50 protein-coding genes (1 of these 50 running past the window's edge) are annotated in these 56981 nt (G+C 71.8%); 25 read left to right on the top strand and 25 right to left on the bottom strand.

The genetic code is table 11. From position 1 onward, the window contains the following. From ACGFZN_RS13595 to ACGFZN_RS13580, 4 genes are all read left to right on the top strand, one after another. Positions 1–463: the 3' portion of a TetR/AcrR family transcriptional regulator gene (locus ACGFZN_RS13595; protein ID WP_393858626.1), read on the top strand. It extends 179 nt beyond the left edge of the window; 463 of the gene's 642 nt are visible here — the last part of the coding sequence; the start codon falls outside the window, past its left edge; the stop codon is at positions 461–463. A 232-nt stretch (positions 464–695) separates the two neighbouring features. Next, on the top strand, positions 696–1544 hold the full coding sequence (locus ACGFZN_RS13590) for a 3-hydroxyacyl-CoA dehydrogenase family protein (protein ID WP_393858625.1): 849 nt from the start codon (positions 696–698) through the stop codon (positions 1542–1544). Between the two features lie 151 nt (positions 1545–1695). Further along, on the top strand, positions 1696–2019 hold the full coding sequence (locus ACGFZN_RS13585; protein ID WP_330337777.1) for an STAS domain-containing protein: 324 nt from the start codon (positions 1696–1698) through the stop codon (positions 2017–2019). A 388-nt stretch (positions 2020–2407) separates the two neighbouring features. Further along, positions 2408–4843: an ATP-binding protein gene (locus ACGFZN_RS13580; RefSeq protein ID WP_393858624.1), complete on the top strand. Its 2436-nt coding sequence runs from the start codon at positions 2408–2410 to the stop codon at positions 4841–4843. A 51-nt stretch (positions 4844–4894) separates the two neighbouring features. Here ACGFZN_RS13580 and nucS read toward each other — a convergent pair whose 3' ends face one another. Next, positions 4895–5566 (bottom strand): endonuclease NucS, encoded by a 672-nt coding sequence (gene nucS, locus ACGFZN_RS13575; protein WP_393858623.1) that lies wholly within the window; start codon positions 5564–5566, stop codon positions 4895–4897. A gap of 276 nt (positions 5567–5842) precedes the next feature. Between nucS and ACGFZN_RS13570 the strand changes: the two genes are divergently transcribed. Continuing rightward, positions 5843–6235 carry an SCO5389 family protein gene (locus tag ACGFZN_RS13570; protein WP_030656147.1) on the top strand — a complete coding sequence of 131 codons (393 nt, stop codon included), beginning with the start codon at positions 5843–5845 and terminating at the stop codon, positions 6233–6235. 114 nt (positions 6236–6349) lie between these two features. Here ACGFZN_RS13570 and ACGFZN_RS13565 read toward each other — a convergent pair whose 3' ends face one another. After that, the gene (locus ACGFZN_RS13565) at positions 6350–7378 is read right to left on the bottom strand and encodes an LLM class flavin-dependent oxidoreductase (RefSeq protein WP_393858622.1); all 1029 of its coding nucleotides are present in this window, start codon (positions 7376–7378) and stop codon (positions 6350–6352) included. Between the two features lie 222 nt (positions 7379–7600). Between ACGFZN_RS13565 and ACGFZN_RS13560 the strand changes: the two genes are divergently transcribed. Beyond that, the gene (locus ACGFZN_RS13560) at positions 7601–7933 is read left to right on the top strand and encodes an ATP/GTP-binding protein (RefSeq protein ID WP_393858621.1); all 333 of its coding nucleotides are present in this window, start codon (positions 7601–7603) and stop codon (positions 7931–7933) included. A gap of 8 nt (positions 7934–7941) precedes the next feature. Here the strand turns inward: ACGFZN_RS13560 and ACGFZN_RS13555 are convergent, their stop codons facing one another. The 5 genes from ACGFZN_RS13555 to mce all read right to left on the bottom strand — a co-directional run bounded on the left by ACGFZN_RS13555 (position 7942) and on the right by mce (position 16097). Then, positions 7942–8832, bottom strand: a complete 891-nt coding sequence (locus tag ACGFZN_RS13555; RefSeq protein WP_393858620.1) for an ABC transporter permease — start codon at positions 8830–8832, stop codon at positions 7942–7944. After that, the gene (locus ACGFZN_RS13550; protein ID WP_393858619.1) at positions 8829–10115 is read right to left on the bottom strand and encodes an ABC transporter ATP-binding protein; all 1287 of its coding nucleotides are present in this window, start codon (positions 10113–10115) and stop codon (positions 8829–8831) included. The genes ACGFZN_RS13555 and ACGFZN_RS13550 overlap by 4 nt, the downstream gene beginning before the upstream one ends. 268 nt (positions 10116–10383) lie before the next feature. Further along, positions 10384–11319, bottom strand: a complete 936-nt coding sequence (locus ACGFZN_RS13545; RefSeq protein WP_393858618.1) for a cellulose-binding protein — start codon at positions 11317–11319, stop codon at positions 10384–10386. A gap of 183 nt (positions 11320–11502) precedes the next feature. Further along, on the bottom strand, positions 11503–15450 hold the full coding sequence (gene scy, locus ACGFZN_RS13540; protein WP_393858617.1) for a polarized growth protein Scy: 3948 nt from the start codon (positions 15448–15450) through the stop codon (positions 11503–11505). A 206-nt stretch (positions 15451–15656) separates the two neighbouring features. Further along, complete coding sequence (mce, locus tag ACGFZN_RS13535; protein WP_393858616.1) at positions 15657–16097, bottom strand: methylmalonyl-CoA epimerase; 441 nt, start codon at positions 16095–16097, stop codon at positions 15657–15659. A gap of 151 nt (positions 16098–16248) precedes the next feature. Between mce and ACGFZN_RS13530 the strand changes: the two genes are divergently transcribed. The 3 genes from ACGFZN_RS13530 to ACGFZN_RS13520 all read left to right on the top strand — a co-directional run bounded on the left by ACGFZN_RS13530 (position 16249) and on the right by ACGFZN_RS13520 (position 19813). Next, positions 16249–17448: an acetyl-CoA C-acetyltransferase gene (locus tag ACGFZN_RS13530; RefSeq protein WP_393858615.1), complete on the top strand. Its 1200-nt coding sequence runs from the start codon at positions 16249–16251 to the stop codon at positions 17446–17448. Positions 17449–17499: 51 nt separating this feature from the next. Beyond that, positions 17500–18456: a methylmalonyl Co-A mutase-associated GTPase MeaB gene (meaB, locus tag ACGFZN_RS13525; RefSeq protein WP_393858614.1), complete on the top strand. Its 957-nt coding sequence runs from the start codon at positions 17500–17502 to the stop codon at positions 18454–18456. 151 nt (positions 18457–18607) lie between these two features. Next, a complete protein-coding gene (locus ACGFZN_RS13520; RefSeq protein ID WP_393858613.1) occupies positions 18608–19813 on the top strand; it encodes an MFS transporter in 1206 nt (401 codons plus the stop codon). A gap of 108 nt (positions 19814–19921) precedes the next feature. On the opposite strand, the gene ACGFZN_RS13515 is transcribed toward ACGFZN_RS13520, so the two are convergent. The 4 genes from ACGFZN_RS13515 to ACGFZN_RS13500 form a co-directional block, all read right to left on the bottom strand. Further along, positions 19922–20398, bottom strand: a complete 477-nt coding sequence (locus tag ACGFZN_RS13515) for a MarR family transcriptional regulator (protein ID WP_360155177.1) — start codon at positions 20396–20398, stop codon at positions 19922–19924. 92 nt (positions 20399–20490) lie between these two features. Beyond that, a complete protein-coding gene (locus tag ACGFZN_RS13510; RefSeq protein WP_393858976.1) occupies positions 20491–21291 on the bottom strand; it encodes an AIM24 family protein in 801 nt (266 codons plus the stop codon). A gap of 14 nt (positions 21292–21305) precedes the next feature. Further along, positions 21306–21956 (bottom strand): AIM24 family protein, encoded by a 651-nt coding sequence (locus ACGFZN_RS13505; protein ID WP_393858612.1) that lies wholly within the window; start codon positions 21954–21956, stop codon positions 21306–21308. 2 nt (positions 21957–21958) lie between these two features. Then, positions 21959–22591, bottom strand: a complete 633-nt coding sequence (locus ACGFZN_RS13500; protein WP_360155183.1) for an AIM24 family protein — start codon at positions 22589–22591, stop codon at positions 21959–21961. Positions 22592–22783: 192 nt separating this feature from the next. Between ACGFZN_RS13500 and ACGFZN_RS13495 the strand changes: the two genes are divergently transcribed. The 6 genes from ACGFZN_RS13495 (at position 22784) to ACGFZN_RS13470 (ending at position 27059) form a co-directional block, all read left to right on the top strand. After that, positions 22784–23128: a DUF3817 domain-containing protein gene (locus ACGFZN_RS13495; RefSeq protein WP_393858611.1), complete on the top strand. Its 345-nt coding sequence runs from the start codon at positions 22784–22786 to the stop codon at positions 23126–23128. Beyond that, positions 23125–23418: an MTH1187 family thiamine-binding protein gene (locus tag ACGFZN_RS13490; RefSeq protein ID WP_030187368.1), complete on the top strand. Its 294-nt coding sequence runs from the start codon at positions 23125–23127 to the stop codon at positions 23416–23418. Before ACGFZN_RS13495 ends, ACGFZN_RS13490 begins: the two co-directional genes overlap by 4 nt. Positions 23419–23509: 91 nt before the next feature. Beyond that, positions 23510–24262, top strand: coding sequence for a hypothetical protein (locus ACGFZN_RS13485; RefSeq protein ID WP_393858610.1), 753 nt, complete (start codon positions 23510–23512; stop codon positions 24260–24262). A gap of 72 nt (positions 24263–24334) precedes the next feature. Continuing rightward, positions 24335–24844 carry a MarR family transcriptional regulator gene (locus ACGFZN_RS13480; RefSeq protein WP_360155195.1) on the top strand — a complete coding sequence of 170 codons (510 nt, stop codon included), beginning with the start codon at positions 24335–24337 and terminating at the stop codon, positions 24842–24844. 55 nt (positions 24845–24899) lie between these two features. After that, positions 24900–25238, top strand: coding sequence for a DUF3817 domain-containing protein (locus ACGFZN_RS13475; protein ID WP_351216123.1), 339 nt, complete (start codon positions 24900–24902; stop codon positions 25236–25238). A 120-nt stretch (positions 25239–25358) separates the two neighbouring features. Then, positions 25359–27059, top strand: a complete 1701-nt coding sequence (locus ACGFZN_RS13470) for a methylmalonyl-CoA mutase (RefSeq protein WP_393858609.1) — start codon at positions 25359–25361, stop codon at positions 27057–27059. Positions 27060–27216: 157 nt separating this feature from the next. Here the strand turns inward: ACGFZN_RS13470 and ACGFZN_RS13465 are convergent, their stop codons facing one another. Further along, positions 27217–27834: a TetR/AcrR family transcriptional regulator gene (locus tag ACGFZN_RS13465; RefSeq protein ID WP_393858608.1), complete on the bottom strand. Its 618-nt coding sequence runs from the start codon at positions 27832–27834 to the stop codon at positions 27217–27219. Between the two features lie 232 nt (positions 27835–28066). On the opposite strand from ACGFZN_RS13465, the gene ACGFZN_RS13460 reads away from it, so the two are divergent. From ACGFZN_RS13460 to ACGFZN_RS13445, 4 genes are all read left to right on the top strand, one after another. After that, on the top strand, positions 28067–29035 hold the full coding sequence (locus tag ACGFZN_RS13460; RefSeq protein WP_393858607.1) for a tetratricopeptide repeat protein: 969 nt from the start codon (positions 28067–28069) through the stop codon (positions 29033–29035). A gap of 625 nt (positions 29036–29660) precedes the next feature. Then, on the top strand, positions 29661–30299 hold the full coding sequence (locus ACGFZN_RS13455) for a DUF6230 family protein (RefSeq protein ID WP_393858606.1): 639 nt from the start codon (positions 29661–29663) through the stop codon (positions 30297–30299). Between the two features lie 116 nt (positions 30300–30415). Next, positions 30416–30955 carry a DUF6114 domain-containing protein gene (locus ACGFZN_RS13450; protein ID WP_393858605.1) on the top strand — a complete coding sequence of 180 codons (540 nt, stop codon included), beginning with the start codon at positions 30416–30418 and terminating at the stop codon, positions 30953–30955. Beyond that, positions 30945–32327, top strand: coding sequence for a hypothetical protein (locus ACGFZN_RS13445; protein WP_393858604.1), 1383 nt, complete (start codon positions 30945–30947; stop codon positions 32325–32327). Before ACGFZN_RS13450 ends, ACGFZN_RS13445 begins: the two co-directional genes overlap by 11 nt. 96 nt (positions 32328–32423) lie before the next feature. On the opposite strand, the gene pyk is transcribed toward ACGFZN_RS13445, so the two are convergent. The 3 genes from pyk to pta all read right to left on the bottom strand — a co-directional run bounded on the left by pyk (position 32424) and on the right by pta (position 37246). Further along, on the bottom strand, positions 32424–33851 hold the full coding sequence (gene pyk / locus ACGFZN_RS13440; RefSeq protein ID WP_393858603.1) for a pyruvate kinase: 1428 nt from the start codon (positions 33849–33851) through the stop codon (positions 32424–32426). Positions 33852–33938: 87 nt separating this feature from the next. Then, entirely contained in the window at positions 33939–35147 is a 1209-nt protein-coding gene (locus ACGFZN_RS13435) for an acetate kinase (protein WP_393858602.1), read from the bottom strand. A 23-nt stretch (positions 35148–35170) separates the two neighbouring features. Next, positions 35171–37246, bottom strand: coding sequence for a phosphate acetyltransferase (pta, locus tag ACGFZN_RS13430; RefSeq protein WP_393858601.1), 2076 nt, complete (start codon positions 37244–37246; stop codon positions 35171–35173). Between the two features lie 211 nt (positions 37247–37457). Between pta and ACGFZN_RS13425 the strand changes: the two genes are divergently transcribed. Beyond that, positions 37458–38483 (top strand): ATP-dependent 6-phosphofructokinase, encoded by a 1026-nt coding sequence (locus ACGFZN_RS13425; RefSeq protein ID WP_393858600.1) that lies wholly within the window; start codon positions 37458–37460, stop codon positions 38481–38483. On the opposite strand, the gene ACGFZN_RS13420 is transcribed toward ACGFZN_RS13425, so the two are convergent. The 6 genes from ACGFZN_RS13420 to ACGFZN_RS13395 form a co-directional block, all read right to left on the bottom strand. Continuing rightward, positions 38480–39178 (bottom strand): helix-turn-helix domain-containing protein, encoded by a 699-nt coding sequence (locus ACGFZN_RS13420; protein WP_393858599.1) that lies wholly within the window; start codon positions 39176–39178, stop codon positions 38480–38482. The two genes, ACGFZN_RS13425 and ACGFZN_RS13420, sit on opposite strands and share 4 nt — an antisense overlap. A gap of 166 nt (positions 39179–39344) precedes the next feature. Further along, a complete protein-coding gene (locus ACGFZN_RS13415) occupies positions 39345–40172 on the bottom strand; it encodes a carbohydrate ABC transporter permease (RefSeq protein WP_393858598.1) in 828 nt (275 codons plus the stop codon). Next, positions 40172–41035 carry a carbohydrate ABC transporter permease gene (locus tag ACGFZN_RS13410; RefSeq protein WP_393858597.1) on the bottom strand — a complete coding sequence of 288 codons (864 nt, stop codon included), beginning with the start codon at positions 41033–41035 and terminating at the stop codon, positions 40172–40174. Before ACGFZN_RS13410 ends, ACGFZN_RS13415 begins: the two co-directional genes overlap by 1 nt. Further along, positions 41032–42405: an extracellular solute-binding protein gene (locus ACGFZN_RS13405; RefSeq protein ID WP_393858596.1), complete on the bottom strand. Its 1374-nt coding sequence runs from the start codon at positions 42403–42405 to the stop codon at positions 41032–41034. Before ACGFZN_RS13405 ends, ACGFZN_RS13410 begins: the two co-directional genes overlap by 4 nt. A 215-nt stretch (positions 42406–42620) precedes the next feature. Beyond that, positions 42621–43313, bottom strand: a complete 693-nt coding sequence (locus tag ACGFZN_RS13400) for a response regulator (protein WP_393858595.1) — start codon at positions 43311–43313, stop codon at positions 42621–42623. Beyond that, entirely contained in the window at positions 43310–44938 is a 1629-nt protein-coding gene (locus tag ACGFZN_RS13395; RefSeq protein WP_393858594.1) for an ATP-binding protein, read from the bottom strand. Before ACGFZN_RS13395 ends, ACGFZN_RS13400 begins: the two co-directional genes overlap by 4 nt. Positions 44939–45093: 155 nt before the next feature. Here ACGFZN_RS13395 and ACGFZN_RS13390 point away from each other — a divergent pair, with 155 nt between their 5' ends. From ACGFZN_RS13390 to ACGFZN_RS13370, 5 genes are all read left to right on the top strand, one after another. Next, positions 45094–46473, top strand: coding sequence for a cation:dicarboxylate symporter family transporter (locus ACGFZN_RS13390; protein ID WP_393858593.1), 1380 nt, complete (start codon positions 45094–45096; stop codon positions 46471–46473). Positions 46474–46671: 198 nt separating this feature from the next. Beyond that, positions 46672–47439, top strand: coding sequence for a DUF2127 domain-containing protein (locus tag ACGFZN_RS13385; RefSeq protein ID WP_393858592.1), 768 nt, complete (start codon positions 46672–46674; stop codon positions 47437–47439). A 58-nt stretch (positions 47440–47497) separates the two neighbouring features. Further along, positions 47498–47926, top strand: coding sequence for a MerR family transcriptional regulator (locus ACGFZN_RS13380; protein WP_393858591.1), 429 nt, complete (start codon positions 47498–47500; stop codon positions 47924–47926). Next, the gene (gene trxA / locus ACGFZN_RS13375; protein WP_393858590.1) at positions 47923–48255 is read left to right on the top strand and encodes a thioredoxin; all 333 of its coding nucleotides are present in this window, start codon (positions 47923–47925) and stop codon (positions 48253–48255) included. The genes ACGFZN_RS13380 and trxA overlap by 4 nt, the downstream gene beginning before the upstream one ends. Positions 48256–48375: 120 nt before the next feature. Further along, on the top strand, positions 48376–50670 hold the full coding sequence (locus tag ACGFZN_RS13370; protein ID WP_393858975.1) for a HelD family protein: 2295 nt from the start codon (positions 48376–48378) through the stop codon (positions 50668–50670). Here the strand turns inward: ACGFZN_RS13370 and ACGFZN_RS13365 are convergent. From ACGFZN_RS13365 to treS, 4 genes are all read right to left on the bottom strand, one after another. Further along, the gene (locus ACGFZN_RS13365; RefSeq protein WP_393858589.1) at positions 50657–51520 is read right to left on the bottom strand and encodes a hypothetical protein; all 864 of its coding nucleotides are present in this window, start codon (positions 51518–51520) and stop codon (positions 50657–50659) included. The genes ACGFZN_RS13370 and ACGFZN_RS13365 overlap by 14 nt on opposite strands. Before the next feature lie 49 nt (positions 51521–51569). Beyond that, entirely contained in the window at positions 51570–53804 is a 2235-nt protein-coding gene (gene glgB, locus ACGFZN_RS13360; protein WP_393858974.1) for a 1,4-alpha-glucan branching enzyme, read from the bottom strand. Between the two features lie 190 nt (positions 53805–53994). Then, a complete protein-coding gene (locus tag ACGFZN_RS13355; protein WP_393858588.1) occupies positions 53995–55368 on the bottom strand; it encodes a maltokinase in 1374 nt (457 codons plus the stop codon). Between the two features lie 89 nt (positions 55369–55457). Continuing rightward, positions 55458–56981: maltose alpha-D-glucosyltransferase (gene treS, locus ACGFZN_RS13350; protein ID WP_393858587.1), on the bottom strand; the 1524-nt coding region annotated here is incomplete at its 5' end.

The raw sequence follows: 56981 nt of genomic DNA, 5'->3' as shown, positions 1-56981 counted from the left end.
CTTCGACCGCTCCGCCGGGGTGGTCGACCGGCTCGCCCGCTGGGTGCGCGGCCGGGACCCGGGGGAGTCCGCCGCCCGCGCCGTACTGCGCGAACTGCGCGAGGAGGTCGAGGCCGTCTCCCCACGGGTCGGTCTCATGGAGGGCTACGACCGCTTCATGCGGGTGATCCACGACGCCCCGCCGCTGCGCTCCCGGCTGTGGAGCCTCCAGCAGGAGATCCACGACGCCCTGGAGGCGGCCCTGCGCCAGGAGACCGGCGCCGCCGACACCGACCCGCTGCCCGGCCTGATCGCGGGTCAGATCTGCTGGATCCACCAGACCGTCTTCACCACCATCGGCCGCCGCCTCCTCGCCGGCAGCAAACCGGCCGAAGTGTCCCGAGAGGTACTGGTCCTCCTGGACGACATCGAGGACCTCTTGGGGGAAAAGGTCCTGAACTATGCCGTACGGGCGGCTTCCTGAGCCGTCCGTGCCGCCAAGCGACGCCGATTCCCGGGGAATTGACCTTTCCGTGTCCCGGGCACGCATCCCGTCGGATCCGCCGACCGGGGGCCCGCCGAGCCTGTCGTATCGGACGTGACCGGTGTCTCACCCTCTGAGACCGTGACACGCGTTACTAACCGCTCACACAGCGGTGTCGGAGCGCTAGGGTCCGCCGGAGAAGCAGACTTGGAGCGCGTTCGAGGGAGTCGGAGTGGCAGGGAAGCTCGCCGTCATCGGGGCCGGTCTCATGGGGTCCGGGATCGCTCAGGTCGCCGCGCAGGCGGGCTGGGACGTCGTCCTGCGCGACGTCACCGACGACGCGCTCAAGCGCGGCACCGACGGCATCAAGGCCTCGTACGACAAGTTCGTGAGCAAGGGCAAGCTGGCCGCGGACGACGCCGAGGCCGCCCTCGCCCGCATCACGCCGACCACCGACCTGGACGCGGCGGCCGACGCCGACGTCGTGGTCGAGGCCGTCTTCGAGAAGCTCGAAGTGAAGCACGAGATCTTCCGCGCCCTCGACAAGATCGTGCGCCCGGAGACCGTGCTCGCCTCCAACACCTCCGCCATCCCGATCACCAAGATCGCGGCGGCCACCGAGCACCCCGAGCGGGTCGTCGGCGTCCACTTCTTCTCGCCGGTGCCGATGATGCAGCTCGTCGAGCTGGTCCGCGGCTACAAGACGAGCGACGAAACCCTCGCCACCGCGCGCGAGTTCGCCGAGTCCGTCGGCAAGACCTGCATCGTCGTCAACCGCGACGTGGCCGGCTTCGTCACCACCCGGCTCATCTCGGCCCTCGTCGTGGAGGCGACCAAGCTGTACGAGTCGGGCGTCGCCACCGCCGAGGACATCGACCTCGCCTGCAAGCTGGGCTTCGGGCACGCCATGGGCCCCCTCGCCACCGCCGACCTCACCGGCGTCGACATCCTGCTCCACGCCACCAGCAACATCTACACCGAGTCCCAGGACGAGAAGTTCGCCCCGCCGGAGCTGATGCGCCGGATGGTGGACGCCGGTGACATCGGCCGCAAGAGCGGGCAGGGCTTCTACAAGTACTGAGGCGACCCGTCACCGACATTCACCCCGGGAACATCACCCCCCGGGGTGAATTCGGTATCGGTTCGCTTACAAGCAGCAACCGCACCACCACTGACACAGTCAGACGGTGCAACGTCACGGAGTAGCCAACCGCACTCAACGGGGAGCGCATATGCACATCAGGGGCGACCACGCCGAGCTGGTCGTCGGGGGCCGCCTCGACGTCCGCAGCGCGGCGGACGCCCGTACGGCCCTGCACTCGGCCGTCGACGGCGGCGTCGGCGACCTGGTGCTCGACCTGTCCGAACTGGACTCCTGGGACGCCACCGGACTCGGCGTGATCATGGGCGCCCATCGGCGGGCCGGCCGCTGCGGGCGCCGTCTGGTGCTGCGCGGTGTCCCGCCGCAGATGCAGCGCCTGCTGGTCGCCACCCGCCTGCACCGCATCCTCGCCATCGAGGGCGGCATCGGAGTGGAGTCGCTGCCCCGGGTGTGACCTTGGGGGGCGTACGGCGCCCGGAGGGACGCGTCGGGCGGGTGCGGCCGGCGGGGCGGACGGCCGGCTCGGGTGCCGTACGGCGCCGGCTCGGGCCCGCGGGGCCGCGGCGCAACCGTGCGAGCAGGTGTGAAACGGGCGACGGGGGAGACCCGGACGCAGCCGCCGAAGCGCACGTCGCGGGCAATCCTCACCGGACTGTGACGTCTCGGACCGCACGGCACCCCGCCCTGTCGGAGATACTGTGCGAAGGTTTAGGGTTCGGTCGCCCGCCGTCTCGCAACCCTCGATCGAGCGGGCCCGGACCAGAAGCGACAGCGCGGTGTGCGACAAGGCCGGGAGGGGCCGGACATCACGGGCACACGACGCTTTTGGGGGGCTTGAACCTATGGACCCGATCGACGCGGGACCCGAGGAGCACGGCCAGGCGCACAGCCGCCGCCCGCCCCGGGAATCCCTGACCTCCGACTTCGCCCAGAGCACGCCGTCGCTCGCCCGCACGGCGCACGTCGTCTCCGGCGACCTGCTGCTGACGGTGAACCCCGTCGACGGCAGCGAGATAGAACCCTGCCCGCCCGTCGAACGCCCGGGGCGGCCCCGCAAGCGCACCGCCGCCGAGCGCGCCGAGACCGAGCGGGCCGCCCGGCCGCCCGTGCCGCCGGGCCCCGCCCAGCCGGCGCTGTCGCTGGTGGAACGCCAGGACGAACGCGAGCGCCTGGTCCGGCTGCTGGCGCGCGGCCGCTCCGTCCGGCTCACCGGGCCCGGCGGCTCCGGCCGCACCGCCCTGCTCGACCTCGTCGGCGAGGACTGCCAGGACCTCGCCCCCGACGGCGTGGTGCGCCTGAACGGCTTCCACCGCACCGCGCACGACCTCCTGTACGACCTCTTCCACGCCGTCTACGACAGCCCGCGCCACCGCCTGGAACCGGACGAGCTGCGCGCGCTCGTGAGGGAGATCGGCGCGGTCGTCGTCCTGGACGACGTCGAGTTCGGCGGCGCCGCCCTCGACGAACTGCTCGACGCCACCCCCGAGTGCGCGTTCCTGATCGGCGCCACCCCCGACGTGCCCCCGCCCTCCCCCGAGTCGGAGGTCGAGGAGGTCTTCCTCAGCGGCCTCGACCGGGCCGGCGGCGAGGAGGTCCTGGAGCGCACCGCGGGCCGCGTCCTCACCGAGGAGGAGGCCAACTGGGCCGGCGACCTGTGGTTCGAGTCCGAGGGCCTGCCGCTGCGGTTCGTCCAGGCCGGCGCGCTGCTCCGGCAGCGCGACCAGCTGCGGGCCGGCGCCGGGGCGGTGGACGAGTACGGCGTCTTCGAGGACGTACGCCCCCCGGCCGAACTGCCCGTGGAGACGGCCGACGACGTCCCGCTGCCCTCCCTCGGCGAGGCCGCCGCGCCCGCCCCGCTGCTCGCCTCCCGGCTCAGCGCCTCCGCCCGCGCCACCCTGCGCTTCGCCGTCGCCCTCGGCGGCGAGGTGCCGCACCAGGCGCATCTGCCGGCCCTGATAGGCGACACCCATGCCGACGCCGCCCTCGGCGAGCTGGCCGCCTGCGGACTGGTCTCCCCGGTAGGCGCCCGCTACCGGCTCGCGGCGGGCGTGCTGACCCAGCTGGAGGCCGCCGGATACGCCGACGACGCCCAGGCCCAGGCGCTGGCCGCCGCCGAGCACTACGCCTGGTGGGCCGGGCATCCGTCGGTCACCCCCGAGCGGGTGTGCGCGGAGGCCGACGCGGTGCTGGCCGCGCTCGCCGCGATCGTGCCGCACACCGTTCCGGCCGCCGAAGGGGAACAGAGCTGCGCGGTACGGCTGGCCCGCACGGCCGCGCCCGCGTTCGCCGCCGGGCTGCACTGGAGCGCCTGGGAACGCGCCCTGCGCTCCGGCGCCGAGGCCTCCCGGCTCGCCGGTGAGGTGTCCGAACAGGCCTACTTCCACCACGAGTTGGGCGTCCTCGCGCTGTGCGGCGGCCGGCTCGACCGGGCCCGCGCCGAGCTGGAGGCGTCCATCGGGCTGCGCGGCGCGCTCGCGGACAAGCGCGGCACGGTCGCCGGCCGGCGCGCCCTCGCCCTCGTCGCCGACCTCTCGGGCGACGTGCCGGGGATCGCGGCGACGGCGGGGGAGGAGCAGCCGGAGATACGCCACGAGGAGTCGGCGCCGCCGCCGTACGTGCCCCTCGGCGACCCCCTGGTCACCCGCCGGCTCCCGGCCGCCGCGCCGGCCGGCGGCGGCTTCCGCCGGCTGGCCCGCCGCAACCTCGTCGCGGCCGGCTCCGGGGCCCTGCTCGCCGCTGTGCTCGGTACGGTCGTCACGCTCGGCATGACCTCCAACGACAACGCCGGCAAGAACCCGGCCGGCAAGGTCGACGTCAACCCCTCGGCGAGCCAGGACTCGTCCGACGGCTCGCTGGGCGCCGACCCCAACCAGACCCCACGGGCCGGCACCGGCTCGGCCGCCCCGGTGACGCATCCGACGGACCCGGGCCCCGACGGCACCTACGGCACGACGGACGACCCGACCCCGCCCCGGCCGACCACATCCCCCTCGACCAGTCCGAGCCACACCAAGGGCACGGGGGGCGGGGGCACGACGCCGACGCCGTCCAAGTCCCGTACGACGAAGCCGGGTTCGCCGACGCCGACGAAGACGTCCCCCTCGGGCACGCCGACCTCGCCCTCGCCGTCCAAGTCGCCCACCCCGACGCCTACGCCGAGCCAGTCGTCGAGCCCGACCACGACGGACACGGCAAGCGGCCCGGCGTCCACCGTCCCCGCGAGCGCGTCCCAGAGCACGGGCACGGGCACCCCGACCGGCTCGGGCACGGTGATGTGACGCGGGCCCGGCGCTGCGGGCACGAGCGCCGCGGCGCCGGCCGCAGCCCGGTCAGAACAGGCGGAGTTTGTCGTCCTCGATGCCGCGCAGGGCGTCGTAGTCGAGGATGTGGCAGTTGATGCCGCGGTCGGTGGCGAGGACGCGGGCCTGGGGCTTGATCTCCTGGGCGGCGAAGACGCCGCGGACCGGGGCGAGATGGGGATCGCGGTTCAACAGCTCCAGGTAGCGCGTGAGTTGCTCGACGCCGTCGATCTCGCCCCGGCGCTTGATCTCGACCGCGACCGTCTGCCCCTCCGCGTCCCGGCACAGGATGTCCACCGGGCCGATCGCCGTCATGTACTCGCGCCGGATCAGCGTGTATCCGTCGCCGAGCGTCTCGATGCGGTCGGCGAGCAGCTCCTGAAGGTGCGCTTCCACGCCGTCCTTGATCAGACCCGGGTCCACGCCGAGTTCGTGCGAGGAGTCGTGGAGGATCTCCTCCATCGTGATGATCAGTTTCTCGCCCGCTTTGTTGACGACGGTCCACACGCCCTCTTCCTCGCCGGTGCCCTCCTTGAGCGTGCAGGGCGGCGACATCCAGTTGAGGGGCTTGTAGGCCCGGTCGTCGGCGTGGATGGAGACGCTGCCGTCCGCCTTGACCAGGATCAGGCGGGGTGCCGAGGGCAGGTGGGCGGTGAGCCGGCCGGCGTAGTCGACCGAGCATCGGGCAATGACGAGACGCATGGTCGGCAACGCTACTCGACGGCCTGAGGTGCGCGCGATCCGCCCGTCCCGCTCCCGATCGATCGCCCCAATTGTCCCTGGAAACTCTTGTTCATCCCTGGCCGATTGTGCCTGTAAAGGGATCGTTCCATATACGCATTCTGCTGGTGTGGTCACCGACCGTTGCCTACGGTAGTGAACGGGAGGTCGCCGCATAGGTACTGAGCGTGTTCGATATCGCGAACTCCCTTACCCGTCCGGCAACCCCTGCTCTTCGGGGGTGCGAGAGGAGAACCCATGTCGCTCGACGTCTCACCGGCCCTACTCGAACAGGCCGAGCGAGGCGAGGTCGACGAAGCAGCATTCGTCGACTGCGTCCGGACCTCCCTGCCCTACGCATGGGAGATGATCAGCTCCCTGGTGGCCCAGCTGAAGGTCGACGGCGGACCGTTCGCCGACAACCAGACGCCCCCGCCGGACGAGCAGGCACGCGGTCAGCTGCTGCGTGCGCTCGCGAGTGACGCCATCCGCGGCGCCCTGCAGCGGCACTTCGGCGTGCGGCTGGCGTTCCAGAACTGCCACCGGGTGGCGGTGTTCCCGCTGGACGCCTCGGTGGACGAGACGCTGGCCCGCTTCACCTCGGTGCGCAGTCAGTTGCTCAACCAGTCGCCGGAGCTTCGGGACTGCTGACGGGCAGCCCCGCTTCGGCGGACCACGTGAGCCGCTTGCTTGCCGCTCCACCCGGGGGAGGTGCATGCAGTACTGGGGCGGCAAGCCCCCAGGCGGGGGGAGTCGCGGTCCCGCTCAGCGCAGCTGGGGCAGCACCTCGGCACCGAGCCGCCGCAGGTTCTCCTCCGTCGCGGCGAGATCGCCCGAGCCCTCCACGAGCAGGGCGAAGCGCGAGATGCCGGTGCGCTCCGCGGTGGCCGTGAGCCGGTCGGCGGCCAGCCGGGGGGTGCCGACCGGGTGCAGGCCGCAGAGCAGCTCGGTGTAGGCGTGCGGGTCGCGCATCGCGCGCGCCCGGCCGTCGACCGTCACATGGGCCTGCAGGCCCTGCCTCAGCCAGCCCGGCATCGCCTTCAGCAGCGTCTCCGCCGCGTCCGTGCGCCGGTCCGCGAGCTGGCAGACCCCGGCGGAGACGTGCGCGGCGCCGGCGATCTCCTCGGCCGGCCGGCCCGCGGCCTGGGCGCAGCGCCGCCACAGGGCGACCATCTCGGCCTTCTCCTCGTCCCCGACGTGCATGCCGAGCAGCATGGGCAGTCCGCGCTCGGCGGCCAGCCGTACGCTCGCCGGGGAGGTGCAGGCGACCACGACCTCGGGCCCCGGGGCCTCCCTGAGCGCCTCCGACGGGCGGGGTACGACCGGCACCTCGCGGAAGCTGAACCGCTCGCCGGACGCCGACACCGACGGCTCGCTCAGCCAGCGCAGCAGCAGATCGAGGGACTCCGGGAACCCGTGTTCGTACGCCGCGAGGCCCGCGCCGAACACCTCCAGGTCCACCCAGGGGCCGCCGCGGCCCACCCCGAGGGTGAACCGGCCGCCGCTCGTCACGTGCAGCAGCGCGGCCTGCTCGCCGAGGGCCACCGGGTGGGCCGTGGGCAGTACGCTGACCGCCGTGCCCACCCGGATGCGGCGCGTGCGGCCGAGCAGCAGAGCGGCCAGGGTGACGGCGGACGGGCAGGTGCCGTACGGCACGAAGTGGTGCTCGGCGAGCCACACCGAGTCCAGCCCGGCCTCCTCGGCGACCTCCGCCGAGCGGACCGCCCGGTGCAGGGCCTCCCCCGGACCCTGGCCCGGAAACTGGGCGCCCAGCACAAAACTACCTACGTACATCGCATTTCCTGCTTCCTTGGCTCCGACCCGGAGCTCCCCCACCCCGCATAACCGCCTGACACGTGCCCAGGACACGGCCTGGCGGGGAGATTTGCGGATTGTCTGCAGAATGGGTCGCCCTGGAGGGGGACTTGTACGGGTTGGTCCCGGCCGGGTACCCCACTCGGCGGCGCGTAGGCTGGATGCAGCCCGTGCTTCCTGTATAGCCCCGAGAGGTGTCCCGTGTCCCCGCGTCGTAACCGACCCAAGGCAGCCGGATCGTCGGGCCGGAGCGCCGAGGACGACCGGGCGGGCCGGTACGGCGGCTGGCAGTCGACCGAGAACTGGCAGGGCGAGGAGTGGAGCGTGCGCCATGTCGCCGGGGCGAGCGCCGAGGGCAAGACCTACCGCTGCCCGGGCTGCGACCAGATGATCCCCTCCGGCATCCCGCACGTGGTGGCCTGGCCCGAGTACGCGGGCGTCGACGACCGCCGCCACTGGCACAAGGCGTGCTGGAACGCGAAGGACCGCCGCACCACGCGGGTGCAGCGGTCCCGTAACGCGCCGAGGTTCTGAGCGCGGGGTCAGACGTCCCGCTGCTGCAGCAGCAGGCAGGCGCCGGCGAACGCGGCCGCCGTCAGGCCCAGCATGATCCACAGCGGGTCCCAGCCGGAGGGCCCCGAGCTGCTCAGGGAGTTGTCGTAGAAGCAGCTCATCTGGCTCGGGATCGAGTACTCCAGCAGCCACTGGCGCACCTTCTCCAGGGACTGCGCGGCCATGAACAGCGCGATCACCAGCGGGGCCAGCACCGCGCCGATCATGATGGTGATGGCACCCGCGGAGTGCCGCACGACCGAGCCGACGAGCAGCGAGAACAGTCCGAGCAGCGCGAGGTAGAGGCTGATGCCGACGGTCGCCTTGAGCCAGTCGTCGGTGGAGGGGGTACGGGCGCCGCCCACCCCCTTGAGCATGGACACGTGGACCATGGCGACGAAGCCGGACGTGGCCAGCGTGACGACGAAGGCGACCGCGAAGAACACGATCGCCTTGGCGGCGAGCACCCGCACGCGGCTCGGGCACGCGGTCATCGTCGTGCGGATCATGCCGGTGCCGTACTCGGAGGCCGTGGTCAGCACGCCGAGCGTGATGATGCACATGCTGCCGATGAGCAGGCCGAAGAAGCCGAACTGCAGCGGGTTCTGGTCCGACATGCTCTCCGGCCCGGAGTTGGACCTGACCAGCGAGCCGGCCATCAGGCCGATGCCGAGGACGAGCACGACGAACACGCCGAGCGTCCACATCGTCGACCGGACCGACCTGATCTTCGTCCACTCCGAGGCCAGCGCGTGCCCGAGGTGGGCGGGCCGCACCGGGATCGGCGAGGTGTAACCGGGGTACGAGCCGCCGGACGCCGCCTGCCAGTCGGGAGCGGCGGAGGCGGGGGCCTGCGGCATCGGGGGCTGGGGGGTGCTCATCGGGCGTCCTCGGGCTTGGTCAGGTCGGCGGGGGCGGCGGCCGGGGCCGGGGGAGCGGCGGCGGGCGCCTGCGGCGGCGCGGGCGGCGCCGAGGGCGCCTGCGGCGCGGCGCCGCCCGGCACGGGGGAGGCGGGCTGCGGCGCCTGCTGCGCGTACGGGTTGGGGGCGCCCGGGGCGGCGGGGGCGCCGTAGCCGGGTGCCTGCGGGCCGCCGTACGGCCCCGCGGGCGCCTGCGGCATGGCGAAGGGCTGCCCGCCCTGCTGGGGCGGCGGCGGGGCGTACCAGCCGGGCTGGCCCTGGCCGGGCACCGGCATCGGGGGCTGGGCGCCCGGCGGCAGCGGCTGCTGCAGGCCCGCCTTCTGGTCGACGGTCGAGCGGTAGTCCACGGCGCCCTGCGTCATCCGCATGTACGCCTCCTCCAGCGAGGCCTGGTGCGGGGACAGCTCCCACAGCCGTACGCCCGCCTCGTGCGCGAGGTCGCTGATCCGGGGCAGCGGCAGTCCGGTCACCCGCAGCGCGCCGTCCTGCTCCGGCAGCACATGGCCGCCCGCCTCGGCGAGCGCGGCGCTGAGCTTCTCGCGCTGCTGCGGCTCGGTGTCGGGGGTGCGCACCCGGGCGAAGTCCGCGGAGTTGGCCGAGATGAAGTCCTTCACGCTCATGTCGGCGAGCAGCTGGCCGCGTCCGATGACGATGAGGTGGTCGGCGGTCAGCGCCATCTCGCTCATCAGGTGCGAGGAGACGAAGACCGTGCGGCCCTCCGAGGCGAGGGCCTTCATCAGGTTGCGCACCCAGAGGATGCCCTCGGGGTCGAGGCCGTTGACCGGCTCGTCGAACAGCAGCACCTGCGGGTCGCCGAGCAGCGCGGCGGCGATGCCGAGCCGCTGGCCCATGCCGAGCGAGAAGCCCTTGGAGCGTTTTTTCGCCACGTCCTGCAGACCGACCACGCCGAGCACCTCGTCCACCCGCCGGGCCGGGATGCCGGACAGCTGGGCGAGGCTCAGCAGGTGGTTGCGGGCGCTGCGGCCGCCGTGCACCGCTTTGGCGTCGAGCAGCGCGCCGACCTGGCGGGGGGCGTTGGGCAGCTTGCGGTAGGGGTAGCCGCCGATGGTCACCGAACCGGACGTCGGGTTGTCGAGCCCGAGGATCATCCGCATCGTCGTCGACTTGCCCGAGCCGTTGGGCCCGAGGAAGCCGGTGACGGCTCCTGGCCGCACGTGGAAGGAAAGGTTGTACACGGCGGTCTTGTCGCCGTAGCGCTTGGTCAGGCCGACAGCCTCGATCATGCTCCGCACCCATCGAAAGGTTCAGGACAGCCGGGGCAGACGCCCCCGTAAGGGTTAGGAGGATATCGGGGCGCTGACGGTTCCGCCCAAGAGAAGGCAAAGCCAGAACATCACGGTATGTGACGGAATTCTCCACCGGGCGTCCCGCCGGAGAAAGAGGGCCGCGCCGAACGGGACGAAGCCCCCTGCCCCGTGCGGGCAGAGGGCTCCGAAGGCGCTCGTACGGCTGCGCGACCGCGCTTACCGCTGTACGGCTGCGGGACCGCGCTTACCGGGACTGCTGCGCCGGCACCCCGCGCGAGATCGGCTCGTCCTCGGCCGGCGAGCCGGCGGCGGCCACGGCGGCGCCGGTGAGCGTCGCCAGCATCTCGCGCACGTTCGTCAGCTGGGCGTTGATCGAGTCGCGGCGGTTGGTCAGCGCGGCGAGCTCGCGCTCGGATTCCGAGCGGATGCGGTCGGCCTTGGCGTTGGCGTCGGCCACGATGTCCTCGGCCTGGCGCTGGGCCGTCTCCACCGTCTGGCGGGCGCGGCGCTCGGCGTCGGTGCGCAGCTTCTCCGCCTCCAGGCGCAGCTGCTCGGCGCGGTGCTCGATCTCGGCGAGGCGCTTCTCGGCCTTGGCCTGACGGGAGGCCAGGTCGCGCTCGGACTGCTCGCGGCGCTTGGCGAGGTTCGTCTCGAAGTCGGCGGCGGCCTGCGCGGCCTTGGCGCGGGTCTCCTCGAAGAGGGCGTCCGCCTCCTCACGCTTGGACTGCGCGTCCTTCTGCGCCTCGGCACGCAGCTGCGAGGCGTCGGACTTGGCCTTCTCGACGATCCGGACGCCCTCGTCCTCGGCCTTCGCCTTGCGCTCGGCGGCGTAGGCCTCGGCGTCGTTGCGGACCTGCTGGGCCGCGGACTCGGCGAGGTCGCGGTGCTGCTCGGCCGCCCGCCGGGCCTCCTCACGCAGTTCCTTGGCCTCTTCCTCGGCCAGGCGCAGGATCTTCTCGACCCGGGCACCGAGACCCGCGTACGACGGCTCGGCGTCGGTGACCTGGGCCTGGGCGTTCTGCGTCTCGAGGTGGAGCTCCTCGATGCGCTTCTCCAGGGCGGTGATGCGGGCGAGAGCGCTGTCACGGTCGGAGACGAGCTTGGAGATACGTTCGTCCACCTGAGCGCGGTCGTACCCACGCCGCACAAGCTCGAAGCCGTAGGGGGAAGTGTCGCTCATGGGGTTCCTGTCGAATGAGACCGGTGAGGTGATAGGGGGAATCCTAGGGGCCGAAGCGGTGTGTCATCGAGCGGATACGTGTTTGATCTGGAGAATGAGACCCCTTTTGAGTGGCTGACGGCCGGATGGCTTGCCAACGAGTCGGGCAAAGCCCCCAGACGTTACCGGAACACACCGCTCAGGTTAGCCGTCTGACGACTTGCCACCCGATCGGGGGGCGCCCACCGTCGCGCCGGCCTTGACCCCGCCGTCCTTGCCGGAGGCCGGCGTCTCGAAGGACTCCAGCGCCTCCAGGACGTCCTGCACCCGGGAGATCTCGGCGTTGATGTCCTCGCGCCTGCGCACCAGGATCTCCAGCTCGCGCTTGCCCTCCTCGACCGTGCGCCGGGCCTCGCGGATCGCCTCGGCCTTGAGCTCCTCGGCCTCCTTGATCAGGCTGGCCTTCTTCAGCTCGGCCTCCTTGAGCAGCCCCTCCGCCTTCTTCACGGCGGCGATGCGCACCTTGCCCGCCTCGGAGTTGGCCTCCGACACCAGCTCCTTGGCCTTCGCCTCGGCCTTCGCCAGCTGCTCCTCGGCCGCCTGGATGAGCGCGTCGCAGCGGTCGCCGGTGGACTTCATCGTCTCGGCGGCCTCGCGCCGGGCCCGCTCGTGCAGCTCCTCGATCTCGGCGGTGATCCGGTCGCGCAGCTCCTCCGCCCGCTCCCTGATCGCGGTCGCGTCCCGGCGGGCGCCGACCAGCAGCTCGTCGGCGTCCGTACGGGCCTTCTCCACGCGGGAGTTGCCCTCGACGGTCGCCTCGGCGACGATCCGCTCGGCCTCGGCGCGGGCCGCGCCGACCATCGTGTCGGCCTGCGACTCGGCGTCCGCGGTGGTCTTCAGCGCCTGCTCCTGTGCCTCCGCGAGCAGCTTGTCCACCTCGGCCGTGGTCTCGGTGATGAGCGTGTCGACCTGCTCGGCCGCCTCCGAGCGCCGCTTGTTGGCCTCCTTGCGGGCCTCGTCCAGGGTCCGCTCGGCCTCCTCGCGGGCGGTGCTGACGAGCCGTTCGGCCTCCGCCTCCGCGTCCGCCCTGAGCCGCTCGGCGTCCGCCCGCATCCGCTCGGCGTGCGTCTGCGCCGAGCCGACCGTCTCGGCGGCCTCCGCGCGCAGCCGCTCGGCCTCGCCGGTGGCCTCCCCGACGAGCTGCTCGGCGGCCGCCAGGGCCTCCGCGCGGACCCGGTCGGCCTCGGCCAGCGCCTCGCCGCGCATCCGCTCGGCCTCGGCGGCGGTCTCCGTCTGCAGCCGCTCCGCCTCCGTGAGGGCCTCCGTACGGACCCGGTCGGCCTCGGCGATCGTCTCGTTCTGCAGCCGCTCCGCCTCGCTGCGGGCCTCGGTGATGAGGGTGTCCGCCTGCGTCGCCGCGTCCGAGCGGATCCGGTTGGCGTCCTCGCGGGCGTCCGCCCGGGTACGGGCCGCCGCCTGGTCGGCCTCGGCGAGCGCGTCCGAGGCCTCGGTGCGCACCCGCTGGGCGTACTCGCCGGCGTCCGCGCGCAGCCGCTCGGCCTCCGCCATCGCCTCCGCGACCGTACGCTCCGCCAGCGCCTTGGCGGCCTGCGACTCCTCGTTCGCCTCGCGCCGCAGCCGCGAGGCGTCCTCGCCGGCCCGCTCCCGCTCGGCGTAGGCGTCGGCGCGGACCCGGTCCGCCTCCTCCTCGGCCTCCCGCCGGGTGCGGTCCGCCGCGTGCTCGGCGGCCGAGCGCAGCCCGGCGATCTCTTCCTGCGCCTGCTCGTGCAGCCCGGCGACCGAGTCCCGCACCTGCTGGGCGTGCTGCTCGGCCGCGGAGACCATCTCGGTGGCCCGCCGGTCGGCCTCCTCCACCAGCCGGGTGGCCTCGGCCTGCGCCTCCTCCACCCGCTTGCGTGCGGAGGCCAGCAGCTCCTCGCTCTGCTCGCGGGCCCGCCGGCGCTCCTCCTCGGCCTCCTCGCGGGCCGCGCCGAGCAGCTCCTCCGCCTCGCGGCGGCGCCGGGCGGCCTCCTCCTGGGCTGCGGCCAGCGTCTCCGACGCCTCGGTGCCGAGCCGCTCGGCGGCGGCCTGCGCCTCCGCGCGCACCCGGTCGGCGGTGTCCTGGGCCTCGGCCTTGAGCCGCTCGGCCTCGGCGGCGGCCTCACTGCGCAGCCGTACGGCGACGGCCTCGCCCTCGGCGCGGAAAGCGGACGCGTCGGAGGCGGCCTCGTCGCGCAGCCGCTCGGCCTCGGCCTCGGCCTGCTGCCGGAGCGTACGGATCCGCTCGGCGGACTCGGTGCGCAGCCGCTCGCTCTCCTCGGCGGCCTCGCGGCGGATCCGGGCGGCCTCCTCACGGGCGTCCGCGAGCGCCTGCTCGGCCGACTCCAGCCGCTCCTGCGCCTCCGTCTGGAGCCGGGTCAGCTCGGCCGCGGCCTCCGCCCGGCGGGCCTCGACGGCGCGCTCGGTCTCCTCGCGCAGCCCGCGCGCGGCGCTCTCGGCGTCCGCCGTGATCTTCTCGGCCTGCTCGCCGGCCTCGGCGCGCAGCCGCTCGGCCTCCTTGCGGGCCCGGCCCAGGGTCTCCTCGGCCTGCCGGCGCAGCGCGGTGGCCCGCTCGATGGCCTCGGTGCGGACCTTCTCGCTGTCGGTCGTCGCGGTCTGCCGCAGCTCGTCGGCGTCCGCCTTGGCCTTGGCCAGCAGCTCCTCGGCGGTCTTGGCCGCCTCCTCGATCTGCGCGACCGCCTCCCGGCGGGCCTCCGCGCGGATCGACTCGCCCTCGGCGACCGCGTCGGCGCGCAGCTGCTCGGCCTCGCCGCGCAGCCGGCGGGCCTCCTCCTGCAGCTCGACCGTCTTGGCGCGGTACTCCTTGGTGTCGTCCTTCGCCGCGCCCTTGAGCTGCTCGGCGATGTCGTGCGCCTCGGCGCGCAGCCGGTCCGCCTCGGCCTCGGCCTCGGTGCGGATCCGCTCGGCCTCCTCGGTGGCGGCCCTGGTGGTCCGCTTGGCCTCCTCGGAGGCCTTGGTGAGCACGTCCTCGGCGGTCCTGGCCGCCTTGGACAGCTGGGTGGCGCTCTCCTCGGCGGTGATCGCGCGGGCCTTCTCGGACGCCTCCGCGAGGATCTTCTCGGCCTCGGCGCGGGCGTCCGCGACCAGCTGCTCGGCCTCCGACCTGGTCTGCTCGGCCTCCTTGGTGGCCTCCTCGACCAGCCGGGCGACCTGCTCCTTGGCCGTGCGGGTCCGCGTCTCGTTGGCGGCCTCGGCGCTCGACAGGGCCTTGGCGGCGGCCTCCTTGGCCTCAGTGACGACCTTCTCGGCCTCCGCCTGGGCCTTGCGCAGCGCCTCCTCGGCCGCGGCCATCCGCTCCTCGGCGGCCCGGGTCAGCTCGGCGGCCTGCCGGCGGGCGGTGTCGGACTCGCCGACCGCGTCGGTGCGCAGCCGCTCGGCGTGGTCGGTGGCCTCCTGGGCCTGGGTGGAGGCGGCGTTCAGCAGGCGCTCGGCGTCCGTGCGGGCGCGGCGCAGGATCTGCTCGGCCTCGGCGCGGGCCGACTCCGCCTCGCTCTGCAGCCGCTGCCGGGCCTCGCGGGTCAGCCGCTCGGCCTCGGCGCGGGCGGCGGCCATCTGCTGCTCGGCCTCGGCGCGGGACTCCTCCAGCAGCCGGCGGGCCTGTTCCTCGGTGCGGGCGCGCAGCTGCTCCGCCCAGGCCACGTTCTCGTTGACGTGCGACTCGACGGTGGCGCGGCGCTCGGCCAGCTCCTGGTCGAGCTGCTGGCGCCGGGTGACGGCCTCCTGGTGCAGCTCCGCCTGGAGCCGGGCGGCCTGCTCGGCGTGCTCCTGGAGGATCCGCTGGGTCTGGGCGCGGGCCTCGGCGGCCATCCGCTCGGCTTCCTGCCGCAGCTGGTCGGCCTGCATCTGGGCATTGCGGAGCAACTGCTCGGCCTGATAGCCGATGTCACCGCCGTCGAAGGCGGGCCGGGTCATCAGGGTGCGGCGCGCCTCGTGCAGCTTGGCGCGCAGCACCTCGACCTGGTAGCCGAGGTCCTCGGCGTGCTGGATCGCCTTTTCCCGCTCGGTCTTCAGCCGCTTCATCTCGGCCTCGAACCGAGAGAGGTGGTCGACGTCAGCCGCCGGCTCTCGCTCCTGGCTCTCGTAGCCCCGCACTGCGCGGTCCCATCCGTCCCCTGGTCAGCTTCTCCAACGAGCCTCGTCCTCCGCCGAACGGGGCCCCCGGGGAATGGTGTCAGATCAACGGCGGAGCACGGGCTGCTGCCCCGACGCTCGTCCCCCGAAACCCGGACCCCGGAAACGGCCGTCCCCCGGTTTCGGGGACGACCGCCCCCAACCCTACCGGCCCTTATGTACGGCGGTCAGTGCTCAGGGGACTCAACCGGGGCCGAAGTGACCAGTTCTGTCAGGACGCCGTGGCAGTCCTTGGGGTGCAGGAAGGTGATCCGCGACCCCATCGAACCCCGTCGCGGCTCGTCGTACAGCACGCGTACGCCCTTGTCGCGGATGCCGGCGGCGTCCGCGTCGACGTCCGCCGTGCCGAAGGCGATGTGGTGGACGCCCTCCCCGTTCTTCGCCAGCCACTTGCCGACCGCGGAGTCCTCGCGGGTCGGTTCCAGCAGCTGGAGGTAGGAGGCTCCGCCGTCCGAGGTCTCGTTGATCTTGAGCATGGCCTCGCGCACGCCCTGCTCCTCGTTGACCTCGGTGTGGAACACCTCGAATCCGTACGTGGCCCGGTAGAACTCGACGGTGGCGTCGAGGTCGTGGCAGGCGATCCCGATGTGGTCGATTCGCGTCAGCATGAATTCAGTGCAGCGCCACCGCGGTGGTTACGCAACGTGCGAGCGATCACACCGACAGCCCGATGACGGCACGGAGTGCCACTCAGTACATTCGAAGTAAACCCTCGTTCACTCCTCGGCCTGGGCAAGGCCGGTAAGGGGATCGCAGCTCATGCCTTCTGGAACGAACAGCTCGGTGATCGTCGCGGGCGCGCGAACGCCCATGGGACGACTGCTCGGCTCCCTCAAGTCCTTCTCCGGAGCCGACCTCGGCGGCTTCGCGATCAAGGCCGCCCTCGACCGTGCGGGGATCGGCGGCGACCAGGTGCAGTACGTCATCATGGGCCAGGTGCTGCAGGCGGGCGCCGGGCAGATCCCGGCCCGCCAGGCGGCCGTGAAGGCCGGCATCCCCATGAACGTCCCGGCGCTCACCATCAACAAGGTGTGCCTGTCCGGCCTCGACGCCATCGCGCTGGCGGACCAGCTGATCCGCGCCGGCGAGTTCGACATCGTCGTGGCCGGCGGCCAGGAGTCCATGACCAACGCCCCGCACCTGCTGCCGAAGTCCCGCGAGGGCTTCAAGTACGGCGCGGTGGAGATGCTCGACGCGATGGCCTACGACGGCCTGACCGACCCGTGGGAGAACATCCCCATGGGCCAGTCCACGGAGAAGCACAACACCCGCCTCGGCATCGGCCGCGCCGAGCAGGACGAGATCGCCGCCCTGTCGCACCAGCGGGCCGCCGCCGCGCAGAAGAACGGCCTGTTCGAGGCCGAGATCACCCCCGTGGAGATCCCGCAGCGCAAGGGCGACCCGGTCCTGTTCAGCAAGGACGAGGGCATCCGCGGCGACACCACCGCGGAGTCCCTGGCCAAGCTGCGCCCGGCCTTCAGCAAGGACGGCACGATCACGGCCGGGTCGTCGTCCCAGATCTCCGACGGCGCCGCCGCGGTGGTCGTGATGAGCAGGGCCAAGGCCGAGGAGCTGGGCCTGACCTGGCTCGCCGAGATCGGCGCGCACGGCAATGTGGCGGGCCCGGACAACAGCCTGCAGTCGCAGCCGTCCAACGCCATCCGGCACGCCCTGAAGAAGGAGGGCCTGGAGGTCTCCGACCTCGACCTGATCGAGATCAACGAGGCCTTCGCCGCGGTCGCCGTGCAGTCCATGAAGGACCTCGGCGTGTCCACCGAAAAGGTGAACGTGAACGGCGGCGCGATCGCCCTCGGCCACCCGATCGGCATGTCCGGCGCCCGCCTGGTGCTGCACCTGGCGCTGGAGCTCAAGCGGCGCGGCGGCGGGGTCGGCGCGGCCGCGCTGTGCGGCGGCGGCGGCCAGGGTGACGCGCTGATCGTGCGGGTACCGAAGGCGTGAGCACCCTCGTGGTGCGCGTCTGTACGTCTGTGAACTGAACGGAGCAGTTTGATGCAGGACGTCTCCTCTCTGGTGGCCCAGGCCAGGGAAGGCCGGCCGCGGGCCGTGGCCCGGCTCATCTCGCTGGTGGAGGGGGCGTCCCCGCAGCTCAGGGAGGTCATGGCGGCGCTGGCCCCGCTGACCGGCAACGCCTACGTGGTGGGCCTGACCGGCTCCCCGGGGGTCGGCAAGTCGACCTCGACCTCCGCGCTCGTCACCGCGTACCGCAAGCAGGGCAAACGGGTCGGCGTCCTGGCCGTCGACCCGTCCTCGCCCTTCTCCGGCGGCGCCCTGCTCGGCGACCGCGTCCGCATGTCGGAGCACGCCTCCGACCCCGGCGTCTACATCCGCTCCATGGCCACCCGCGGCCACCTCGGCGGCCTCGCGTGGGCCGCGCCCCAGGCGATCCGGGTCCTGGACGCGGCGGGCTGCGACGTGATCCTGGTCGAGACGGTGGGCGTGGGCCAGTCGGAGGTCGAGATCGCCTCCCAGGCGGACACCAGCGTGGTCCTGCTGGCCCCCGGCATGGGCGACGGCATCCAGGCGGCCAAGGCGGGCATCCTGGAGATCGGCGACGTGTACGTCGTCAACAAGGCGGACCGGGACGGCGCGGACGCCACCGCCCGCGAACTGAACCACATGCTGGGCCTCGGCGAGGCCCGCGGCCCCGGCGACTGGCGCCCGCCGATCGTGAAGACGGTCGCCGCCCGCGCCGAGGGCGTCGACGAGGTCGTCGAGGCCCTGGAGAAGCACCGCGCGTGGATGGAGGAGCGCGGGGTGCTGGCCGAGCGCCGCACGGCGCGTGCGGCCCGCGAGGTGGAGACCATCGCCGTGACCGCCCTGCGCGAACGCATCGGCGACCTGCACGGCGACCGCCGCCTCAGCGCGCTCGCGGAGCGCATCGTCGCCGGCGAACTGGACCCGTACCGCGCGGCGGACGAGCTGGTGGCGGGCCTGACGCAGGGATAACCGATCGCCCCCCCGCCCGCCCTGCTGCTACCTTGACGGCCATGTTCCTCTGCTTGGCGTAGAGCGCACCCGGACCGCGAGGCCGTGACGCACGACCGGCCCCCGCGTCCCTCGGTGTCCCCTCTCCCGCCTCCCGCAGAGGAACATCCGCATGTCCACGCATGCCCCCGCGCGGCCCTCGTACGCCGCCGTACTGCGCCTGCCGCACGCCCGCCGCACCTTCGCCTCCGCCCTCACCGCCCGTCTGGCCTACGGCACGGTCTCCCTGGCGATGCTGCTGTCCGTCACCCGGTCCACGGGCTCCTACGCCGTCTCCGGCGCCGTGCTGTCCCTGTTCGGCGCCACGACGGTCTTCCTGATGCCGCTGCGCGCCTGGCTGACGGACCGCTGCGGCCCCCGCCGGGCCCTGCCGCCCATGGCCGCGCTGTACGGCGCCCTGCTGGGCATCCTGGCCGCGCTGACCTGGCGCCCCGGGGCGCCGCCGTGGGCGCTCGCCGTCACGGCGGCCCTCGCGGGCGGGTGCGCGCCTCCGCTGGGACCGGCCATGCGTGCCGTCTGGGCCGCACTGGCCCCGGAACCGGCGATGCTGGCCCGCGCCTACGCCCTGGACGGCGTCGCCGAGGAACTGCTGTACGTCTCCGGCCCGGCCCTGGTCGGCGCCCTGACGGTCTTCGCCCCGCCCGCGTCCGGGATCCTGCTCAGCGCGGTCCTGATCGTGGGCGGCACGTGCGTCTTCGCCATCTGCCCGGCGATCCCGGGTCCCCGCCCGGGAGCCCCCGGCAAGCGGCGCGGCACCTTCGCGGGGTTGCTGGTGCCGGTCGCCGTGGTGACCGGGGCGGGACTGGCGCTGAGCGGGGTGGAGCTGCTGGTGACGGCGTTCGTCACGGCACGGTCGTACGGCACCGGGCTGGTGCCCTGGGTGCTGGGCGCGCTGTCCGCGGGCAGCGCGGTCGGCGGTCTGCTCAACGGGGCGGTGCGGTGGCGGGCGCCGGCCCGGGCGCGGCTGTGCGGGTTCGCCGCGGGGCTCGGCCTGGTGATCGCGGTGGCGGGCCTGGCGCCGGGTCTGTGGACCCTGACCGGGGCCATGGCCCTCGCCGGGATGTTCGTCGCCCCCGTCCTGACGACGGCGTACCTCGTGGCCGAGGAGACGGCACCCGACGGAGCCAGCACTCAGGCCGGAGCGTGGGTCAACACGGGCGTGAACGCGGGGAGTTCTGCGGGCGCGATGGCGGCGGGACTGCTGATCGGCCGGATGCCCCTCGCGGTGTGCTTCCTGCTGGCGGGCGGGGCGGCCGTGCTGCCCGCCGCCGCGGGGTGCCGCCGTCGCGGGGAGCGGACGGTGGCGGTGCGGGCCTGAGGCGCCCCGGGCGGCACGGGCGGGCGCCGGGGGCGGCCCCTGCGGCACGGCTCCTTGCCGGAGCCGGTCAGCGACCCGCCCCCGCCCGGCCGCACCGCCCCGGACCGCTCAGGGACGCCCCCGCTGCCCTCGCAGATGCTCGGCGATCGGCTTCAGCGCCTTGTCCAGTTCGTGCAGCGCCTCGGGTGACAGCAGATCGATGAAGTGCCGCCGCACGGAGGCGACGTGGTGGGGTGCCACCTTCTTCATCGTCTCCATGCCGTGCTCGGTCAGCACGGCGTACAGTCCCCGCCGGTCCGACTCGCAGTTCTCACGGCGTACCAGGTTCGCGTTCTCCATCCGCGTGATCTGGTGCGAGAGCCGGCTCTTGGACTGCAGCGTCGCCGAGGCGAGGTCGCTCATCCGCATGCGTACGTCGTCCGACTCGGACAGGTTCACGAGGATCTCGTAGTCGTTCATCGTCAGGCCGAACGGCTGCAGATCCTTCTCCAGCTGGTACGTCAACAGCCTGTTGACCTCCAGGTGGGTGCGCCAGGCGCACTGCTCCGCATCGGTCAGCCAGCGCGTGGCCGTCTCGGTCTCCATGAATGAAGTCTACCTAAGAAGTTGAATGGCGAACTACTTTGGATGGTGTGACTGTGCGCACGCGTTCGATGTCACACTCCGCAGACTACCGCTCACAGCCCGAAGCGACGCTGGAGGTCCCCCAGCTGTCCGGGAAGGCGCGGTGCGCCCGACGGTTGCGGACCGTGTCCGCCCGGACCCCCAGCGCCACCCCCGGGCACCCCCGGCTCGGACGGGACGACCCCCGTGGCCGTCTCCCCCATGAGGGTCTCCGAGGACTGCAGCAGGACCGTCCCGGCGCCCACGAACTCGAACTGGTGCTCCTCCCCGGATACCCCGCCCAGGCCCGTCATCGCACGTAGACCGCCCAGTACACCCGTCAGATACCCGTGGTCGTAGTGATGGCAGGGTGACGGGCAGTCGGCCCACCCGACGAGCGCCTGAGGGTCGACCCGGATCGGAGGTTCCATGAACACCACCGGTCCGTTAGATGCGGCCACAAACTTTCCGGTTCCGATAAGGGTCAGAAAACCCGGCACGATCGACTGCTTCAGCGACAGACTTGGCTGAAAAGCGAGCAGGTTGCCCGCGCGAATGGTCAAGTTCCCGTCGTCCAGGTCGTACGAATTGACGTCGAAGGCCCGGTCGGCGAGCAGCATCTTGCCCGAGCCCGACGCCACCACCCAGTCGCTCGCGTGCAGTGGCGAATGGAACGACGTGCGGACAAGTCGGTCCAATCGGCCGTGTCCGATGCCGTTGAACTCGATCGCCCCGTAGTAGGCGATCATCTTCCCCTTCTGCAGGAACCACTGCCCGCTCTTGAGCTCGACGCAGAACGTGTACTTGTTCACGTTGTCGTCGGCGGGCAGGGTCATCGGGTCGTACACCACCGGGCCGCCCGGGGTGCCGTACATGCCTGCGTGCGCGCTCACAGCTTCTCCTCCGAGGCCTGGACGAACACCGTGCCGTTGCCGCTCAGCTCCAGCTGGAAGGCCTCGCCGGAGCCGCGGCCCACCATCTCGCGCCAGCCGAGCGCGGCGGACAGCCTGTTGCGCACGTCGCCGTGGTGGGCGACGTAGGCCTGGGGGTCGACGTGGACCGGGCGCTGGGGGGTGACCGGGATCTCGAAGACGCCGCCGTGCGCCATCACGGCCACCGCGCCCTGGCCCTGGAGCGTGGTCGTGAACAGGCCCTGCCCGGTGACCTGGCCCCGGACCAGACCCATCACCCCGCCCTGCGAGCCCATGAACATCGTGCCCTGGCGCAGCGTCCCCTCGAAGGCGAGCAGACGGTCGGCCTCCACGTAGAGGGTGTCGCCGGTGAGGTGGATCACGTGGACGTGGTGGCCGCCGTGCCCGAAGAAGACCGTGCCGCTGCCCTCCACGGTCATCAGCGGGGTCGCCTCGCCCGCCACCCGCCGCCCGATCATGGACATCAGGCCGCCCTGGCCGCCCTGGACGTTCGGCGTGAAGGACACGTCCCCCTTGTAGGCGAGCATCGCCCCGCGCTGGCTGAACAGCCGCTGCCCGTGCACCACCGTCGCCTCGACCATCTTGGAGTTGATCTCGCGGAACGCCATGGCTACAGATCCCCCGCGATCGTGTTCCGCTCGCTCGGCTGCACGTACACCAGACCGTCCCCCTCGAAGCGGATCTGGAAGGCCTCGCCGCCGCCCTCCCCGAAGAACGTGCGGAACGTCACGCCCGACTGGAAGGACTGCCGGACATTCCCCTGGTGCGCGACATAGGCGCCCGGGTCGACGATCAGCGGGTACTGCGGACTGACCCGGAGCACCACCGCCGGCCCGTCGGACAGGATCGCCGCCTGCCCGTGCCCCTCGACGGTCGTCGTGAACAGGCCGTTGCCCTGCGAGGCGCCGCGCAGCCCCGTGAACGTCGTGCCCGTGCGCAGCCCCGCGTCCGTGACGAGCAGGTTGCTCGACTCCACGTACAGCTTGTCGCCCTGGAGGCTCACGAGGTTGATCTCGGTCGCCCGGTCCGCGAACCAGCAGGTGCCGTGCCCCTTCACCTCCATCACCGTCATCTGCTCGCCGGTGAGCCGGCGGGTCACCATCCCGCGCAGCCCCTCCCCGCCGCCGCTCAGCTTCTTGAAGCTCATCTGCCCGTCGTACGCGACCATCGAGCCGTTCTTCGCCTTCACGGCGTCCCCGGTCATGTCGACGGCGAGCACCTTGCTGCCCTGGAGTCGGAACATCGCCACGCAGTGAAAGTAGCGGCGCGACGGGTGGACGGAACAGGGCCTCCGGGTGGACACCGACCCTGAGCGGACCCCCAGGGCCGCCGTTTGCCACAATGGGGACGCTTGTGCGTGTGTTCACAAACTGCAGCCCGCCCCCGACGGACCGTAACCGCAGACCGTCGCGAGAACTCCCACCGAAGGTGATCCGTGGACATCAAGACCGCCACCGCCCTCCGCCGCCTCCGCCTGGTCTCGGCCCCGGAGGCCGTGTCCTTCCTGATCCTGCTCGTCTGCTCGGTGCTGAAGCGGACCACCGACTTCAACGCGGTCCCCGTCATGGGCGCGGTCCACGGCGTGCTGTTCATCCTGTACGTGATCTTCTGGGCGGACGCCTGGAACCGCGCCAAGTGGCCGCTGAGGACGGGCCTGCTGTACTTCGTCCTCTCCGTGCTGCCCACCGGCGGCTTCTTCGCCGAGCGCAAGCTCAAGCGCGCCGCCGAGGACGAGGTCATCGCCGCCCGCGCCCGCAAGGAAGGGGTCGTCAACGCATGATCGTCGCCTTCTCCGTGACGCCCCTCGGCGTCGGCGAGGACGTGGGGGAGTACGTCGCCGACGCCGTCCGCGTGGTCCGCGAGTCCGGACTGCCCAACCGCACCGACGCCATGTTCACCTCCGTCGAGGGCGAGTGGGACGAGGTCATGGACGTCGTCAGGCGCGCCGTCGCCGCCGTGGAGGCCCGCGCGCCGCGCGTCTCGCTCGTCCTCAAGGCCGACATCCGGCCCGGCGTGACGGACGGGCTCACCTCCAAGGTCGAGACCGTCGAACGGCATCTGGCGGGGTGACGGGCCCCTTTTGAGCGGCCGCCGGGGCAGGTGTACGTTCCCCTCCTGATCATCCGGGCGATCGCCCGGCTTGACGTTCTGGGGGAACACCATGCGTCTCTACCGGGAGACACACATACGCGCCGGCCTCGACGAGCTGTGGGCGCACACCCAGGACCCCGTGACACGCCTGCGCTGGGACCTCCGCTTCCGGTCGGTCGAGCCCCTGCCCGCCGCGGCGGGCGGGCCGCGCCGCTTCACCTGCGCCTGGCGCGTGCTGCCGCTGCTCACCGTGCCCGCCGCCGGCGTCGCGGCCGGCGAGCGCGACCGCCCGGACGGCACGCGCGTGTGCGCCCTGCGCTTCTCCTCCCGCCATCCGCTCTCCCCGGTCGCCGAGGCGAGCGCCTACTGGCGCTACGTGCCCGACGCGCAGGGCGTACGGCTGCTCACCGGGTACGAGTACCGCCCCCGCGGGGGCGCCTTCGGCGCGGTCGCCGACCGGGTGCTGCTGCGGCCGCTGACGGGCTGGGCGACGGCGTGGTCCTTCGACCGGCTCCGGCTGTGGCTGGAGCGGGGGATCACGCCCGAGCGCTCCCTGCTCAACTGGATCCTCGAACTGACCGTCCGCGCGCTCGTCCTCGCCGCCTGCCTGACCGGCCTGGCCCTGCACCCCCTGCTCGGCCTCGGCGGCCCCTTCGCGGACGCCATGGCCTTCCTGTGTCCGCTGACGCTGGTGGTCGCCGGCTCGCTCGCCCTCTTCACGGCCCCGCTGCCCGTGACCCCCGCCGCCCGCCGCTGCCCGCGCTCACCGGCCACCCGGTCCCGGCCCCCGTGCGTACTGCGCCGCCTGGAGGCGTACGGGTGAGCCGAAAGGCGGGGCGACCGACAGACGAGACGGGGCTGACCGGCATATGACCGGCCGGTAGGGTCTGATGACGTGCCGAAGCCACTCAGCCTTCCCTTCGACCCCATCGCCCGCGCCGACGAGCTCTGGAAGCAGCGCTGGGGAAACGTGCCGCCCATGGCCGCGATCACCTCGATCATGCGGGCCCAGCAGATCCTGCTCGCCGAGGTGGACGCGGTGGTCAAGCCGTACGGACTGACGTTCGCGCGGTACGAGGCGCTGGTGCTGCTGACCTTCTCCAAGGCCGGCGAGCTGCCCATGTCCAAGATCGGCGAGCGGCTGATGGTGCATCCCACGTCCGTGACGAACACCGTGGACCGGCTGGTCAGGTCCGGGCTGGTCGCCAAGCGGCCCAACCCCAACGACGGCCGCGGCACCCTCGCAGTCATCACCGACAAGGGCCGCGAGGTGGTCGACGCGGCCACCCGGGACCTGATGGCGATGGACTTCGGGCTCGGGGTGTACGACGCCGAGGAGTGCGCGGAGATCTTCGCGATGCTCCGCCCGCTGCGGGTCGCGGCGGGCGATTTCGAGGAGGACTGAGCCCAGCGGCCACCCCGGGCAAGATCTCCCGGAACGGGTGGTTACGCTCGACTGCATGAAGAAGAGCGTGCTGACCCGCTACCGCGTCATGGCCTACACCACCGGTGTCCTGCTGGTGCTGCTGTGCCTGAGCATGATCGCGAAGTACGGGCTGGACATCAGCGGCGCGGCCGACGTGACCCGGGTCGTCGCCATCGCCCACGGCTGGCTGTACGTCGTCTACCTCGTCGTCGCCTTCGACCTGGGCTCGAAGACGAAGATGCCGATCGGCAAGCAGCTGTGGGTGCTGCTGGCGGGGACGATTCCCACCGCCGCCTTCTTCGTCGAGCGCAGGATCAGCCGCGAGCTGGAGGCCAAGGTCGCCGACCAGGCCCCAGCCGTCGCCAAGGCGTAGTCCGCACCGCCGTACGGACGCCGTGCGGCGGGCCCCGCGCCCGCCGTGTGGCCCGGCCCACCCCATCGGACGGCGGTCTGCCATCGACATTTACTAGGACGTCCAAGTAAATTCGATGGTATGGACGCTCACGCCATCGAGGAGGGCCGCCGCCGCTGGCAGGCCCGCTACGACGCCGCACGCAAGCGCGACGCAGACTTCACCACGCTCTCCGGCGACCCCGTGGAGCCGGTGTACGGGCCCCGACCGGGCGACACGTACCAGGGATTCGAGCGGATCGGCTGGCCGGGGGAGTACCCCTTCACGCGCGGGCTCCATCCGACCGGCTACCGCGGGCGCACCTGGACGATCCGGCAGTTCGCCGGGTTCGGCAACGCCGAGCAGACCAACGAGCGGTACAAGATGATCCTCGCCGCCGGCGGCGGGGGCCTGTCCGTGGCCTTCGACATGCCGACGCTCATGGGGCGCGACTCCGACGACCCCCGCTCGCTCGGCGAGGTCGGCCACTGCGGCGTCGCCATCGACTCCGCCGCCGACATGGAGGTCCTGTTCAAGGACATCCCGCTGGGCGACGTGACGACGTCCATGACCATCAGCGGTCCGGCCGTCCCCGTCTTCTGCATGTACCTGGTCGCCGCCGAGCGGCAGGGCGTGGACCCGTCGGTGCTCAACGGCACGCTCCAGACCGACATCTTCAAGGAGTACATCGCGCAGAAGGAGTGGCTGTTCCAGCCCGAGCCCCATCTGCGCCTGATCGGCGACCTCATGGAGTACTGCGCCGCCGGCATCCCCGCCTACAAGCCGCTGTCCGTGTCCGGCTACCACATCCGCGAGGCGGGTGCGACGGCCGCGCAGGAGCTGGCGTACACGCTGGCGGACGGCTTCGGGTACGTCGAACTGGGGCTCAGCCGCGGCCTGGACGTGGACGTCTTCGCCCCGGGCCTGTCCTTCTTCTTCGACGCGCACGTCGACTTCTTCGAGGAGATCGCCAAGTTCCGTGCCGCGCGCCGCATCTGGGCGCGCTGGATGCGCGACGTGTACGGCGCGCGGAGCGACAAGGCGCAGTGGCTGCGCTTCCACACGCAGACCGCCGGTGTGTCGCTGACGGCCCAGCAGCCGTACAACAACGTCGTCCGTACGGCCGTGGAGGCGCTGGCGGCCGTGCTCGGCGGGACCAACTCGCTGCACACCAACGCCCTCGACGAGACCCTCGCGCTGCCCAGCGAGCAGGCCGCGGAGATCGCGCTGCGCACCCAGCAGGTGCTGATGGAGGAGACCGGCGTCGCCAACGTGGCGGACCCGCTGGGCGGTTCGTGGTACGTCGAGCAGCTGACGGACCGGATCGAGGCCGACGCGGAGAAGATCTTCGAGCAGATCAAGGAGCGGGGCCTGCGGGCCCACCCGGACGGACAGCACCCCATCGGGCCGATCACCTCCGGGATCCTGCGCGGGATCGAGGACGGCTGGTTCACCGGCGAGATCGCCGAGTCCGCGTTCCGCTACCAGCAGGCGCTGGAGAAGGGCGACAAGAAGGTCGTCGGCGTCAACGTCCACACCGGTTCGGTCACCGGGGACCTGGAGATCCTGCGGGTCAGCCACGAGGTGGAGCGCGAGCAGGTGCGGGTGCTGGCCGAGCGGAAGGCCGCCCGGGACGACGCGGCCGTGCGCGCCGCGCTCGACGGCATGCTGGCGGCCGCCCGCGACGGCTCCAACATGATCGAGCCGATGCTCGAGGCCGTACGGGCCGAGGCGACGCTGGGCGAGATCTGCGGGGTGCTGCGCGACGAGTGGGGCGTCTACACGGAGCCCGCGGGCTTCTAGGGCCTGCCGTCAGACTCCCGCCGTCCGCCCGGAGGGCGGGCCTCGCGCCCGCTGCGAAGCAGCTGATGCATGCCGTGGGTGCGTGCTCTGGGGGTCCCCGGCCGGAGGCTGGGGGAGGGAGTCTGACGACAGGGCCCTGGGGCCTGCCCGAGGCGGCTCAGGCGGACGAGGCCAGTCCCTGCAGCAGGACCCGGGTGAAGTCGCGCACCCACTCCTCGTCCGCCGGTTTGCCGCTCACCAGGGTGCGGTGGACCACCGCGCCCGCCACCACGTCGAAGATCAGCTCCACCGTGCGGGCGGCCTCCTCCGGCTCGGGCACCGGGGGCAGTTCGCCGCGGCTCTCGGCGCGGGCGCGGCCCTGCAGGACCAGGCGCATCTGGCGTTCCACGATGGAGCGGCGGATGCGCTCGCGCAGCGCGTCGTCGCGGGTGGACTCGGCGACCACCGCCATCAGGCCACTCTTCGCCTCCGGGCGCGCCAGGATCGCCGCGAACTGCAGCACCACGCCCTCGATGTCCGCGGCCAGGCTGCCCCGGTCCGGAAGCTCCAGTTCGTCGAAGAGCTCCGCCACCGCGTCGCACACCAGCTCGTGCTTGCCGGCCCAGCGGCGGTACAGCGTCGTCTTCGCGACCCCGGCGCGGGTCGCCACGTCTCCCAGGGTGAGCTTGGACCAGCCGAGCTCCACCAGAGCCTGCCTGGTCGCGGCCAGGATCGCGGCGTCCGCGGCGGCGCTGCGCGGGCGCCCGGTACGGCTGGCGGGAGTGCGGCTCTGCATCCCTCGACCATAACCGGCGGGATCTGTGCGGTCGTGAGGGAGATCACCGGGTACTGGTGTCGTGCGGGACCCCGATGGCATTACGCTACGACTCGTAGCGAAAGCGTGGGCCGGCTCGTGCCGGACGTACACGAGGCGTGCGCACGCGAGGACATGGGGGCGCGGGTGGGGACCCGGGCGCCCGCTGCACGGTGTTTTTCATTTCGACGCGGTAACGGGGGAGGATAGACGCATGCAGCCACGGAACATGTCCATGAGCGGCGTCGTCGACCTCGCCGCGGTGAAGGCGGCCCAGGACGCCAAGGCCAAGGCCGAGCAGGCGCGCGCCGAGGCCGCCCGGCAGGGCGGCACGGGGGCCGTCGCCCCGGCCGATCTCGTCATCGACGTCGATGAGGCGGGCTTCGAGCGCGATGTGCTCCAGCGGTCCGCCGAAGTCCCGGTCGTCATCGACTTCTGGGCCGAGTGGTGTCAGCCCTGCAAGCAGCTGAGCCCGGTCCTGGAGCGGCTGGCCGTCGAGTACGACGGGCGCTTCCTCCTCGCCAAGATCGACGTCGACGCCAACCAGATGCTGATGCAGCAGTTCGGGATCCAGGGCATCCCGGCCGTGTTCGCCGTCGTGGCCGGACAGGCGCTGCCGCTGTTCCAGGGCGCGGCCCCCGAGCAGCAGATCCGGCAGACCCTGGACCAGCTGGTGCAGGTGGCCGAGCAGCGGTTCGGCATCACGGGCCTGACCGTCGACCCGGACGCGCAGGCCGGCGCCGGCGCGGCCGTCGAGCAGGCGGGGCCGTACGACGCGGCGCTGAACGCGGCCGCCCAGGCCCTGGACGCCGGCGACCTGGGCGGCGCCATCCAGGCGTACAAGAACGTGCTGGCCGACGACCCGGGCCACCCCGAGGCCAAACTGGGCCTGGCCCAGGCCGAGTTGCTCCAGCGGGTGCAGGGCTTCGACCCCCAGAAGGTCCGCCGGGAGGCGGCCGAGAAGCCCAAGGACGTCGAGGCGCAGATCGCCGCCGCCGATCTGGACCTGGTGGGCGGCCATGTCGAGGACGCCTTCGGCCGGCTGATCGAGACCGTGCAGCGTACGGCGGGTGACGACCGGGACGCGGTGCGGCGCCGGCTGCTGGAGCTGTTCGAGGTCGTGGGTCCCGAGGATCCGCGTGTGGTGGGCGCGCGAAGGGCGCTCGCGCGCGCCCTGTTCTGACCAGTCGCTAAACGCCACGGCTTGTGATGCCGGGGTGAAAGGTTTGCCGACGAGTCGTCACGGAGGCGGCTCTTTGCCAAATCTTGGTAATCGTGCGAACTGTTACTGCGAGTAAGTCGAGGCCGTTGGTCTGTCTGGATTCGTCCAGGGATCAACGGCTTTGCTCTGCCCCCGATTGCCACCGAGCGTCGCGCTCCGAGACCGCTCGGTCGTCCTGCGGTTATCCGGCCGTTACTAGCCAGTAACGAACCCCCTTGTGCCCGGCGCGAGAATGCACCACGATCGGCGACGCTCGGTCCATTCCCGCACCCCGGCAGCCGGTCGGGTCACGGGAGACTCTGGGTCCCCACCGAGCAGAGCCGGCGGCAGTGGCGCCGGGTCTAGGGCAGGGGGGTCTTCGTCCACTCGGCGAAGCCTGTCCAAGCAAGGTTGTGCGTGATGCGTGTCAGGCGCGACCAGTGGTTGTCGCTCGGGGGTGATCGCCGGTGATTCGGGCGCGGTTCGCGCCACCGAGCGCGGGCGCTCTCCTTCCCGAGGACGTAGCACTTCTCCCATCCCTGCCTGGTCGAGCCGCCGACTGGTGGCCGGCCCGGGCCAGGAGATGTACGTCCGAGAAGGAGGAAATATGGAGTCCCAGGTGCGTGGCGGGACCAGATGGAAGCGGTTCGCTGTGGTCATGGTGCCCAGCGTCGCCGCGACGGCCGCGATAGGTGTCGCCCTCGCGCAGGGCGCTCTGGCCGCTTCGTTCAGCGTCTCCGGTCAGTCGTTCAAGGTGTCCGCCGACCAGCTCGTGGGCACCGGCTTCGAGCAGTACGGCGCCATCGACAGCGGTTACACGCTGGACGGGCAGAAGACGGCTCACCCGGTGGCCGTCTCGGCGTTCAAGCACGCCGAGATCACCAACCTGTGCCAGTCCGTGGTCACCCCTGACGTGCCGATCTTCGGCAGCGTCAGCCTGATCCTGCGGGCCGGCGGTGCGGGTCACGACAAGGTCGAGGCCGACAACATCTACATCGATGTCGCCGACCTGAACGCCGACGCGACGTTCAACAACATCGACATCGGTGTTGCCGCCAAGGACGCCGGCAAGGGTCCGGGCATGAAGGGCGGCGGCGAGCAGGCCAACCCGTACGGCTTCGCCCAGCAGGCCGATTCGGCCACGCTGAGCGGTGTCAAGCAGACGGCCTGGGCGACCACAGCGGGTACCTTCAAGCTCAGTGGTCTGCACATGTCGCTGTCGACGGGTTCGCACGAGTGCTACTGAGCACCAGGTGAGGGGCGGGGGAGCCGGTGGCGCCCCCGCCCGTCCACTCTCCGGCCGTGTTTCACACGCGCCACACATCACCACCACAGCAACGCCGCACCAGGGAGCTGTTTTCCATGAGCGCCGAGACCTCTGCCGCCGCACCCGGCCAGTTCACCCGCCGGAGGCTGCAGTTCCGCGCCTGGCGGGGCACGCGTCCGTTCTGGGCCGGACTGTTCGTCATCCTCGGCGGCTTTCCGATCATGTACTTCCCGTACGCCCACCTCCAGCTCGGCCATCTCACGCTGGCGATGGCGACCACCGCGGGAGCCGGGTCCCTGATCATCGGCGTGCTGCTGATCGTCCTGGGCATCAGCCTCTGGTTCCAGAAGCACGTACGGGTCTTCGCCGGAGTGGCCGCGATCCTGCTCGCGCTGGTGTCCATCCCCGTGTCCAACTTCGGCGGCTTCGTCCTGGGCTTCCTCTTCGCCCTCATCGGCGGGGCGATGGCCGTGGCGTGGGCCCCCGGCGGGCCGGCGGAGCAGCCGCCGGCCGAGGCCGGTGCCCCGCAGGCCGCCGGGCTGCCCGACAAGCGCCTGGACGGCGGGCACGAGGCGAACGACCTGTCAGGAACGAGCCCGGCCAACGGGGCGAACGGGAGGCACAGTGCCGGCTGACGAGGTGACCCGCGGGACCGATGTGGACGGGTCCCGTGCGAGATCCGGTCCCCGCCACGCGGCGCCCAGAAAGCCGCTGTTCACCAGGTTCCACATGCCGGCCGGCAAGGCGATCGCCTCCGTGGCGATGCCGACGGCGGTGCTGATGGGCATGGGCTTCACGTCCTCCCTGGCCCTCGCGGCCGGCGGCGGCAGCCCGTCCCCGTCGACCACCGCCAAGAGCCTGACGGCGGACGAGTACAAGGACTGCGTCAAGGCGCTGGACAGTTCCAAGGACGCCTCCGCCTCGCCCTCGCCGTCCGCCTCCAAGAGCGGTGACACGGCCACGCCGTCGCCCTCGGCGAGCGCCGGCGCCAAGGACTCGAAGGACTCCACGGACTCCAAGGACACGAAGTCCGGTGGTACGGGCACGGCCTCTTCGCCGGATTCAGGTTCCGGCGACAAGTCCACGCCCACGCCGACCGCGACCTCCGGCTCGTCCGGCTCGGGCTCGTCGTCGGGTTCCGGCGACGGCTCGGCCACGCCCTCGCCGACCGCGTCCAAGAGCAGCGGCGGTCTGCTGGGCACCCTCGGCGACACGCTCGGCGGCATCCTGGGCGGCGGCAAGGACTCCGGCGGCTCCTCCACGAGCCCGACGCCGTCCGCGACCCCCTCGGCGAGCGCGTCGTCGGACTCCTCGTCCGGTTCCTCGTCCGCGTCGGACTCGTCGTCCTCCGGCTCCAAGCTCACCGACACGGTGAACGACACCGTCTCCAAGACCACCAAGACGGTCGGCGACACGGTGAAGAAGACCACCGACACGGTCTCCAAGACGGCCTCGGACGCCGCCAAGGCCGTCAAGGACACGGCCGCGTCGGCCACCCCGAGCCCGTCGGCGAGCTCCAGCGCCTCGGCGCAGGACTGCCCGGCGGCCACCACCGACGAGGGCGGCGTCGACAACAAGGTGCCGGTGGCGGACGACCCGTGGTACCTGAGCGCCAGCTCGCTGCTGCTCAAGGGCGCCGACTACCAGGGCATCGTGGAGGTGAAGACGGCCTCCGGCACCACCAAGAAGGTGCTGAAGTACGTCATCTCCGACGGCACGGACATCGGCGACCTGCACCAGACGGTGAACGACAAGCTCTCCGGCAAGACCTACCACGTGCAGGCGGCCAAGGGCTCGACGTCCACGATCCGGGGCGGCGCCACCACGATGTACACCGAGAGCATCTCGGGCAACCTCTTCGGCCTGATCCCGATGACGTTCACGCCCGACAGCCCGCCCCCGCTGAACCTCCCGCTGATCTACTTCACCAACGTCCACGTGGTGCAGGCGGCGCAGTTCGGCGGCAACCTGCACGTGCCCGGCATGCACGTGTACACGACCGACTGACCGGCCTCGCAAAGCCCGTTCGGGAGCCGCACACAGCTGAGGGCGCCCCCTGCTCCAGGGGGCGCCCTCAGTGCCGTACGAGACCTTGCGGGGCCGTCAGCCGGCCTGCGTGCCCAGATGGTGCACGCGCAGCATGTTGGTGGTGCCGGGGACGCCGGGGGGCGAGCCGGCGGTGATGATGACCGTGTCGCCCGCGTCGAAGCGGTGCAGCTTGGCGATCTCCTGGTCGACGAGGTCGACCATCTCGTCCGTGGTGTTCACGAACGGCACGACGTGCGGCTCCACGCCCCAGCTCAGGGTGAGCTGGTTGCGGGTGCCCTCGTCGGTGGTGAACGCGATGATCGGCTGGACCGCGCGGTAGCGGGAGAGGCGGCGCGCGGTGTCACCGGACTGGGTGAACGCGATCAGGCCCCGGCCGCCGAGGAAGTCGGCGATCTCGCAGGCCGCGCGGGCCACCGAACCGCCCTGGGTGCGCGGCTTCTTGCCCGGCACCAGCGGCTGCAGGCCCTTGGAGAGCAGTTCCTGCTCGGCGGCGGCCACGATCTTCGACATGGTCTTGACCGTCTCGACCGGGTAGGCGCCCACCGACGACTCGGCGCTCAGCATGACCGCGTCGGCGCCGTCCAGGATCGCGTTGGCCACGTCGGAGGCCTCGGCGCGGGTCGGACGGGAGTTGGTGATCATCGACTCCATCATCTGGGTCGCCACGATCACCGGCTTGGCGTTGCGCCGGCACAGCTCGATCAGGCGCTTCTGCACCATGGGGACCTTCTCGAGCGGGTACTCGACGGCGAGGTCGCCGCGGGCGACCATCACGCCGTCGAACGCCATCACGACGTCCTCCATGTTCTCCACCGCCTGCGGCTTCTCCACCTTGGCGATGACGGGGACCCGGCGGCCCTCCTCGTCCATGACGCGGTGCACGTCCTGGATGTCCTTGGCGTCCCGGACGAAGGACAGCGCGACCAGGTCGCAGCCCATGCGGAGGGCGAAGCGCAGGTCCTCGACGTCCTTCTCGCTCAGCGCGGGCACGTTGACGGCCGTGCCGGGCAGGTTGATGCCCTTGTGGTCGGAGACGACACCGCCCTCGATGACGATCGTCCTCACCCGGGGGCCCTCGACGTCCAGCACCTTCAGCTCGACGTTGCCGTCGTTGATCAGGACCTGGTCGCCCTTGTCGACGTCGCCCGGCAGACCCTTGTACGTCGTGCCGCAGATGTGCTTGTCGCCCGGGACGTCCTCGGTGGTGATGACGAACTCGTCACCGCGCTCGAGTTCGACCGGACCCTCGGCGAAGGTCTCCAGGCGGATCTTCGGGCCCTGCAGGTCGGCGAGGACGCCGATGGGCCGGCCGGTCTCCTTGGAGGCGGCCCGGACGCGGTCGTACCGCGCCTGGTGCTCGGCGTGGGAGCCGTGGCTGAAGTTGAACCGGGCCACGTTCATGCCCGCCTCGATCATGGCGACGAGCATCTCGTGGGAGTCGACCGCGGGGCCGAGAGTACAGACGATTTTCGAACGGCGCATGGGGCGATCCTATCGGTTTGTTTCGCTACGGAATATTCCGTCTGGCGGAAGATACAAATGAGTGGCGCACCGCTCAGGTGCTGCTATTCAGTTGTTCTTTCCGACCAGTGCGTAGGTCTGCGTCGCGATCTCCAGTTCTTCATCCGTCGGCACCACAGCGACCGCGACACGCGCATCGTCGGGGGAGATCAGTCTGGCCTCGTCCGCTCGCAGCGCGTTCCGGTCCGGGTCGACCGCCAGCCCGAGCCCCGTGAGGCCCGCGATCGCCGCCTCCCGCACGGGCGCCGCGTTCTCGCCGACGCCGGCCGTGAAGGCGACCGCGTCCACCGTCCCGAGCACGGCGTAATAGGCGCCGATGTACTTCTTGATCCGGTGAATGTAAATGTCGAACGCGAGAGCGGCCTGTTCGTCGCCCTCGTCGATCCGGCGGCGGATCTCCCGCATGTCGTTGTCGCCGCACAGACCGAACAAACCGCTCCTCTTGTTGAGAAGAGTGTCGATCTCGTCCATGGACATATCCCCAACCCGGGCCAAATGGAAGATGACGGCCGGATCCACATCACCGGAGCGCGTACCCATCACCAGTCCCTCCAAAGGCGTCAGCCCCATGGAGGTGTCCACGCAGCGGCCGCGCTCCACCGCCGACGCCGATGCGCCGTTGCCCAGGTGCAGCACGATCACGTTGACCTCGGACGGGTCCTTGCCCAGCAGCCGCGCGGTCCGGCGCGAGACGTAGGCGTGCGAGGTGCCGTGGAAGCCGTAGCGGCGGATGCGGTACCGGTCGGCGATCTTCGGGTCGATCGCGTAGCGCGCCGCCGACTCGGGCATCGTCGTGTGGAAGGCCGTGTCGAACACGGCGACCTGGGGCAGGTCGGGGCGCAGCCCCTGGGCGGTGCGGATGCCGGTCAGGTTGGCCGGGTTGTGCAGCGGGGCCACCGGGATCAGCCGCTCGATCTCGGTGAGCACCGCGTCGTCGACGACGGTCGGCTCGGTGAAGAACATGCCGCCGTGCACCACCCGGTGCCCGATCGCGGCCAGTTCCGGCGAGTCGAGGCCGAGGCCGTCCCGGCTCAGCTCCTCGGCGACGGCCTTCAGCGCGGCGTCGTGGTCGGCGATCGGCCCGGTCTGCTCGCGGGTGTCGCCGGTGGCGAGGCAGGTGTGCTTCAGCCGGGAGGTCTGCTCGCCGATGCGCTCGACCAGGCCGACGGCGAGCCGGCTTTCGTCGCGCATGTCGAGCAGCTGGTACTTCACCGACGAGGAGCCGGAGTTGAGGACGAGGACACGGGTCGCGGTCACGGTGATGGGGAAGCTCTCTGTACTCAGTGGGCGGGCGTCTGGGCCTGGATCGCCGTGATGGCGACGGTGTTGACGATGTCCTGGACCAGCGCGCCCCGGGACAGGTCGTTGACCGGCTTGCGCAGACCCTGCAGGACCGGTCCGACGGCGATCGCGCCGGCCGAGCGCTGCACCGCCTTGTAGGTGTTGTTGCCGGTGTTCAGGTCGGGGAAGATCAGCACGCTGGCCTGCCCCGCGACCTGCGAGCCGGGCAGCTTGGTGGCGGCCACGGACGGCTCCACGGCCGCGTCGTACTGGATCGGCCCCTCTATCTTCAGGTCCGGGCGGCGCGCGCGGGCCAGCTCGGTGGCCTCGCGCACCTTCTCGACGTCGGCGCCCGAACCGGAGGTGCCCGTGGAGTACGACAGCATCGCGATCCTCGGCTCCACCCCGAACTGCGCCGCCGTGCTCGCCGACTGGATGGCGATGTCCGCGAGCGCCTGCGCGTCCGGGTCGGGGTTGACCGCGCAGTCGCCGTAGACCAGCACCTTGTCGGCCAGGCACATGAAGAAGACGGACGAGACGATCGACGACTCGGGCCTGGTCTTGATGATCTCGAAGGCGGGCCGGATGGTGGCGGCCGTGGAGTGCACCGACCCGGACACCATGCCGTCGGCCAGGCCCTCCTGGACCATCAGGGTGCCGAAGTAGTTGACGTCCGAGACGACGTCGTAGGCCAGCTCCACCGTGACGCCCTTGTGGGCGCGCAACGCCGCGTACTTCTCGGCGAAGGAGTCGCGCAGCTCGCTGGTGGCGGGGTCGATCAGCCGGGTGTCGCCCAGGTCGATGCCGAGGTCGGCGGCCTTCTTGCGGATCTGGTCCTCGGGGCCCAGCAGGGTCAGGTCGCACACGCCCCGGCGCAGCAGCACCTCGGCCGCGTGCAGCACCCGCTCCTCGGTGCCCTCCGGCAGGACCACCCGGCGCTTGTCGGCGCGGGCCTGCTCCAGCAGCTTGTGCTCGAACATCATCGGGGTGACCCGGTCGGTGCTGGGGGCGCTCACCCGCGCGGCCAGCCCCGCGGTGTCGGCGTACCGCTCGAACAGGCCGAGCGCGGTCTCCGCCTTGCGCGGGGTGGCCGCGTTCAGCTTGCCCTCCAGCGAGAACAGCCGCTCGGCGGTGGGGAAGGAGTTGCCGGTCACCGACAGGACCGGGGTGCCCGGGGCGAGCCGGGCGGCCAGGGTGAGGATCTCCTCGCTCGGCACCTCGTTCAGGGTCAGCAGCACGCCGGCGATCGGCGGGGTGCCGGCGCTGTGCGCGGCCAGCGAGCCGACGACCAGGTCGGCGCGGTCGCCCGGGGTCACCACCAGACAGCCGGGGGTCAGGGCGGTGAGCAGGTTGGGCAGCATCGCGCCGCCGAAGACGAAGCCGAGGGCGTCGCGGGCGAGCCCGGAGTCGTCGCCGAGCAGCACCTTGGCGTCCAGGGCCTGGGCGATCTGGGAGACGGTCGGCGCGGACAGCGCGGGCTCGTCGGGGACGACGTAGCAGGGCACCGGCAGCCGGTCCGCGAGCCTCCTGGCGATCTCGTCGCGGTCCTCGCGGGCCACCCGGTTGGTGACCATCGCCAGCACGTCGCAGCCCAGTCCGTCGTACGCCCGGTAGGCGTTGCGGGTCTCGGCGAGCACCGCCTCGGTGCTCTGCCCGCGGCCGCCGACCACCGGGATCACCGAGGCGGCGAACTCGTTGGCGAGGCGGGCGTTCAGGGACAGCTCGTCCGGCAGCTGGGTGTCGGCGAAGTCGGTGCCGAGGACGAGGACGACGTCGTAGTCGCGCGCCACCAGGTGGAAGCGGTCGACCAGCGCGGACACCAGCTCGTCGGTGCCCTGCTCGGCCTGGAGCGCGGACGCCTCCCGGTAGTCCATGCCGTAGACGGTGGCCGGGTCCTGCGACAGGCGGTACCGGGCCCGCAACAGCTCGAACAGCCGGTCGGGGCCGTCGTGCACGAGCGGACGGAACACGCCCACCCGGTCGACCTGCCGGGTCAGGAGCTCCATGATCCCCAGCTCCACGACCTGGCGGCCGTCACCGCGGTCGATCCCGGTCACGTACACGCTGCGCGTCACGCGTCCCACTCCGTTCCTCGTGTCATCGGCCTGGTCTGTCCCGAAGGTCCCGTTCTTCGGCATAAAAATCGCCCACCAAGGTGAGCAGAACCCTCTTGACAATACCCCCGCCGCCGGATAAGGCGCCCGTCAAGTCACTCACCGCCCCGGTGGACGTGAAAGAATCGACAGCGGCTCACCGGTACCCACAGCGAGCAGGAGACACAGCACGATGCGCATCGGAGTTCTCACCGCAGGCGGCGACTGCCCCGGCCTGAACGCCGTGATCCGGTCGGTCGTGCACCGGGCGGTCGCGCAGTACGGCGACGAGGTCATCGGCTTCGAGGACGGCTACCGGGGTCTGCTCGACCGGCACTACCGCACCCTCGACCTGGACGCGGTCAGCGGCATCCTGGCGCGCGGCGGCACCATCCTCGGCTCCTCCCGGCTCCAGCGCGACCGGCTGCGCGAGGCCTGCGAGGGCGCCGCCGACATGGTCGAGGAGTTCGGCATCGACGCGCTGATCCCGATCGGCGGCGAGGGCACGCTGACCGCGGCCCGCATGCTCTCCGACGCGGGCCTGCCGGTCGTCGGCGTCCCGAAGACCATCGACAACGACATCTCCTCCACCGACCGCACCTTCGGCTTCGACACGGCGGTCGGCGTCGCCACCGAGGCGATGGACCGGCTGAAGACCACCGCCGAGTCCCACCAGCGCGTGATGGTCGTCGAGGTCATGGGCCGGCACGCCGGCTGGATCGCCCTGGAGTCCGGCATGGCCGCCGGCGCCCACGGCATCTGCCTGCCCGAGCGCCCCTTCGACCCCGCCGACCTGGTCAAGATGGTCGAGGAGCGGTTCGCCCGCGGCAAGAAGTTCGCCGTCATCTGCGTCGCCGAGGGCGCCCACCCGGCCGAGGGCACCATGGACTACGGCAAGGGCGAGATCGACCAGTACGGCCACGAGCGCTTCCAGGGCATCGGCACCGCCCTCGCCTACGAACTGGAGCGGCGCCTGGGCAAGGAGGCCAAGCCGGTCATCCTCGGCCACGTCCAGCGCGGCGGCGTCCCCACCGCCTACGACCGCGTCCTCGCCACCCGCTTCGGCTGGCACGCCGTCGAGGCCGCGCACCGCGGCGAGTTCGGCCACATGACCGCGCTGCGCGGCACCGACATCGTGATGGTGCCGCTCGCGGAGGCGGTCACCGAGCTGAAGACGGTCCCGAAGGACCGCATGGACGAGGCCGAGTCCGTCTTCTAGACCGACTGGTCCGTCCTGTCCCGCACCGCCGTCCAGAAGTTCTCCACGATCCGGTCGAGGAACTCCTTGCCGGACTCGCTGGCGCTCCTGCTGCCGCCGCCCCAGCTGAGGGTGGCGGCCATGTGCCCCTGGTAGTCGTCGTAGAGCTGCTGCAGCACTCCCTCGACGACGGCCGCGTCCAGGGGCACCATCCTGCGCACCGGGCGCACGTACGCCTGCCAGCGGGTGGTCACCGCGCTGTGCAGCAGGTCGGCGAGCTTCGTCTCGCGGCCGGTGACGGCGACGAAGTCGGGCAGCGCCAGATCCAGGACCCGGGCGAGCGCGGCCGACTGGCGCTCGTTGCCCCGCCACTGCCCGCTCTCCTCCATGCGCAGATAGCCGCGCAGATCCATCCCGACGGCGCGGGCGACGTCCTCCGCCGCGACGGCCCGCGCGACCCGGTGCTCGCGCAGGGTCTGCGGCCGGCCGAGGAGTTCACCCGGGGAACACCACAACACCCCGGCCAGTGCGGTCAGTTCCGGGTGGCTGGGGGTGACGCTGCCGCGTTCCCAGGCGATCACCAGATCGGGGGTCACATAGGGCAGTCCGTACGAGGCACGCAGGCCGTAGGCGACGTGCTCGGGTCCCATGCCGAGCGCGGCGCGCAGCCTGCGGGCCGCCGGAGCGTTGAAGGGGGGAGCTGAGGGTTGGCGCACCCCGCACAAGCTAGGCGGGCCGTGACGGGATGGCTACGGTCGGTTCGGACAGGATCACGGATTGTCGGAATGCACAGTTCCGGCCGTTCGGTATGCAACGGACGCATCACCCTTGCGGCGCGTCCCTTGACCGCCTCTTCCGCGCCCGCCCCCGACCGCCTCCCGCTCACCCCTTGACCGCCCCGCCGAGGGCGAAGCCGCCGCCGAGCCGCCGCGCCACCAGCACGTACAGCAGGATCACCGGAGTCGAGTAGATGACGGAGAACGCGGCGAGCTGGCCGTACGCCACCATGCCCCGGTTGCCGAAGAAGTCGTTGATGCTGACCGAGGCCGGCATCTGGTCCGGGGTGAGCAGCAGCATGAACGGGACGAAGAAGTTCCCCCACATCATCACGAACGAGAACACCGTGACGACCGCGACCCCCGGGCCCATCAGCGGCAGCACGATCCGCACCAGGGACTGCGCCGAGGACGCCCCGTCCGTCCAGGCCGCCTCCTCCAGCTCCTTCGGCACCCCGTCCATGAAGTTCTTCATCAGCCAGATGGCGAAGGGAAGTTGGGAGGCCGCGAAGAACAGGATGGTGCCCTGCAGGGTGTCGATCAGGTTCACCCGCACGAACAGCGCGTACACCGGCACCATGATCGCGGTGATCGGCAGGCTCGTCGCGAACAGGATCGTCAGCAGGAACGGCCGGTTGAGCCGGGACCGGAACCGGGAGAGCGGGTAGGCGGCGAGGGCCGCGCAGGCGACGGTCAGCGCGGTGGCGCCGCCGCACAGGATCAGGCTGTTGAGCAGCGGGGTGTAGGTGATGTCCGGGGTGAGGATCGCGTCGAAGTTGCCGAGGGTGACACCGTCCGGGATCCGCACCCGCAGGTCCGCGTGCGGATCGACGGAGGACAGCACCACCCAGGCGAGGGGCAGCGCGAAGGCGGCGGCGACCAGCAGCAAGGCCGCGTCTGCCGCGAGCCGCCGGGAGGTGCGTGCGCGGGCCATCAGACCTCCGTCCGCAGCAGCCTGAGATACACCACGGAGAACAGGGCGCCGACGACCAGCAGGAGCAGGGCGACCGCGGTGCCGTACCCGATCATGCTGTTCTGGAAGGCCTGCTCGTACATGAACAGCGGCAGGGTCTGGCTCTTGTTCCCGGGGCCGCCCCGGGTCATCACCCAGATCAGCCCGAAGACGGACAGCGTCTGGAGGGTGTTGAGCATGAGGTTGGTGCCGATGGACCGCCGGATCATCGGCAGGGTGATGTGCCACATCCGCCGCCAGCCGCCGGCCCCGTCCACCTCGGCGGCCTCCGTGATCTCCGCCGGTATCTCGTCCAGCGCGGCGGAGTAGACGAGCATCGAGAACGCCGTGCCGCGCCAGACGTTGGCGAAGGACACCGCCAGGATGGGAAGCGTGAACAGCCAGTTCTGACGCGGCAGATGGAGCCAGTCCAGGATCGCGTTCAGCGTGCCCTCGCGCCGGAAGAACGCGTACAGCAGAAACCCGGCGACCACCTCCGGCAGCACCCAGGCGGTGACGACGATCCCGCCGGTGAGCGTGCGCACCGGTTTCGACGCCCGTTGCATCAGCGCGGCCAGCGCGAGCCCCAGGGTGTTCTGCCCGACGAGCGAGGACAGCACGGTGAACACCAGGGTCAGCCATACCGCGTTCAGGAACGCGTCGTCGTGGAAGGCCCGCCGGAAGTTGGCGAACCCCACGAACGACGCGTGCGCCTGGCCGGTCAGCTGCAGGTCGGTGAAGGCGATGTAGGCGCAGTAGGCGATCGGACCGGCCAGGAACAGCAGGATCAGCACCACGGCCGGGCCGAGGGGCAGGGTCCGGGTGATCCCGCGCCGGGCGTTCACCTGCGGACCACTTGGCCGCCGGTGACGTCCTTGAGCGTCGAGTCGTAGGTGCTCGCCGCCTGCTGCGCGGACGCGTCGCCCGTGGTGACGCTCTCCATGGCCTCCTGGATGGCCGTCGACACCTTCGGGTACGCCGGGTACGCGGGCCGGTAGTGGGTGCTGGAGACCAGGTCGGTGAAGAACTTGATGCCGGGCTGGGCGGTGGCGTACGACGGGTCGGCGGCGACGTCCTTGCGGACCGAGATGCCGGAGTTGGCGATGTACCACTTCTTGGCGTTCGCCTCGGTCTGCAGGGTCCTGATGAAGTCGAAGGCGAGGTCGGGATGGGCGGCCTTGGCCGGGACGGCCCAGGTCCAGCCGCCCGACATGCTCACCTTGCCGGGCGCCTGCCCGTTCTGGGTGGGCATGTACGCCAGCCCCAGCTGCTTGGACCAGTCGGGCCACTCGTGCCCGCTGCCCGGCAGCCAGGCCTGCGGCAGCCAGGAGCCGTCGAGGTCGATGCCGAGCTTGCCCTGGGGGAGCAGCTCGCCGTTGACGGCGGTGGCGAAGTTGGGGTCGAGGGCGTCGGACACGTCCGGGCCCAGCTTCTCCTTGTAGACGGTCTCGACGAACTTCAGCGAGTCCGTGAAGCCCTGGCTCCCCGCGATCCACTTCTTGCTGCCGCTGTCGTACAGGGGATCGCTCCTGCCGTCACCGGTGCCGTACAGCAGCATCTCCATGCCCTGCATCGTGGCCCGCTCGCCCGCCGGCTTGCCGGTGTAGACGTTGAGCGGGGTGACACCGGGGACCTTCCGCTTGACGGTGCGGGCGGCGGCGAGGACGTCGTTCCAGTTCCTCGGCTGCCAGTCCGTCGGCAGCCCGGCCTTCTTGAACACCCGCTTGTCGAACCACAGTCCGCGGGTGTCGGTCCCGTCCGGAACGCCGTACGTCTTCCCGTCCTGGCCCTGGGCGGCGGCCTTCGCGGTGCCGATGAACTGCTTCCAGTCCGGCCACTTGGCCAGATACGCGTCCAGCGGCTTCAAGTACCCGCTGGTGATGTCGGAGTTGATGAGGAAGGTGTCCTCGTAGACCAGGTCCGGCGCGGTCCTCGGGGAGCGCAGCATCTGCTGGAGCTTGGTGTAGTACTCGGAGTCCGGGGCCTTGATGGGCACGAACTGGACCTTCTTGCCCGGGTACTTCTTCTCGAAGTCCTTCTTGATCCCGGCGAGATAGGTGTCCATCACCTTGACCGAGTTGTCGGTCGACTGCTTGTAGGAGACCTTCACGGTGTTCGGATCGCTGCCGGAGCCCGAGCCGCACGCGGTGAGCGCGCTTGCGGCGAGAGCGGCGGTCAGGAGGGCGGAGAGGGCGGCGGTGGGGCGCACGGGCATGACCTCCTGCGGGCGCACGTGGGGGTGGCCTTGGGTGGTTGCCGTGTGAAGGTAAGAGGAGTGGTCTAGTCAGGTCAATGCGTGTGCGCGGGATTGCACGATGCGCCGGCCCCAACGGCCCTTCCCGTTCCCTGGGGCTGTGCGCCGCCGGGGCCTACGACCGCGCGGGACGCGGCGCCGCCGGTGTGCCGGCACCGGGACCGGGCCCGCGGTCCTCACCGCCCCTGCGACACCCACCGGTACACCAGCTCGGGGCGGCCCACCTGTCCGTACAGCGGGCTGCGGGCGGCTCGGGACGTGTCCACCAGGTGCTCCAGGTAGCGGCGGGCGGTGATCCGCGAGATGCCCACGGTCTCGGCGACGCCGGCCGCGGTGAGTCCGCCGCCGGCGTCCCGCAGCGCGGTCGTCACCCGCTCCAGCGTGGGCGCGCTCAGGCCCTTGGGGAGGGCCGCGGGGGAGGGGGCGCGCAGGGTGGCCAGCGCCCGGTCCACCTCGTCCTGGCCGCTCGCCTCGCCCGCCGCCGCGTGGAACTCGGCGTAGCGGACCAGACGGTCCCGGAGGGTGGCGAAGGTGAAGGGTTTCAGGACGTACTGGACGACGCCCAGGGACACCCCCTCCCGGACCACCGCCAGATCCCGCGCCGACGTCACCGCTATCACGTCCGCGTGATGGCCGGCCGCGCGCAGGGAGCGGGCCAGCTGCAGGCCGTGCACGTCCGGCAGGTGCAGGTCGAGCAGCAGGAGGTCGACGGGCGTACGGTCCAGGAAGCGCCGCGCCTCCGCGCCCGAGTGCGCCTTGCCGACCGCGACGAATCCCGGCACCCGGCCGACGTACATCACGTGCGCGTCGGCGGCCACCGGGTCGTCCTCGACCACCAGGACGCGAATGGGCTGCCGTTCGTCCGTCATCTGCGTCCGCCCGCGGCCGTACGCAGCGGCAACCGCACCTCGAACACCGCTCCGCCCTCGCCGTCCTCGTCCGACTCCGCCACCGTCAGCACGCCCTCGTGGCGGGTCACCGCCTGCCGGACCAGGGCCAGCCCGAGCCCCCGTCCGCCGGGCCCGGCCGGCTTCGTGGAGAACCCCCGCTGGAATACCAGGCCGGCATGGGCCGGGTCGAGGCCGGGGCCCGAGTCGGACACCCGCAGCACCACCTCGCCGTCCGCGGCGTACGCCGTCACCGTCACCCGCGCCCGGACGCTGCCCTGCGCCGCGTCCACCGCGTTGTCGATCAGGTTGCCGAGAATGGTGACGAGGTCCCGCGCGGACAGGTCGTCCGGGAGCAGGCCGTCGTCGAGGCGGCTGTCCGGGGACACCACCAGCTCCACGCCCCGCTCGTTGGCCTGGGCCGTCTTGCCCAGCAGCAGGGCCGCCAGCACCGGTTCGCTCACCGCCGCGACCACCTGGTCGGTGAGGGCCTGGGCCAGCTCCAGTTCCGCCGTGGCGAACTCCACCGCCTCCTCGGCCCGGCCCAGCTCGATCAGCGACACCACCGTGTGCAGCCGGTTCGCGGCCTCGTGCGCCTGGGAGCGCAGCGCCTGGGTGAAGCCCCGCTCCGAGTCCAACTCGCCCATCAGGGACTGCAGTTCGGTCACGTCGCGCAACGTCACCACCGTGCCGCGGCGCTCTCCGCCCGACACCGGGGAGGTGTTCACCACCAGGACGCGGGAGGAGGTCAGGTGCACCTCGTCCACCCGGGGTTCGGAGGACAGCAGCGCGCCGGTCAGCGGGGCGGGCAGGCCCAGGCCGGCGACCGAGCGGCCGACCACGTCCTCCTCGCTGCCGACGCCCAGCAGCTCGCGGCCGCCGTCGTTGATGAGGGCCACCCTGAACTGCCCGTCCAGCATCAGCAGGCCCTCGCGGACCGCGTGCAGCGCCGCCTGGTGGTAGTCGTGCATCCGGCTCAGCTCGGTGGCGTTCATGCCGTGGGTGTGGCGGCGCAGCCGCGCGTTGATCACATAGGTGCCGACCGCGCCCAGCAGCAGGGTGGCGCCGGCCACCCCGAGCAGCGCGGTGACCTGGTCCTGGACCCGGGCGCTGATCTCCTCCACCTTGATGCCGGCGCTGACCAGGCCGATGACGTGGCCGTTCTCCTCGATCGGGGTCACCGCGCGGACGGAGGGGCCGAGGGTGCCGGTGTAGGTCTCGGTGAAGGTGCGGCCGTGCAGCGCGGGGCCGATACGGCCGAGGAAGCGTTTGCCGATCTGGTTCCGGTCGGGGTGGGTCCAGCGGATGCCCGCCGGGTTCATGATCGTGACGAAGTCCACGTCCGCGTCCCGCATGACCGTGAGCGCGTACGGCTCCAGGGCACCCGTGGGATCGGGGGTGTGGATCGCGGAGCGGACCGAGGGGGCGTCCGCGATCGACCGGGCCACCGCCGTGACCTGCCGGACCGCCGCGTCCTGGGCCTGCCGCCGGTCGCCGACGTAGGTGAACAGCGCGTACCCGGCCACGACCACCGCTATCAGCACGGCCTGCATGGCGAACAGCTGGCCCGCGAGGCTGCGGGGCCGGGGGAGGGACGGGAAGCGCATGTCAGCAGTGTGCCTCCCCGGTCGATCGTGAACTAAATGAACGGAAGGGTGACCGCCCTCACAGGGCGGGAGATAGTCACGGCATTCCCCGAACAGAGCCCGGACGTGAGCCGCACGCCGGTTGTTCACCGACGAAGACGTCAAGGAGGGCAGTCGTGGCCGCCAGCACCCCCGACACGGCACCTGCCGCACCCCGCGTGAAGCGGGACCGCACCCACTACCTGTACATCGCCGTGATCGTGGCCGTCGCGCTCGGCATCGCGGTGGGATTCGCCGCGCCGGACTTCGCCAAGGAGCTCAAGCCGCTCGGCACGGGCTTCGTGAACCTGATCAAGATGATGATCACGCCGGTCATCTTCTGCACGATCGTCACCGGCGTCGGTTCCATCCGCAGCGCCGCGAAGGTCGGCAAGCTGGGCGGCCTCGCGCTGACCTACTTCATCGGCATGTCGTTCGTGGCCCTGGCCATCGGCCTGGTGGTCGGCAACGTCCTGCACCCCGGTGCGGGCATGCACCTCAGCGAGGCGGCGAAGCAGGCGGGCCACACCCAGGCCGCGAGCGGCAGCGAGGGGCTCGTCGACTTCCTGATGAGCATCATCCCGACGACCTTCGTCTCCGCCTTCACCGGCGGCGTGGTGCTGCAGACGCTCCTCGTCGCGCTGCTGGTCGGCTTCGCCGTGCAGGCGATGGGCACCTCGGGCGAGCCGATCCTGCGTGGCATCGGGCACATCCAGAAGCTGGTCTTCCGGGTCCTGTCGATGATCATGTGGGCGGCGCCGGTCGGCGCGTTCGGCGCGATCGCGGCGGTCGTCGGCGAGACCGGCGTCGAGGCGCTGAAGGCCCTCGGCACGATCATGCTCGCCTTCTACATCACCTGTGTGCTCTTCGTCGGCCTGGTGCTCGGCCCGGTGCTCTGGTTCGTCGCCAAGGTCAACATCCTGAAGCTGCTGAGGTACCTGGGACGCGAGTTCCTGCTGATCCTGTCGACCTCGTCCTCGGACACCGCCCTGCCGCGCCTGATCGCCAAGATGGAGCACCTGGGCGTGAGCCGCCCGGTCGTCGGCATCACCGTGCCGACCGGCTACTCGTTCAACCTCGACGGCACCATGATCTACCTGACCATGGCGTCCCTGTTCATCGCCGAGGCCCTGGGGCAGCCGCTGCACCTGGGCGAGCAGATCACCCTGCTGCTGTTCATGATGGTCGCCTCCAAGGGCGCCGCGGGCGTCTCCGGCGCCGGGCTCGCCACCCTCGCAGGCGCGCTCCAGTCGCACCGGCCCGCCCTGGTCGACGGCGTCGGCCTGATCGTCGGCATCGACCGCTTCATGAGCGAGGCGCGCGCGCTGACCAACTTCGCGGGCAACGCGGTGGCCACGGTGCTGATCGGCTCCTGGACCAAGGAGATCGACCGGGCCCGGGTGGAGCGGGTCCTCGCCGGCGAGCTGCCGTTCGACGAGACGACGCTGGTGGACGACCACCAGGCCCCGGTCCCCGGGATGCCCGGACCGAGGGACGGGGAGCTGGCCAAGGCCTGACCGGCGCCCGCAGAACTCCGGAGGCCCGGCCCCGCCTGAACCCGGGCCGGGCCTCCGGCCCACCCCCGCCCGGCGCGCCGACCCGCCTCGGCCGCCATGTACTAACGTGCCGGTCCGGATCGATGCGGAACGGCGCGTTCGCGCGTGGCGTCCGTACGTCCGTAGGAACGAGTCAGCATCTGTTGGGAGGCACGGGGGATGAGCATCGACTGGGACCGGCGGACCTGCGCGCGCAAGGGGCATGTGACCTACGCGCCGGACGATCCCCGGCTGCGGATCCGGCTGCACGCCGAGACCGCGCTCGGGGACGTCTGGCGCTGTCTGCGCTGCGGTGACTTCGTGCTCGGCGAGCCGCACGGCTCGGGCCCGGCCGCGGACGCGCCGCTCGTGCCGCGCGGCAAGGTCCTGCGCGACCTGTTCATCCTCCGCTTCCTGGCGATCGAGCGGGCCGTGCGGGGCGTGTTCATCGTGCTGGTCGCGGTGGCGGTGTGGAAGTTCAGCAACAGCCAGGACGCGGTGCGACGGCTGTTCAACGAGAACCTGGACGTCTTCCGCCCGGTGTTCCGGCACTTCCACTACGACCTCGACCACTCACCGGTCGTCGGCTCCATCCAGAAGGCGTTCGGCTACAAGCACTCCACGCTGCTGCTGGTCGCCGCCCTGCTCCTCGCCTACGCGCTGATCGAGCTGGTGGAGGCGGTGGGGCTGTGGTACGCCAAGCGCTGGGCGGAGTACCTGACGGTCGTCGCCACCGCCGCCTTCCTCCCGCTGGAGATCTACGAGCTCACCGAGAAGGTCAGCTACCTGAAGATCGCCACCCTCGTCCTCAACATCCTCGCCGTGCTCTACATCGCCCTGGCCAAACGCCTCTTCGGGCTGCGCGGCGGCCGCCGCAAGTTCGAGGAGGAGCGGCACAGCGCCTCCCTGCTGGAGCTGGAGGAGTCGGCCGGGGTGGTGCACGCCTGAAGCCGCCCGCCCCGCCGCGCTTGCCTTGACGCCGAGGTCAACGCCTACCGTCGTAGGCATGCGAATCGGCGAGCTGGCCGCACGGGCCGGGACCACGACCCGCACCCTGCGGTACTACGAGGCGCGCGGGCTGCTGCCGGCGCGGCGGGACGACAAGGGCCACCGCACGTACGACGAGGGCGACCTCAGGCTGCTGGAGCAGATCCGGACGCTGCAGGACTTCGGGTTCGAGCTGGAGGAGACCCGGCCGTTCGTGGAGTGCCTGCGCGCCGGGCACCCGGAGGGCGACTCCTGCCCGGCCTCGCTCCAGGTCTACCGGCGCAAGCTGGCCGAGCTGGACGCGCTCATCGGGCAACTGTCGGCGGTGCGGCAGACGGTCGCCGGGCAGTTGCGGCGGGCCGAGCTGGCCCGGGACGCGCTGGCCGCCGAGGCGCTGGTTCCGGGGGGTCCGGAGCCCGTGTGCGAGCTGGGAGGGCCTGCGCGATGAGTCTGGTGAGCGGACTGACCGAGGTGACGGACGCGGATTTCGGCACGGAGGTGAAGGGCTCGGACCTGCCGGTTCTGGTGCAGTTCACGGCCGACTGGTGCGGGCCGTGCCGACAGCTGGCGCCGGTGCTGAAGGACATCGCCGCCGAGGAGGGTGACCGGCTGAAGGTCGTGCAGATCGACGTGGACCGCAATCCGGAGACGACCGTCGCCTACGGCGTGCTGTCGACGCCGACGCTGATGGTCTTCCGCGGCGGCGAGCCCGTGCGGTCGATGGTGGGCGCCCGGCCCAAGCGGCGGCTGCTCCAGGAGCTGGCCGACGTGCTGTAAAGCGCGGCCGCCCACGAAAAAATCCCCTAAGCAATTGCGCTCGGGGGATTTCTGTGCGTATATTCAGTGGTTCGCGACTTCCATTTGAATGGTCGCGGAGAACTCCACTGAGCACACTATATCCGGGCGGGAGCGGAATTGTCAAACGCGGAGTGGTCGAACAGCGAATTTCCAGACGATGAATTGCGCCGCGAGCAGGAATTCATCGACGGACTGTACGCGCGCGTGGACGTGCTGCGCGGCGAGGCCGAGTCCTCGGTCGCCGACGCGCTCGCCCAGGGCGACAAGCCCATGCAGGCCCGGCTCGAGCGGGACATCCTGGTCGCCGAGCGGTCGGGGCTGCTGGCCGCGCTGAACGCCGTCGACGGCTCGCTGTGCTTCGGCCGGATCGACCTCGCCGACGGCACCGGTCACCACATCGGCCGGATCGGGCTGCGCGAGGACGACGCCGAGCGCACCCCCATCCTGATCGACTGGCGGGCCGAGGTCGCCCGCCCCTTCTACCTGGCCACCGGCCACACCCCGATGGGCCTGCGCCGCCGCCGGCACATCGGCACCGAGGGCCGGACCGTGACCTCGCTGCACGACGAGATCCTCGACCTCGGCGACACCACCCGCACCGGGTACGAGGACCCGAGCGGCGACGCCGTGCTGCTGGCCGCGCTGAACTCGGCGCGCACCGGCCGCATGAGCGACATCGTGCAGACCATCCAGGCGGAGCAGGACGAGATCATCCGGGCTCCGCACCGCGGTGTGCTGGTGGTCGAGGGCGGCCCCGGCACCGGCAAGACGGCGGTCGCCCTGCACCGGGCCGCCTACCTGCTGTACGAGCACAGGGAGCTGCTGGCCCGCCGGGCCGTGCTGATCGTCGGCCCCAACCCGGCGTTCCTCGGCTACATCGGCGAGGTGCTGCCCTCGCTCGGCGAGACCGGCGTGCTGCTGGCCACGGTCGGCGAGCTGTTCCCCGGCGTGAAGGCCACCGCCACCGACACCCCGGAGGCGGCCGCCGTCAAGGGCCGCGCCGGCATGGCCGACGTGCTCGCCGCCGTCGTACGCGACCGGCAGGCCCTGCCCGACCCGGTGATCGCGATCGAGCACGACCGCGAGGTGCTGATGCTGGACGACGGCCTGGCGAGCGTCGCCCGCGAGCGCACCCGCGCCGCCAAGCTGCCGCACAACGCGGCCCGCGAGCACTTCGAGGGCCACATCCTCAACACCCTCACCGAGCTGTACGCCGAGCGCGTGGGCACCGACCCGTACGACGGCTACAGCCTGCTCGACGCCGCCGACATCACCCAGATCCGCGACGAACTCGCCGAGAACCCCGAGGTCTGGTCGGCCATCGACCAGCTGTGGCCCCGGATCACCCCGCAGCGCCTGGTCGCCGACTTCCTCGCGGAGCCCGACGGGTACCTCCCCAAGGAGGACGCCGACGCCGTCCGCCGACCGGTGACCCGCGCCTGGACCGTCGCCGACGTGCCGCTGCTGGACGAGGCCGCCGAACTCCTCGGCGAGGACGACCGGCTGACGCGGGCCCGCGCGGAACGCGAGCGCGAGACCCAGATCGCCTACGCGCAGGGCGTGCTGGACGTGTCGTACGCCTCGCGGACCTACGAGTTCGAGGACAAGGACGACGAGGAGTCGGAGGTGCTGTCGGCGCACGACATCATCGACGCCGAACGCTTCGCCGAGCGGCACGAGGAGGCGGACCACCGCAGCGCCGCCGAGCGGGCCGCCGCCGACCGCACCTGGGCGTTCGGGCACATCATCGTGGACGAGGCGCAGGAGCTGTCGCCGATGGCGTGGCGGCTGCTGATGCGGCGCTGCCCGACCCGCTCGATGACCCTGGTCGGCGACCCGGCGCAGACCGCCGAGGCCGCGGGTGCCGGTTCCTGGGCGGACATCCTCGCGCCCTTCGTCGAGGACCGCTGGGAGCACACCCGGCTCGGCGTGAACTACCGCACCCCGGCCGAGATCATGGAGCTGGCCGCCGCCGTGGTCCGCGCCGAGCACCCGGACTTCCGGCCGCCCAGCTCGGTCCGCTCCACGGGGGTGCGGCCCTGGGTGCGGCGGGCCGACGGCGGCCTGCCCGAGGCCGTCGCCAAGGCGGTCGCCGAACTCACCCCGGCCGAGGGCCGGCTCGCGGTCATCGCCCCGCGCGGGCTGCACCGCTCGCTGGCGGCCCGGCTGGACGGCGTCACGGCCGGCGCCGAGCCCGACCTGACCCGCACGGTCGTCCTGCTCGACCCCCGCCAGGCCAAGGGCCTGGAATTCGACTCCGTCCTGGTGGTGGAGCCCGGCGACTACGGCACGAGCGACCTGTACGTCGCCCTGACCCGGGCCACCCAGCGGCTCGGGGTGCTGTACACGCGGCCGCTGCCCGAGGCGCTGGCCGGGGCGGTCACCGGGGCGTAGCGGCCGGAGAGGCGGACGGCGGCGGGTAGCTCGGGTGCAGCGAGGAGGGCAGCGGGGCCAGCTCCTCGCACAGCTCGGCCGGGAAGGCGGGCTCCCTGCGCCGCACCTGCGCGCACCCGCCGGCCCCGCTCTCGAAGAACGGCTTCCAGCCGGAGCGCTCCGCCCGGAAGAAGACACGGTCGCCGAGGGCGGCGGTGCAGGCGGGGTCGTCGGTGTCGTCGCCGCACGCCGGTCCGGTGCGCCAGGAGAAGTCCAGCACCAGCCACTTGCCGTCGCAGTGCTCGGCGTCGCGGTAGGTGTGCGCGGGCGCGCCGACCGCTTTGAGGGCCTGGTCGTAGGAGGCGGGGGTGCAGCCGGTGCGCGGCGGGGTGCAGCCCAGCTCGCCGCACAGGCGCAGCGCGGGCGGCCGGGCGCCGTCGGCGGTGAAGACCGTGTAGTTGTCGACCACCAGCTTCCGCTTGCCCAGCGGCTCGGGCAGCCGCACCCGGACCGTGCCCGTGCGCTCCTTGACGCATCCCGAACGCCGGTCGCCGGACGGGGAGGTGAAGGTGATCTGCACATGGACGGTGCCCGGTACGGAGCCGTACTTCGCGTCGGTGTCCTCCGCCTTCAGGTTCCGCACGCAGGGGCGCTCGCCGCTGGGCAGGTCGGCGTCCAGGCTCACCGTGCGCCGGTCGGCGGCGAGCCGGGCCGCGGTGACCCGGGACGGCTCGGAGAGGGTCCACGGGATCGGCCCGGTCTCCGTGGCGGACACCCCGCCGGCTCCGGACGCCACGCGTGTGCCGCAGCCGCCCAGCAGCAGGACGGCGACGGCACACAGCAGGACGGTCCATGGTCTCCAGGGTCGCACGTGCCTCGATCCCCCCGTGGTGCACGCAGGTTGACCCGGACAACTGTACCTACGCCGGCCGCAGCCACACCGTGGCGAGCGGGGGCAGGGTCAGCCGGATGCTCGCCGGGCGGCCGTGCAGACCCCGGGGTTCCGGCTTGATGACGTCGGGGCTGGTGACATCGCTGCCGCCGTACCGCGCGGCGTCCGTGTTCAGGCACTCGTGCCAGGCCGGGACGTCGTCGGGGACGCCGAGCCGGTAGTCGTGCCGGACCACCGGCGAGAAGTGCGACACCGCCAGCAGCGGGGAGCCGGCGGCGTCCAGCCGCAGGAAGGCGAAGACGTTGTCGTCCGCCGCGTCCCCGGCGATCCACTGGAAGCCCGCCGGGTCGGGGTCCCGCTGCCACAGCGCCGGCGTCGCCCGGTAGCGTGCGTTCAGGTCCCGTACGAGGTTCAGCACGCCCCGGTGATCGGCCTCGGCGCCGTAGGACGGGTCGAGCAGCCACCAGTCGGGCCCGTGCGCCTCGGACCACTCCGAGCCCTGCGCGAACTCCTGCCCCATGAACAGCAGCTGCTTGCCCGGGTGGGCCCACATGAAGCCCAGGTAGGCGCGGTGGTTGGCGCGCTGCTGCCACCAGTCGCCCGGCATCTTGGAGACCAGGGACCGCTTGCCGTGCACGACCTCGTCGTGGGAGATCGGCAGGACGTAGTTCTCGCTGTAGGCGTACACCATCGAGAACGACATCTCGTGGTGGTGGTACGTGCGGTGGACCGGCTCGTGGCTCATGTACTGCAACGAGTCGTGCATCCAGCCCATGTTCCACTTCAGGCCGAAGCCGAGCCCCCCGAAGCCGCTGGGCCCCTTGTGGTGGGTGGGGCGGGTGACGCCGTCCCAGGCGGTGGACTCCTCGGCGATGGTCACCACCCCGGGGCAGCGCCGGTAGACGGTGGCGTTCATCTCCTGCAGGAAGGCCACCGCGTCCAGGTTCTCCCGGCCGCCGTGCTCGTTCGGCGTCCACTGGCCCGGCTCGCGCGAGTAGTCCAGGTACAGCATGGAGGCCACCGCGTCCACGCGCAGCCCGTCGATGTGGAACTCCTCGCACCAGTACACGGCGTTCGCCACCAGGAAGTTGCGCACCTCCCGGCGCCCGAAGTCGAACTCCAGGGTGCCCCAGTCCGGATGCGCGGCCCGCAGCGGATCGTGGTGCTCGTACAGCGGGCGCCCGTCGAACTCGGCCAGCGCCCAGTCGTCGCGCGGGAAGTGCGCCGGCACCCAGTCCATCAGCACCCCGATGCCGGCCTGGTGCAGCCGGTCCACCAGGTACTTGAAGTCGTCCGGGGTGCCGAGCCGGGCCGTCGGCGCGTAGAAGCCGGTGACCTGGTAGCCCCAGGAGCCGCCGAAGGGATGCTCGGCGACCGGCATCAGCTCCACGTGCGTGAAGCCCAGGTCGCTGACGTACCGCGGGAGTTGCTCGGCCAGCTCGCGGTAGGTCAGCCCCGGCCGCCAGGAGGGCAGGTGCACCTCGTACACGGAGAAGGGCGCCTCGTGCACCGGGGTGTCCGCGCGGTGCGCCATCCACTCCGCGTCCGCCCACTCGTGCTCCGAGACGTCCACGATCGACGCGGTCGCGGGCGGCACCTCGGTACGGCGGGCCAGCGGATCGGCGCGCAGGGTGCGCGAGCCGTCCGGGCGGGTGATCTCGAACTTGTAGGCCTCGCCCGCGCCGATCCCCGGCACGAACAGCTCCCACGCCCCGGTGGAGCCCAGCGAGCGCATCGGGAAGCCGGTGCCGTCCCAGAAGTTGAAGGTCCCCGCGATCCGCACGCCCCGCGCGTCCGGCGCCCACACCGCGAACCGGGTGCCGGACACGCCCTGATGGGTGGTGACATGCGCGCCGAGCGCCTGCCACAGCTGCTCGTGCCGGCCCTCGCCGATCAGGTGCAGGTCCAGCTCGCCGAGGGTGGGCAGGAACCGGTAGGGGTCCTCCGTCTCGTGGGCCGTGCCGTCGTACGCGACGAGCAGCCGGTACCCGGGCACCTCGGCGAGCGTCACCAGCCCGGAGAAGAAGCCGTCGCCGTCGTCGTGCAGCTCGGTCCGCAGCCCGTCGGCGACCACGGTGACGCCCCGGGCGAACGGGCGGAAGGCGCGGAAGGCGACCCCGCCCGGCACCGGGTGCGCGCCCAGCACCGCGTGCGGAGCGTGGTGGGTGCCGTGCAGCAGACGGTCGCGGTCGGCGGCGTCCACGGGGGCGGGCACGACGTCCTGCGCGGCCGGGGCCGGCTCGGATGCGCGCGCCGGGGGCACCCTCGCGGGCGCGGGCGCGGGCGCGGGCGCGGACGCGGGAGCGGCCTTCTGCTCGGCCCTGCCCGTGCCGGACGTGTGCTTCGGCGTGGCTGACTTGTTGCGTGTCACGGACGAGCCTCCTGGTCTTCACACGGCGTCTTCACGCGGCGTCTTCACACGGCGGTGGGGTCTTCGCGCGGCGAGCCGGCCGTCACGCGGCGAGGCGGCGGATCGCCGAGAGGGGTACGGGGAGCCAGTCGGGCCGGTGCCGGGCCTCGTAGACGACCTCGTAGACCGCCTTGTCGGTCTCGAAGGCCCGCAGCAGCACCGCGTCGGTGCGCGGATCGCGGCCGGCCACCTCCGCGTACCCGCAGCAGTAGGCGGCCCGGCACGCGTGCGCCCAGTCGGCCGCGGGCGGGTTCACGGAGTGGGCGGCGTAGTCGAAGGAGCGGAGCATGCCCGCGATGTCCCGCACCGGCGGCTGCGGCATCCGCCGTTCGGCCGGCGGCCGGGCCGGCTCCCCCTCGAAGTCGATCAGGGACCACTCGCCGGACGGCGACCGCAGGCACTGGCCCAGGTGCAGATCGCCGTGGACGCGCTGCGCGGTCCAGGTGTGGCCCTCGGCGGCGAGGTCGCCCAGCGCCCGGTAGGCGGAGCGCAGCCCGGCCTCGAACGGCCGCAGCGCGGGCACCGCCTGGACGGCCGCCTGGAGCCGCTCGGTCATCCCGTCGACCAGCGCCTCCATCTGCACATGACCCAGGGTGACCGTCGGCAGCGCCCGGGCGAGCGCGGTGTGCACCTCGGCCGTGGCCCGGCCCAGCGCCCGCGCCTCGGCCGCGAAGTCCTCGCCCTTCGCCAGCTCGCGCAGCGCCAGCTCCCAGCCGTCGCCCGCCCCGCCGACGAAGGGCTGGAGCACCGCCAGCACGTACGACTCGGCGTCGATCTCGGCGTGCAGCCAGGCCGTCGGCGCGGGCACCCGGGGGCAGCCCTCGCGGGCCAGCGCCAGCGGCAGCTCCAGGTCGGGGTTGATGCCGGGCTCCACCCGGCGCAGCACCTTCAGGATGAACGTATCGCCGTAGACCACCGAGGAGTTGGACTGCTCGGCGGTCATCAGCCGCGCCACCAGCCCCTCGCGTATCTCCTGGCGCGGATCCCGCTCGAAACGCAGCCCGCCGACGCGGGCCTGGGTGCGCAGGGCCTCCAGGAGCACTTCGGCGGGCCGGGGGTCGTACAGGGCCTCGTACACCGTGCGTCCGGAGAGCGGCCCGTCCTCGACGTGTCCGATCAGCGCGGGCGCCAGCCGGGGCGGCAGCGCCTCGCGCACGCCTATGAGGAGCTGGTAGCAGTCGCCCGGGTGCGTCTCGGCGCCCAGCACGGACGGCTGGTGCACGCGCAGCAGCAGGTGGTACAGGCCGAGCCGGCCGTCGGGCGGCAGCAGTTCGGTGACGGCGACCGGGGTGAACCCGGTGACCGGGCGGCCCTTGCCGGCGAACCAGCGCTGCCGCGGCAGCCACTCGCGCAGCAGGGGGTCCAGGGAGGCGAGGAGCGGGGTGGTGGTGCCGGACGAGGTGACCGTTTCCGCCATGGGCGTCACGTCCTTTTCCGGAAGCGCGAGGGGTATCACTCTTGCGTGCCCCGGGTGGGGCGGGGGAAACCGCCCCACCACGGGGGGTTCTAGGCGGCGTCCTGCCGCAGCCGGAACCAGTAGAAGCCGTGCCCCGCGAGGGTGAGCAGGTACGGCAGCTCGCCGACCGCCGGGAAGCGGACCCCGCCGAACAGCTCGACCGGGTGCCGCCCGTTGAACCGGCTCAGGTCCAGCTCCGTGGGCTGCGCGAAACGCGAGAAGTTGTGGACGCACAGCACCAGGTCGTCCTCGTACTCCCGCAGGAAGGCGAGCACCGCCGGGTTGGTGGACTGCAGTTCGGTGTAGGACCCCAGTCCGAAGGCGGGGTTCTGCTTGCGGATCTCGATCATGCGCCGGGTCCAGTGCAGCAGCGACGAGGGCGAGGACATCGACGCCTCGACGTTGGTGACCTGGTAGCCGTAGACCGGGTCCATGATCGTCGGCAGGAACAGGCGTCCCGGGTCACAGGACGAGAAACCCGCGTTCCGGTCGGGGGTCCACTGCATCGGCGTCCGTACGGCGTCGCGGTCGCCGAGCCAGATGTTGTCGCCCATGCCGATTTCGTCGCCGTAGTACAGGATCGGCGAGCCGGGCAGGGACAGCAGCAGCGCGGTGAACAGCTCGATCTGGTTGCGGTCGTTGTCGAGCAGGGGCGCGAGCCGCCGCCGGATGCCGATGTTGGCGCGCATCCGCGGGTCTTTCGCGTACTCGGCCCACATGTAGTCGCGCTCTTCGTCGGTGACCATCTCCAGGGTCAGCTCGTCGTGGTTGCGCAGGAAGATGCCCCACTGGCAGCCGGAGGGGATGGCCGGCGTCTTGGCGAGGATCTCGGAGACGGGGTAGCGGGACTCGCGCCGAACGGCCATGAAGATGCGGGGCATGACCGGGAAGTGGAAGGCCATGTGGCACTCGTCGCCACCCGACTGGTAGTCCCCGAAGTAGTCGACGACGTCCTCCGGCCACTGGTTCGCCTCGGCGAGGAGCACCTTGTCCGGGTACTGGGCGTCGATCTCCTTGCGCACCCGCTTCAGGAACTCGTGGGTCGCCGGCAGGTTCTCGCAGTTGGTGCCCTCCTGCTGGTACAGGTACGGCACCGCGTCCAGCCGGAACCCGTCGATGCCGAGATCCAGCCAGAACTTCAGCGCGGAGATCATCTCCTCCTGCACGGCCGGGTTCTCGTAGTTCAGGTCCGGCTGGTGCGAGAAGAAGCGGTGCCAGTAGTACTGCTTGCGTACGGGGTCGTACGTCCAGTTCGAGGCCTCGGTGTCGACGAAGATGATCCGGGCGTCCTGGAACTGCTTGTCGTCGTCGGCCCAGACGTAGTAGTCCCCGTACGGACCGTCCGGATCGCGTCTCGACTCCTGGAACCACGGGTGCTGGTCGCTGGTGTGGTTCATGACGAAGTCGATGATCACGCGCATGCCGCGCTGGTGCGCGGAGTCCACGAACTCCACGAAGTCGGCCAGGTCGCCGAAGTCCGGCAGCACCGCGGTGTAGTCGGAGACGTCGTAGCCGCCGTCCCTGAGCGGCGACTTGAAGAACGGCGGCAGCCACAGGCAGTCGACCCCGAGCCA

Origin of the sequence: Streptomyces sp. NPDC048192 (assembly GCF_043202415.1) — a bacterium.
Taxonomy (GTDB): Bacteria; Actinomycetota; Actinomycetes; order Streptomycetales; family Streptomycetaceae; genus Streptomyces.
Note: the sequence above shows the minus strand (reverse complement) of the source record. Positions and strands in the feature narration are given on the sequence as shown.

Coding starts and splice junctions, on each gene's coding strand:
- ACGFZN_RS13585 (WP_330337777.1), top strand. CDS start 1,696: ATGCACATCAGGGGCGACCACGCCGAGCTGGTCGTCGGGGGCCGCCTC.
- ACGFZN_RS13580 (WP_393858624.1), top strand. CDS start 2,408: ATGGACCCGATCGACGCGGGACCCGAGGAGCACGGCCAGGCGCACAGC.
- nucS (WP_393858623.1), bottom strand. CDS start 5,566: ATGCGTCTCGTCATTGCCCGATGCTCGGTCGACTACGCCGGCCGGCTC.
- ACGFZN_RS13570 (WP_030656147.1), top strand. CDS start 5,843: ATGTCGCTCGACGTCTCACCGGCCCTACTCGAACAGGCCGAGCGAGGC.
- ACGFZN_RS13565 (WP_393858622.1), bottom strand. CDS start 7,378: ATGTACGTAGGTAGTTTTGTGCTGGGCGCCCAGTTTCCGGGCCAGGGT.
- ACGFZN_RS13555 (WP_393858620.1), bottom strand. CDS start 8,832: ATGAGCACCCCCCAGCCCCCGATGCCGCAGGCCCCCGCCTCCGCCGCT.
- ACGFZN_RS13550 (WP_393858619.1), bottom strand. CDS start 10,115: ATGATCGAGGCTGTCGGCCTGACCAAGCGCTACGGCGACAAGACCGCC.
- ACGFZN_RS13545 (WP_393858618.1), bottom strand. CDS start 11,319: ATGAGCGACACTTCCCCCTACGGCTTCGAGCTTGTGCGGCGTGGGTAC.
- mce (WP_393858616.1), bottom strand. CDS start 16,097: ATGCTGACGCGAATCGACCACATCGGGATCGCCTGCCACGACCTCGAC.
- ACGFZN_RS13530 (WP_393858615.1), top strand. CDS start 16,249: ATGCCTTCTGGAACGAACAGCTCGGTGATCGTCGCGGGCGCGCGAACG.
- meaB (WP_393858614.1), top strand. CDS start 17,500: ATGCAGGACGTCTCCTCTCTGGTGGCCCAGGCCAGGGAAGGCCGGCCG.
- ACGFZN_RS13520 (WP_393858613.1), top strand. CDS start 18,608: ATGTCCACGCATGCCCCCGCGCGGCCCTCGTACGCCGCCGTACTGCGC.
- ACGFZN_RS13515 (WP_360155177.1), bottom strand. CDS start 20,398: ATGGAGACCGAGACGGCCACGCGCTGGCTGACCGATGCGGAGCAGTGC.
- ACGFZN_RS13510 (WP_393858976.1), bottom strand. CDS start 21,291: ATGTACGGCACCCCGGGCGGCCCGGTGGTGTACGACCCGATGACCCTG.
- ACGFZN_RS13505 (WP_393858612.1), bottom strand. CDS start 21,956: ATGGCGTTCCGCGAGATCAACTCCAAGATGGTCGAGGCGACGGTGGTG.
- ACGFZN_RS13500 (WP_360155183.1), bottom strand. CDS start 22,591: ATGTTCCGACTCCAGGGCAGCAAGGTGCTCGCCGTCGACATGACCGGG.
- ACGFZN_RS13490 (WP_030187368.1), top strand. CDS start 23,125: ATGATCGTCGCCTTCTCCGTGACGCCCCTCGGCGTCGGCGAGGACGTG.
- ACGFZN_RS13485 (WP_393858610.1), top strand. CDS start 23,510: ATGCGTCTCTACCGGGAGACACACATACGCGCCGGCCTCGACGAGCTG.
- ACGFZN_RS13475 (WP_351216123.1), top strand. CDS start 24,900: ATGAAGAAGAGCGTGCTGACCCGCTACCGCGTCATGGCCTACACCACC.
- ACGFZN_RS13470 (WP_393858609.1), top strand. CDS start 25,359: ATGGACGCTCACGCCATCGAGGAGGGCCGCCGCCGCTGGCAGGCCCGC.
- ACGFZN_RS13465 (WP_393858608.1), bottom strand. CDS start 27,834: ATGCAGAGCCGCACTCCCGCCAGCCGTACCGGGCGCCCGCGCAGCGCC.
- ACGFZN_RS13460 (WP_393858607.1), top strand. CDS start 28,067: ATGCAGCCACGGAACATGTCCATGAGCGGCGTCGTCGACCTCGCCGCG.
- ACGFZN_RS13455 (WP_393858606.1), top strand. CDS start 29,661: ATGGAGTCCCAGGTGCGTGGCGGGACCAGATGGAAGCGGTTCGCTGTG.
- ACGFZN_RS13450 (WP_393858605.1), top strand. CDS start 30,416: ATGAGCGCCGAGACCTCTGCCGCCGCACCCGGCCAGTTCACCCGCCGG.
- pyk (WP_393858603.1), bottom strand. CDS start 33,851: ATGCGCCGTTCGAAAATCGTCTGTACTCTCGGCCCCGCGGTCGACTCC.
- ACGFZN_RS13425 (WP_393858600.1), top strand. CDS start 37,458: ATGCGCATCGGAGTTCTCACCGCAGGCGGCGACTGCCCCGGCCTGAAC.
- ACGFZN_RS13415 (WP_393858598.1), bottom strand. CDS start 40,172: ATGGCCCGCGCACGCACCTCCCGGCGGCTCGCGGCAGACGCGGCCTTG.
- ACGFZN_RS13405 (WP_393858596.1), bottom strand. CDS start 42,405: ATGCCCGTGCGCCCCACCGCCGCCCTCTCCGCCCTCCTGACCGCCGCT.
- ACGFZN_RS13400 (WP_393858595.1), bottom strand. CDS start 43,313: ATGACGGACGAACGGCAGCCCATTCGCGTCCTGGTGGTCGAGGACGAC.
- ACGFZN_RS13395 (WP_393858594.1), bottom strand. CDS start 44,938: ATGCGCTTCCCGTCCCTCCCCCGGCCCCGCAGCCTCGCGGGCCAGCTG.
- ACGFZN_RS13385 (WP_393858592.1), top strand. CDS start 46,672: ATGAGCATCGACTGGGACCGGCGGACCTGCGCGCGCAAGGGGCATGTG.
- ACGFZN_RS13380 (WP_393858591.1), top strand. CDS start 47,498: ATGCGAATCGGCGAGCTGGCCGCACGGGCCGGGACCACGACCCGCACC.
- trxA (WP_393858590.1), top strand. CDS start 47,923: ATGAGTCTGGTGAGCGGACTGACCGAGGTGACGGACGCGGATTTCGGC.
- ACGFZN_RS13355 (WP_393858588.1), bottom strand. CDS start 55,368: ATGGCGGAAACGGTCACCTCGTCCGGCACCACCACCCCGCTCCTCGCC.